Below are 54,847 nucleotides of genomic sequence, written 5' to 3'. Positions count from 1 at the left end.
CCGCATTGCGGATCACCTTGGCAAAGGCGTGATAGACCGGGGTGAACAGCACGATCCCGTCGCCCGGCTGGGTATAGGTGTCAAGGCACATGCCCACACCGTTTACCAGCCCGGTGGTGGTAAAGATCGCCTCGGGCGCCACATCCCAGTCGTGGCGGTTGCGCATCCACCAGCGGATCGCATCGGTATAGGGTTTGTCATAGTTGACATAGCCCAGCACGCCATGGTCCGTCATCTCGCGCAGCTTGGCTAGCACGTGATCGGGCGCGCGGAAATCCATGTCGGCGACCCACATGGCCAGACCGTCCTGTGCGGGCACGCCATAGATGGGTTCCATCATGTCCCATTTCGAGCAAAAGGTTCCGTGGCGGTCGATCAGGTCGTCAAAGCTCATGTCTGTCTCCGGGGTCATCTGGTCGGCCAGAGGCTAGCCAGTTTGCCGCCATGCGCAAGGGGCGTTGCAGCAGGGCGGGCAATCGCCTAAATCGGAGCCATGAAACGTGCTATTCTCATTCATCCCGATCCGCGCCTGAAAAAGGTCTGCGCGCCCGTGGCCGATATCTCGGACGAATTGCGTACGCTGGCCGACGACATGCTGGAAACCATGTATGACGCCCCGGGCATCGGTCTGGCCGCGCCGCAGATCGGTGTGCTAGATCGGCTGATCGTGCTGGATTGCGTCAAGGAAGAGGGGGCCGCCGCGCGCCCGCTGGTGATGTTCAACCCGCGCGTCATTGCCGCGTCGGACGAGACCAATGTTTACGAGGAAGGGTGTCTTTCGATTCCCGAGCAATATGCCGAGGTGACCCGCCCCAAGGTGGTGGATGTGGAATGGATCGACCGCGACGGCAACTTGCAAAGCGAGGCCTTTGACGGGCTCTGGGCCACCTGCGTGCAGCACGAGATCGACCATCTGGATGGCAAGCTGTTCATCGACTATCTCAAGCCGCTGAAACGCCAGATGATCACCCGCAAGATGCAGAAGCTGAAGCGCGAGCGGGCGCGGGCGTGAGCGTCCTGCCGATCCTGACCTGGCCCGATCCATGCCTGTCGCAACGCTGTGATCCGGTCGAGGGGATCGTGCCCGACGATCTGATCCGCGACATGTTCGATACCATGTATGCCGCCAAGGGGCGCGGGCTGGCCGCGCCGCAGGTGGGCGTGATGCAGCGGTTTTTCGTCATGGATGTCGGCTGGAAAGAAGGCACGGCCAGCCCGATGGCGATGATCAACCCGGTGATCATGGCCGCCGAGCGGGTACCGGTCGAGATGGAGGAGGCGTGCCTGTCGATCCCCGGCCTGTCGGTGCCCGTCACCCGGCCCAAGGCGGTGACGGTGCAATGGACCGCGCCCGAGGGCGACATTCATATGGCCGATTTCGACGGGTTCGAGGCGCGCTGCATCCAGCACGAATTCGACCATCTGAACGGGGTCGTCACGCTGGATCATTTGGACCCGCAGGCCCGCGCCGCCATGCTCTCCGCTTATGAGGAAAACCATCCATGACCGTCCGCCGCTGCCTGCCCTGGCCCGACAAGCATCTGCGCAGCCGCGCCGCCGAAGTGAGTGAGATCACCGACGAGATCCGGGCGATCTGGACCGACATGATCGACACGATGGAGGCGATGCCGGGCGTGGGCCTGGCCGCGCCACAGATCGGGGTGATGCTGCGGCTGGCGGTGGTCGATGGCTCGTCCGAGCGGGGCCGCGCGGTGCGGATGGCGAACCCCGAGATCCTGCATGCCTCGGTTGAGCTGCGCGAACATGACGAGGCCAGTCCCAACCTGCCCGGCGTCTCGGCCAGGCTGAAACGCCCGCGTGCGGTGACGGTGCGGTTCCTGAACGAACAGGGGCAGGTCGACCGGCGCGATTTCGTCGGCATCGAGGCGACCAGCGTGCAGCACCAGATCGACCACCTGAACGGTCGGATGTATTTCGACAATCTCAGCAAGGTCAAACGCGACATGCTGCTGCGCAAGGCGCGCAAGCTGGGGGGCTGAGGTCATGCGCGTCGTGTTCATGGGAACCCCCGATTTCTCGGTCCCGGTGCTGGATGCGCTGGTAGAGGCCGGGCATGAGATCGCCGCCGTCTATTGCCAGCCGCCCCGCCCGGCGGGGCGCGGAAAAAAGGACCGTCCGACGCCGGTCCATGCCCGCGCGCTGACACTGGGGCTGGAGGTGCATCACCCGGTCTCGCTGAAAGGGGCCGAGGCGCAGGCGGATTTCGCCGCACTTGGCGCCGATGTGGCAGTGGTGGTGGCCTATGGGCTGATCCTGCCGCAAGCGGTGCTGGACGCACCGCACCACGGCTGTCTAAATATCCACGCCAGCCTGCTGCCGCGCTGGCGCGGCGCGGCGCCGATTCACCGGGCGATCATGGCGGGCGATGCCGAAACGGGCATCTGCATCATGCAGATGGAGGCGGGGCTCGATACCGGTCCGGTGCTGCTCAGGTCGAGGACGCCCATTCGGGCGGAGGAGACCACCGGGGCCTTGCACGACCGGTTGTCGGCGATGGGCGCCGACCTGATCGTTGAGGCTCTGGCACGCCTGCCCGAACTGACGCCCGAACCCCAGCCCGAGGAGGGCGTCACCTATGCCGCCAAGATCGACAAGTCCGAGGCGCGGGTGGACTGGACCCGCCCGGCGGTCGAGATCGACCGTCAGATCCGGGGCCTGTCGCCCTTTCCCGGCGCCTGGACCGAGATCGCGGGGGAACGGGTGAAACTGCTCGCCTCGCGCCGGGCCGGGGGGCAGGGCACCCCGGGCGCGGTGTTGGACGATGTCCTGACCGTGGCCTGCGGCACCGGCGCTGTCTCACTCACCCGCTTGCAACGGGCGGGCAAAGGGGCGCAGGATGCCGACATCTTCCTGCGCGGCTGTCCCGTGCCAAAGGGAACCCGCCTGTAGAAGGGGATTGCACATGTTCATGGTTCTGATGGGAACGGTGGTGATCGCCGGGATCGTCGGCTACATCTCCGAGAAATCGGGGTTCACCCATAACGGCTATCTGCAATCCATCATCATCTGCGTGGGCGGGGCCTTCCTGTTTTACTTTGTACGGATCATGTTCGGGATCGGCTTTGGATCTGCGGGGATGAACGCCATTCTTTCGTCCATCGGGGCGCTGATCATCGTGCCGTTCCACTGGAGGAAATGAGATGCATGTCGTTGTCCTGATCATCATCGGCGCCGCTGCCGGGTTTCTGGCCACCCGGCTGATGCGGGTCGAGGCGGATATTCCCACCACCATGCTGATCGGCATCGTTGGCGCGTTGATCGGCGGGCTGATCCTGCGGGCGCTTCTGACCATGATGGGCTGGCTGTCGGGCTTTGTCGGCGCGGTGCTGGGGGCGCTTCTGGTGGTCTGGCTCTGGCAGACCTATCTGCGGCGGCGCTGAGACGCGCCGGACGAAAGCGAGGCTCTGCCTCGCGCTTCGGAGTTCTTTGGGCGAAACGAAGGGTTGTCAGCCGCGCGTACGTGGCGGGCGGCTTTTATAGACCGGCAGGCGCCAGCCGAAAATCAGCGATCCGGCGCGCAGACCCCAGCAGACAAGCGCGCAAAGGCCCAGCGCGGGCAGGGTGGCCAACCCCAGCCCAGTGGCGATCATCGCCGCCACCGCCCCCGCCAGCGCGCAGGAGACGTAGAGTTCGCCCTGTTTCAGGACCAGCGGCACTTCGTTGCAGACCACATCGCGCATCAGCCCGCCCAGGCAGCCGGTCATCATGCCCATCAGCACCACGATCACCGGCGGTTGTGCCTGCGCCAGCGCCACCCCGGTACCGGCGGCCACCGCGATGGACAGCGCGAAACTGTCGAGCCAAATCAGCAGGCGATAGCGGCTTTCGACCAGATGGGCAGTGAAGAAGACCAGCGCGGCGGCACCCGAGGCGATCAGGATATAGGCGGGCTGGCCCACCCAGAACACCGGGTCGCGATCCAATAGCAGGTCACGCATGGTACCGCCGCCCACCGCCGTCAGGCAGGCGACAAAGGCAAACCCTACCAGATCGAGTTGCGCCCGGCTGGCCACCAGCGCGCCGGTCAGGGCAAAGACCAGGACCGAAGCATAGTCGAGCAGGGCGAGCAGGCTCATGGCTTGGCCTTGGCCGGTTTGAAGGGCTTCATTCCCTCGCGTGCCAGTTCGTCGGCGCGCTCGTTCTCGGGATGACCGGCATGTCCCTTGACCCATTTCCAGGTCACGTCGTGACGCGCCTGTGCCGCGTCCAGCCGCTGCCAGAGTTCCACATTCTTGACCGGCTTGCGGTCGGCGGTTTTCCAGCCGTTGCGTTTCCAGCCAAAGATCCAGCCGGTCACGCCGTTTTTTACATAGGCGCTGTCAGTGACAACTGTAATCTGCGAGGGTCGTTCCAGTGTTTCCAGCGCGTTGATGGCGGCCAGAAGTTCCATCCTGTTGTTGGTGGTATCGCCTTCTCCACCATTCAGTTCGCGTTCCTTGAGGATGGTTTCCCCTTCAACCGCCCGCAGCAAGACGCCCCAGCCACCCGGACCGGGGTTTCCCGAACAGGCACCGTCGGTATAGGCAAAAAGTTCAGGCACGGGCGCGCACCGCGATCCAGTCGGAGACCTCGCCACTCAATCCAGGTCCGGCACCGAAGGCCCGGTCGATGATTGTAAAGCCTGCCACTTGCATCCGCGTCTCCAGTTCGTCTTCCGTGTAATAGCTGTAGAACCGGCCAAGCGCGTCGCGCGCCTCGCCAGTGCCGAGCTTTAGGGCGATATGGAAAAGCCCGCCGGGTTTCAAGGCCCTGTGCAAGGCGGACAGATGACCGGGAAAGGCGTGGCGTGGCGCATGTAAGAGACTGAAATTGGCCCATATACCGTCAAACTCTGCTATTTCGACCACGTCATCGAAAGTTGCCTGCCGGACAGTGACGCCGGGATGTCGGGCCGCCAGTTTCACCATTTCGGCGGACGCATCCATGGCGGTGACCCGCATTCCCGCGCGTACCAGTGCGGCGGCCGATGTTCCCGGGCCACAGCCCAGATCGAGAACATGAGAGCCCTGCGGCAGGTTTGCGACAAAAGCCGTCAGCTCTGGATCGGCTGCGTTATGTTCGTCGGTCATGTCCGCGTAGTCAGAGGCCCGGCTCTGGTAAACGCGAATGGTTTCCGGGTCGCTCACAGGAAGACTCCGGCAGACAGGCAGGACACAACTACAAAGGTCAGCACCAGGCGCAACCGCATCCACCACACCGGCGCCAGCCCCCATGCGGCAAAGGCTGCATCCAGCATCAAAAGGCCTAGGAAGCCGAAAATCAGGTTCACGGCCGCGCTTGTCGGTCCGCCGCCGGTCATGAAGAACGCCCAAAGAGCAGGGATTACGGACAAGACATAGCCGGTCGCGGCCTGCCCGCCGTTGGCTTTGGTGGCAAATCCCCAGAGAACCCCCGACATGAAGGCGAGAATGATCTGACCATAGGCGATCTGGACATAGGGGCCGATGAACCGCGGCCCAAGAATTCCTGCGCCCCACGCCTGCAAGGCGGGAAGCAGGTAGGTGGCCGCCCCCCAGATAAAGGGCAGCAGCCCGGCCAGACCCAGGAAAAGCGGCACGCGGGGAATACCGCTCATGCGTGTTTCTCCGTCAATTGTGCGGTAACATCGATGTTCTTTACGGCCATGATGTATTCATTTTTTGTCATAGTTCGCCCGTGCCTCATGTGTGGAAGAGGGGATTTTCGAGCCTGTCCAGCCTAGCTTTGAACGTCGCCACTTGGAAGCGAGGTTTCCGTCTCGCGCATGCTGGGTCTGAGTGCCGTCCGCTGCCACCATTCATACAGGTCGGGGTAGCGGGCCAGCAGGTCGGCCCCTTCGGGCGCTTGCACAAGCGCGGCTATCATGGGGGCCAGATGGCATTCCGCCCGACCAAAACCCTGGGACAACACCAGACCCTCGCGTGCAATCTCGTCCAACGCGGCCAGGACTTTGGGCGTGCGGCGCAAGCCGTCCTGGACTTCCGTAGGATCACTCGGTTCGCAGTAGGTGGGGCGGAAAACCGCATGTTCGTAGATCTGGCGAACCAGCGGCCAATAGGCGTAAGCATCGGCAACGCAGACCACTTGTATCGCTCGGGCGGCTGCTTGTGGGCTGTCTGGCATCATAGGCGTCCCGTCGAACGCGGCGTCCAGATAGGCCGAAATCGCTGCGGTTTCGTAAATCGCAAAATCCCCATGGCAAAGGAAGGGTACGCGGCCAAACGGGTGAGGACCAAGCGCGTCCTGAGCAAACGGATCATGCTCGACGTAGTCGAATGATATGCCTTTCTCCAACAGGATTAGGCGGATGATCCGGGTATAGATGCTGTGGCTGTAGCCGGTCAGAACCGGTCGGGGCAGGGTCATGCCGGTTGCCGCAACACTCTGGGCACCTTGAATTCAACGTGTTCGATTGCGGTCTCGACCACTTCGACTGTCACGGCAAAGCGGTCGCGAAAGGCGTCGATCACTTCATTGACCAGAAGTTCAGGGGCAGAGGCGCCAGCGCTTACAGCGACGCTTCGGATACCGTCCAGTGCCCGCCAGTCGATTTCCCCGGCGCGTTGCACCAGCTGAGCATATCCGCACCCGGCCTTGGCCGCGACCTCGACCAGCCTGCGCGAATTCGACGAATTCGGTGCGCCCACAACTAGCAGAGCATCGGACACGGGAGCTACTGCCTTGACCGCTTCCTGACGATTCGTTGTGGCGTAACAGATGTCTTCCTTGTGAGGGCCGACGATGTGCGGGAACCGCGCCTGAAGAGCCGCGACTATGTCGCGGGTATCGTCCACCGACAGGGTGGTCTGTGTCACAAAGGCGAGATGCTCGGGATCGCGCACCACGATGCGGGCCACGTCCTCGACAGTTTCCACCAGCAGCACCTCGCCTTCGGGCAATTGCCCCATGGTACCAATGGTTTCGGGGTGGCCGCGATGACCGATCATGATGATCTGTAGGCCGTTTTCGGCGTGACGCTCTGCCTCGATGTGAACCTTGGACACCAGCGGGCAGGTGGCATCGACAAAGACCATCTGGCGGCGCTCGGCCTCGGCCGGAATGGATTTTGGCACGCCATGAGCCGAGAAGATGACCGGCCGGTCATCGGGGCATTCATCCAGTTCCTCGACGAATACCGCGCCCTTGGCGCGCAATCCGTCGACCACGAATTTGTTGTGCACGATTTCGTGCCGGACATAGACTGGCGCGCCCCATTTCTCGATGGCCATTTCGACAATCTTTATGGCGCGGTCGACGCCGGCGCAAAATCCGCGCGGCGCGGCAAGGTACAGGGTAAGGGGCGGTTTGGTCATGGCGGCTTCTCCTTGCCCGGAACAGGTAAGGCTTTGGCTGACGAACGTCCAGTCCGGGCCATGACGTCACGAAACCGTCACGTGACGGGCTTAGAAAACGGGCATTGGTCCGAAGTCCATTTTTCAGTACGCAGAACGGCCGGGTGATCGCTCGCCCGGCCGTCCTATTTTTGCGATTAGAGCTTTGCGCTTTGGCGCGTGGCTTTTACTGCGCGTTCGCCGCGACCGATCTAGGTTCCATCGGGACGTCGCGCGGGGGGCGACCGATCACGTCACGCAATTCTTCGAGTTCGATGAAGTTGTCGGCCTGGCGGCGCAATTCGTCCGAAATCATCGGGGGTTGGCTGCGAATCGTCGAAACGACCGAGACACGAACCCCTTGGCGTTGGAGGCTGGCCACCAGCGGCCGGAAATCGCCATCGCCTGAAAACAGGACAATATGGTCGACGCGCGGAGCTAATTCCATGGCATCTACGGTCAGTTCGATGTCCATGTTCCCCTTGACCTTACGGCGCCCCATGCTGTCGGTGTACTCTTTCGCCGGCTTGGTCACCATGGTGAAGCCATTGTAGTGCAACCAATCAACGAGTGGACGGATCGGTGAGTATTCGTCATTCTCCAGCAGCGCCGTGTAGTAGAAGGCTCTCAACATCTTGCCGCGTCGCATAAACTCTTGGCGAAGCAACTTATAGTCGATGTCAAAACCAAGAGCCTTTGCAGCCGCATAAAGATTCGAACCGTCGATGAACAGCGCAAGCCGTTCGTCTTTATAAAACATAATTGTTCCTTCCGGTGTGAAGCATTCCGCCTGCGTCCGTGAGTGAGTGCAAATAAATCGGCGAAATGCTTTTTCCAATGTAAGTGAAACGCCATTTATGGCAAGGGTGCACTTGACGTGAACGGAAACATACGATGATCAAAATCCAGCGAAATTCCGTTATCGCCTTGGGCGCAAATCTAAGTTTTGATCAAACTCCCCCTATTTTGACGTTGCGGCATGCCGTCCGGGAACTGTCCAGAAAGGGCATGGTTGTCACTGCCGAAAGCCGATTCTACGCAACGCCGTGCTTTCCCCCGGGCGCAGGGCCAGATTACGTCAATGCGGCGATTGCCATCAATGCAAATCTATCACCAGTTGATCTGCTTGTGGTGCTTCACGAAGTTGAGGAAATGTTCGGACGGAGGCGCGAGCAGCGTTGGGGAATGCGCACCCTGGACCTCGACCTGATTTTTTATGGCGATAATGTTCTTCCGACCATCGAAGAGTTCGAGGCATGGTGCAATCTCCCGTCGGAGGTCCAAGCGAAAACAGCACCTACTGAATTGATCTTGCCGCATCCACGTTTACAGGACCGCGCCTTTGTTCTCGTTCCGATGGCCGATGTGGCGCCAGATTGGCGCCACCCTGTTCTGGGTAAGACCGTGGTCGAGATGCTCGCCGATTTGCCTCCAAAAGAAGTGGCCGAAGTTAAGCCGTTATTGCTGTGAAACTGGGGAATTCCTGCTTGTCAACCGCGGGAAACGCGCCTAGATACGTCCTTTCTGGACAAGGTTGCACTTTGGAGAGTCGCTTATGGCCCGCGTAACGGTAGAAGACTGCGTAGATAAGGTTCCGAACCGGTTCGAGTTGGTGTTGCTCGCCGCTCACCGCGCACGCGAAATCTCCGCTGGCGCGCCGATCACAATTGATCGAGACAACGACAAGAACCCTGTTGTTTCATTGCGCGAGATCGCCGACGAGACACAGAGCGCGGACAGCCTGCGGGAACGCCTGATCGAGGCTAATCAGACGCAGATTGAAGTAGATGAACCCGAAGACGACCAGATGGCGCTGCTGATGGGGGCTGAGTCGGACCGGCCTGCCGAAGACGACATGTCGGAAGAGCGTCTGCTGCGTGCCTTGATGGAGGCGCAGGGGCAGGGCTGAGAGCGCCCCGCGAAAGGATGCGGACCTGATGATTTCTGCCGACGATCTGATTGCGCTGGTCCGTAACTACAACCCTAAAACCAACGCTGAACGCATCTGCAGTGCTTATGAGTTCGGTCAAAGGATGCATGACGGTCAGTTCCGCCACTCGGGTGAACCTTATTTCACCCATCCGGTGGCCGTCGCGGCCATCTTGACCGAACAGCGGCTGGACGATGCCACGATCATCACCGCGCTGTTGCATGACACAATCGAAGATACCAAGGCCAGCTATGGTCAGGTATCCGAGTTGTTCGGCGAAGAGGTGGCGATGCTGGTCGACGGCGTGACCAAGCTGACCAACCTGCAACTTTCGTCGCGCGAGACCAAGCAGGCAGAGAACTTCCGTAAGCTGTTTATGGCCATGTCTAAGGATCTGAGAGTGATCCTGGTCAAGCTGGCCGACCGTCTTCACAACATGCGCACCATCAAGGCGATGCGCCCGGAAAAGCAGGCCGTGAAGGCGCGTGAGACCATGGATATCTATGCGCCGCTTGCTGGCCGCATGGGTATGCAGTGGATGCGCGAAGAGCTAGAGGATCTGGCCTTTCGCGTGCTCAACCCCGAGGGGCGCCAGTCGATCATCCGCCGCTTCATCACGTTGCAGCGCGAAACCGGCGATGTGATTCACCGGATTACCGGCGACATGCGGCACGAGCTGGACAAGGTCGGTATCGAGGCAGAGGTGTTCGGCCGCGCCAAGAAGCCCTATTCGATCTGGCGCAAGATGCAGGAAAAGGACCAAGGCTTCTCGCGCCTGTCCGACATCTATGGGTTCCGCATCATTACCCAGTCCGAAGAGGATTGCTACCGCACCCTTGGTGCCATTCACCAGCGCTGGCGCGCGGTGCCGGGCCGGTTCAAAGACTATATCAGCCAGCCGAAATCGAACGGTTATCGCTCGATCCACACCACCGTGTCCGGGCGTGACGGCAAGCGGGTCGAGGTGCAGATTCGGACCCGCCAGATGCATGATGTGGCTGAAACCGGCGTGGCGGCGCATTGGTCCTATCGCGATGGGGTGCGCACCCAGAACCCGTTTGCCGTCGATCCGGCGAAATGGATCGCGGGCCTGACCGAGCAATTCGATAATGAGGAAGATCACGAGGATTTCCTCGAAGCGGTCAAGCTCGAAATGTATTCCGACCAGGTGTTTTGCTTCTCGCCCAAGGGCGACGTGGTCAAGTTGCCACGCGGAGCGACACCGATCGATTATGCCTATGCCATCCACACTCGGATCGGTCACGCCTGTGTTGGCGCTAAGGTGGATGGAATCCGGGTGCCCCTTTGGACACGGTTAAAGAACGGCCAGTCGGTCGAGGTCATCACCGCCGAAGGACAGACACCGCAGGTAAGTTGGCTCGAAATCGCCGTCACCGGCAAGGCCAAGACCGCAATCCGCCGAGCCCTGCGCGAGGTGGACCGTGAGCGCTTCATCAAGCTGGGGCATGAACTGGCACGTTCTGCTTTTGAACATGTGGGGCGCAAGGCCACCGACAAGGCGCTCGACACTGCAGCCAAGCATCTCAGGCTCAAGAACCGGGACGAATTGCTGGCCCGGCTCGGATCGGCTGAGTTGACGGCACATGATGTGGTACAAGCGGTTTATCCGGAACTTGCGCCGGACCATGGTGACGCCATTCCACCACGGCGGGCCGTGATCGGCCTGGAGGCTGGGCAAAGTTTTGAACGCGCGCCCTGTTGTCAGCCATTGCCGGGCGAACGCATTGTCGGGATTACCTATCGCGGCAAAGGGGTTGTCGTGCATGCCATCGATTGCGAGAAACTGAGCGAATTCGAGGACCAGCCAGGGCGTTGGGTCGATCTTCATTGGCACTCAGGCACGCATCCGGCGGCCTACGGTGCGACGCTGGAGCTGACCATCGGCAATGACGCCGGTGTGCTGGGACGGATTTGCACATTGATTGGTGAGAAGAAGGCGAATATTTCCAACCTGGAGTTTGTTGACCGCAAGCCTGACTTTTATCGGCTGATGATCAGTGTCGAACTGCGTGATGTCGAACAACTGCACTCGCTGATGCTGACACTCGAAGCGGAAAACGATGTGGCCTCGGTCGAACGGTACAGGGAAAAAGCCAAGGCACACGCCGCGGTGAGTTAGAGGTCACAGGGTACGGAAAGGACGTCCACGCGTGGTTTTCAAGCGCCGAGATCGACGGTCTCCATTGCAGGTGCTATGGGAACTGATCTGGCCGCGTGGCGGTTGGACCCGCGCTTTTCACTACGTTAAACACAGGGTCCGCAGGCTGCCGGACAGCCCTGAACGAATCGCCCGCGGAATTGGGGCTGGCGTCTTCGCCTCTTTTACTCCGTTCTATGGCATGCATTTCGTGATCGCGGCGGTACTTGCACGGGTGATCAACGGTAACATTCTTGCAAGCCTTAGCGGAACCTTCTTCGGTAATCCGCTGACCTATGTCCCGATTGGCGTCATTTCGCTGCAAACCGGGCACTTCATTCTTGGAACGCATTTCGAGGAAGGCTCGGAGCACGGCCTGATGGGCAAGTTCGCAAGCGCGGCGGCCGATCTCAAGAACAACTCCGTTGCCCTGTTCACAGATCAAGGTGCGGATTGGCACGCCTTGAACATCTTTTTTCATGAGGTTTTCTATCCCTATATGATCGGCGGGATACTCCCCGGAATTGTGGCAGGAGCAATCTGCTACTACCTGAGCCTGCCGCTGATCCGGACGTACCAGCAGCGTCGACGCAGCAAGATCAAGGCCAAGTTCCAGGCGATCAAGAAAAAGGCCGAGGCTGCTCTGCCAAACCCCGAAAATCCCGGTTAGGGTCGGCCGCAAGCGAGTCGGAAAGGAACCATTTGTCATGTCTGCTGAATATCTGCGTCTTGGCGTGAACATCGACCATGTGGCAACCGTGCGCAACGCGCGCGGCGGTGTGTATCCGGACCCGATCCGCGCCGCCAAAATCGCCGAACAGGCGGGGGCGGACGGTATTACCGCGCATTTGCGCGAGGATCGCCGCCATATCACGGATGCCGATATCGACGGTTTGATGGCGGCGCTGAGCGTGCCGCTGAACTTCGAGATGGCCGCCACCGACGAGATGCAGAAGATCGCCCTGCGCCACAAGCCGCACGCGGTCTGCATTGTGCCCGAAAAGCGCGAGGAGCGTACCACCGAAGGTGGTCTTGAAGTCGCGCGCGAAGAGAACCGGTTGGCCCATTTCATCGCTCCACTGCGTGAGGTCGGTTGCCGTGTGTCGATCTTCATCGCCGCCGACATGAAACAGATCGAGGCCGCGCACCGGATCGGCGCGCAGGTAATCGAACTGCATACCGGCGCCTATTGCGATGCCCATGCCGAGGGCGATTTTGCCACCCGCGACCGCGAGTTGGAGACCCTACGCGAGATGTCCGCCTTCGCCCATTCGCTGGGGCTCGAGGTGCACGCGGGCCACGGGTTGACCTATGATACGGTGCAGCCGGTTGCGGCCTTTCCCGAGGTGGTGGAGCTGAATATCGGCCATTTCCTGATCGGCGAGGCGATTTTTCGCGGACTCACGCCTGCCATCGCCGAGATGCGCCGCCTGATGGACGAGGCGCGGGCATGACACCCGGGCTCGGCCTCGTTGTCCTTGCCTGGCTGGTGGCGGGGGGCAGTCCCGGTCCTGCCACCCTGACCATTGCCGGAACCGGCATGGCCGAGGGGCGCGCGGCCGCATTGGCCGTGGCGCTGGGCATCGTGGCAGGCTCGGCCAGTTGGGGGCTTGCCGCTGCGCTGGGCATGAGCGCGTTGATGCTGACCCATGTCTGGGTCGTCGAGACGGTCCGTTTTGCAGGGGCGCTTTATCTGCTTTGGCTGGCGGTGAAATCCCTGCGTGCGGGTCTGGCCCCGGCAGGCGCCAAACCCTTCAGGGCCGCAACGGGCAGCGCCCGGCGGCTGTTCCTGCGCGGCTATCTGATCCACCTGACCAATCCAAAGGCGATTCTGAGCTGGGGTGCGGTCTTTGCCATTGCGTTGCCGCCTGCTGCGTCTCTGACCAGCGTTTTCACACTGTTCGGTGTGCTCATCACCGCCTCGACCTGCCTGTTTCTGGGCTATGCGCTGCTGTTTTCGACCCGCGCCATCGGCGAAGGGTACCGCCGCCTGCGCCGCTGGTTCGAATTGAGCTTTGCGCTACTTTTTGGTGGCGCTGCGTTGAAACTGCTGACGGCACGGCTGCAATGATTTTGGGCATCGGCACCGATCTGGCGAATATCGAGCGGATCGAGCGCACGCTCGACCGATTTGGCGATCGGTTTCGAAACCGTGTCTTTACCGAGATCGAACAGCGCAAGGCCGAGCGCCGCTCTGACACTGCCGGCACCTATGCCAAGCGTTGGGCGGCGAAAGAGGCCTGCTCCAAGGCATTGGGCACGGGCCTGCGGATGGGCATCAGTTGGCGTGACATGGCGGTCACCAATTTGCGCAGCGGCCAGCCGGTCATGCACGTCACGGGCTGGGCGGCGGAACGCCTGCGCGAGATGACACCCGACGGGCACGAGGCGATCATCCACGTCACCCTGACTGACGACCACCCTTGGGCGCAGGCCTTTGTCGTTATCGAGGCGCGCCCGCGCGCCGATACAGACGGGGCAAGCTTGACTTACCCGACCCCGCCCCGCATGTAGCCCCACGAAACACCCGCTGAAACTGGAGAGCCGAATGGCCAGCAAAGCCAAGTCAGGAAATTCCTTTGTCGAGACGATCAAAACGATTGTTTACGCGCTGCTGATCGCCGGTGTCTTCCGCACCCTGTTCTTCCAGCCATTCTGGATCCCCTCGGGCTCGATGAAGGAAACACTGCTGATCGGTGATTTCCTGTTCGTCAACAAGATGGCCTATGGCTATTCCTATGCCTCGTGTCCCAGCCTGATCATCCCGCGCTTCGGTATCGACATCGACGCGGAAGACGTGTGCGGCTGGATGAAGGGCGACAATACGCGCATCCTGGGCGGCACGCCGGAACGGGGTGACGTTGTGGTGTTCCGCCATCCGGTTTCTGGACGCGATTTCATTAAGCGGCTGATCGGCCTGCCGGGCGACCGGATCCAGATCAAGGATGGCGTGCTTCACATCAATGACGTGGAGGTCAAGCTTGAGGATGGCGGGATATTCGAGGAAACGGCCGAGGCGCAGGGGCCGCAGCGGTTGCGGCCGCGGTGCGAAAACGGACCTGTGGGCGATGGCGGCATCTGCCAGAAGTCTCGTCAGATCGAAACCCTGCCGAACGGTGTAAGCCACGCGATCCTGAACATCGGCAATCAGGCGTCAGATCATACCGGTGTCTATACAGTGCCCGAAGGGTATTACTTCTTCATGGGTGACAACCGCGACAATTCCAGCGACAGCCGTTTGCCACAATCTGCGGGTGGCGTCGGGTATGTGCCTTACGAGAACCTGATCGGCCGGGCCGATCGCATCATGTTCTCCTCCGCTGGCCGCTCGATGCTGTTCTTCTGGACCTGGCGCAGTGACCGCTTCTTCAAGGGGGTTGAGTGAGACTATCAGCGGACATGTCTGCCTTTCAGGATCGGCTTGGCTATGTCTTCGCCCGGCCGGAACTGTTGGTGCGTGCATTGACGCATGGTTCGATATCCTCGTCCACACGCGCCGATAATCAGAGGTTGGAGTTTCTGGGCGACCGGGTGCTGGGGCTGGTGATGGCCTCCGCCTTGCTGGAGGCAGATAAAGACGCCAGCGAAGGCCAGCTTGCACCGCGCTTCAACGCGCTGGTGCGCAAGGAAACCTGCGCCGATGTTGCCCGGCAGGTTGATCTGGGTACAGTGCTGAAGCTCGGCCGGTCCGAGATGATGTCGGGCGGCCGACGCAAACAGGCGCTCCTGGGCGATGCGATGGAGGCCGTGATCGCTGCGATCTATCGCGACGGCGGCTTTGACGCCGCGCAAGAGGTCATACTGCGGCTCTGGGGCGCGCGTATCCATCAGGTCGAGGCCGATGCCCGGGACGCCAAGACTGCGCTTCAGGAATGGGCGCAGGCACGCGGGCAGAAACCACCCGCTTACGAACTCGTCTCCCGATCCGGACCCGATCACGCCCCGGTTTTTACCATCGTGGTGCGCCTGACAGATGGCCGGGAGGCCCGGGCAACCGCCGGTTCGAAACGCCAGGCCGAACAGTCCGCCGCACGCGCCCTGCTGGACCGGCTTGAAGGCGAGGCGGGCTGATGCTTCGCGCGGCGCTGTTTCTGCCGCTGTTGTCGCTGTCACAATGTGGGCAGGATGAAACAGTGGCTGCCTATGGCGCCGGTGGGCGGGCTTGGGTTCTGCACAGTATCGACGGTATTGATTTCCCGGCTTCCGCCACGCTTGATTTCCCCGAAGCCGGGCGTGTCGCGGGGCAGGGGCCTTGCAACGGTTACTCCGCCACGCTGGACGTCCCTTATCCCTGGTTCGAAGTCCGGGACCTTGTGGCAACACGCGCGGCCTGTCCCGATCTGGAGGCCGAAGGCACCTTCTTTGCTGCATTGATGGCGATGGAGCAGTCCGAGGTTTCGGGTAACATTCTGATCCTGCGGAACGAGGCAGGGCACGAAATGCTGTTCAACGCGGCCGACTGACGAGATCGACAAACCGGCCGCGCGCCTCGGGCAGGGGGCGGTTGCCCAGTGACGGGGCAAGCCGGTTCTCCATGAAAAATCCAGTGGTGCGCAAGGCTTCGGCAATCTCGGCATCGGGGGCCGGACCCTGCCCACGCAGACACGGGGGCAGTAGCAGCAAGCGGTCCGCCCAATCCCCCGCCGCGGCAGAACTGACTGCACGACCGGTACGTGGCGAGACATATGCGAGATCCTCCGTTGCCCCGGTCACCGCGCAAGCGCTCAGATCAAGGCCGAAGCCAAGCTCCTCCAGCAGACCCAGTTCCCAGCGCAGATAGGCCAGGGGCCAGATCTCGTCCTGTCCCAGCAGGTCGAGCAGGCGCTCGCTGTGGTGGTAAAGATTCGGATGCGGCTCCCGTTCGGGCAGGCAAAAGGACAAAAGCGCGGTCACAGTATTGAGGCCGGCCAGGGCGATCCGCCCGGACATAGCCGCCGCCGCCCGCGACCGCAGCGGTTCGACCGCGAAACTGCCGATGTGATCCTCGAGCCGCGCACGCCAGGTTACATCCAGTTGGGCGCCGGGTTGCAGGATCGGTGCGATCTTGCGGCTGGTTCCGCCCCGCACCACCCCGGTGTGTCGCCCATGTTCCTGAGTAAAGACCTCGATGATCGCCGAGGTCTCTCCGTGGCGGCGCACAGCCAGCAATATACCCTGATCGCGCCAGTCCACTTGGCCCCCCTGAACATTGCGACAGACTGACCGCAAGCGGGCGGTGGCCGCAAGACCGGTTATTCCAGTCCGTCTTCACCCAACAGGTGGCGACCCTTCCGGTCCTCTACCTCGATCACCCAAAGGTCAGGGTCAAAACCGCGTTGGCGGGCGATGGCGGCATCCACGTCTGCCTCGTCGCCAGCGGCCAGTTCGGTCCATTTCCGGAGACCGGTCATCAGGTCGTATTCCCGGTGCAGCGCGGTTGCACGCCCATCGAGCGTGTTCAGCTTGACTAGAACGGCACCGGCGGTGTTATCACCATGGGCGGTGACAAAGGCCGGGATGTCGTTGAGCCTGAGCCGGGCGAGGTAGGCGTGGACCCAGAATTCCGCTGTCAGCCTTGCCATGCGCTGCCCTTTCGACCCGAAGCCGTCAGTTGCCGTCCTTGAAATCAAGGCCCATCTCGGAATAGCGCTCGGCCTCTTCCAGCCAGTTGGGCCGCACCTTGACCTGAAGGAAGAGGTGGATCTTGCGGTCCAGGAACTCTTCCAGCTCGGCCCGCGCCGCCTGTCCCACCGCCTTGACGGTCTCGCCGCGCTTGCCCAGCACAATGCCCTTGTGCCCGTCGCGCATGACATAGATCACCTGGTCGATCCGGGCCGAGCCATCCTTGCGCTCTTCCCAATTCTCGGTCTCGACGGTCAGCTGATAGGGCAGTTCCTGATGCAGGCGCAGGGTCAGTTTCTCGCGGGTGATCTCGGCTGCGATCATCCGCATCGGCAGATCGGCGATCTGATCCTCGGGATAGAGCCAGGGGCCTTCAGGCAGTTCCGCCGCCAGCCATTTGCGCAGGTCCGCAACCCCGTGGCCGCGCTCGGCCGAAATCATGAAAGTGCGGGCAAACTCGAAACGCGCGTTCAGCGCCTCGGACAGGCCCAGCAGTTTTTCCGCGGGCACCCGGTCGATCTTGTTGATGGCCAGTGCCACGGTGCGGCCCTTGGCGATCTCGGTCAGACCTTCGAGGATGCGCTCCACCCCTTCGGTTATGCCGCGATGTGCCTCGACCATCAGAACCACGATATCGGCATCCGCCGCACCGCCCCAGGCTGCGGCGACCATGGCGCGGTCCAGTCGGCGGCGCGGCTGGAACAGGCCCGGCGTGTCGACAAAGACGATCTGCGCTTCGCCCTCCATCGCCACGCCGCGAATACGGGCGCGTGTGGTCTGTACCTTGTGCGTGACGATCGAGACTTTGGCCCCGACCATGCGGTTCAACAGGGTCGATTTGCCCGCATTGGGCTCTCCGATCAGGGCGACAAATCCGGCGCGTGTAGTCATGGGGCGGGTCCTGGTTGCAAGTCGCATCCTCTACAAGGTTTTGCCGGGTCTCGCCAGAGGCAAAAGCCATGTCAGCGACCAGAGGGCGCATTGCGGGCGGTACCGCCCCATGTCAGCCTGCGGAACAGGTCCAGCCAACCGACAGCCCGGCCTCTTTCCCAATCTTTAGAAATGAGGTGTCGCATGTTTCGTCGCGATCTGTTGTTTGGAGGCGCCGCTCTACTGGGAGCCGCCGGATTGGCGCGTCTGGGGTCCGCGATGGCCCCGCCCGGGGCGCAGGAGTTGGTCATCCAGCCTGCCACCTACCAGCTGCGCCAGCAGAGAACCGCGGGCATGGTCAGCCTGTCGCCCGACGCGCCGCCGCCGGTTCTCTATGGTCGGCAGGGGCAAGAGATGCGGTTCACTGTCCGCAACACGCTGGACGACTACACCGCGATGCATTGGCACGGGCTGCGGATCGCGAATGCGATGGACGGGGTGCCCTATCTGACCCAGATGCCGATTGGCCCGGATGAGGGGTTCGCATATGCCTTCACCCCGCCCGATGCGGGCACGTATTGGTATCACCCTCATTGCATGACGATGGAGCAGATGGCCCATGGCCTGACCGGGGTGATGGTCATCGCCGAGGCCGAAGATCCGGGGTTCGACACCGAACAGGTCATAAATCTGCGCGATTTCCGGCTGGACGCGGTGGATGCCTTCCTGCCCGACTATACAGCGCGAGGCGCGGCGCGCGGGGGCACCATGGGCAATGTCCAGACTGCCAATTGGCGACAGGGGCCGGTCTATGACCATGGCGCCGGGTCGCTGGTGCGGCTGCGGGTGGTCAATACCGATACGACCCGCATCTACAATCTATATCTCGATGGCGGCACGGCGCGGATCATCGCTTGGGATGGGCACCCGGTTACGGTCGAGGTGCCGGTGCCGCGCGCGGGCGCGCCGCTGTTGTTGGCGCCCGGTCAGCGAGTCGATCTTGCAGTGACAATGCCGGTGGAGGAGGGGCGGCAGCTTGGTCTCATGGCCGATTTGCCCGGCCGGCCTCCTAGGCTGATGGCGGGGTTGCGCGCTGTTGGCTCCGGCCCCAAGCGCGACATGGCCGAGTTGAAACCGCTGGGGCGGAATCCACTGTCCCAACCGGATCTTGAACGGGCTGAGATGCATGAGTTCGTCTTTGGCTGGACGCCAGAGGGGAACGCGCCCAATGACGGGGTCTGTGGTACGCCGGGCTACAGCTTCTGGTCGATAAATCGTATTCCCTGGCCCGGGGATGCAGCAGAAGGCACCGGTCCGCTGGCGGTGCTGGAACGCGGCAAGACCCATGTGCTGCGCTTGCGCAACGAATCGCCCAATCTGCACCCGATCCACCTGCACGGGTTGGCCTTCGTACCGCTTCGTTCCAGCCTGCGCAAATTGCCGCCGCTCTGGACCGATACGATGCTACTTTTGAAGGACGAGGTGATCGACATCGCGCTGGTGGCCGACAATCCGGGTGACTGGGCGTTCCATTGCCATGTGATCGAGCACCAGAAGACCGGGCTGACCGGGTTCCTGCGGGTGACCTGAGGCGACAAAAAAGCCCGGCACAAGGCCGGGCTTTTCAAACCATTGACGATGGATCAGCCCAGCAAGCGGCGGGCGATCACCTGGGCCTGAATCTCGGCGGCCCCTTCAAAGATGTTCAGGATGCGCGCATCGCAGAGCACACGGCTGATCTTGTATTCCAGCGCAAAGCCGTTGCCGCCATGGATCTGCAAGCCGTTGTCGGCCGCGGCCCAGGCCACGCGGGCGCCCAGCAGCTTGGCCATCCCGGCCTCAAGGTCGCAGCGGTGGCCATGGTCCTTTTCCCAGGCGCTGAAATAGGTCAGCTGGCGCGCGATCATGATCTCGACCGCCATCATCGCCAGTTTATTGGCGACACGCGGGAAGGCAATGAGTGCGCGGCCGAACTGTTTGCGGTCCTGAGCGTATTGCATGGCGATATCGAGCGCCGATTGTGCCACGCCGATGGCGCGGGCGGCGGTCTGAATACGGGCGCTTTCAAAGGTCTCCATCAGCTGTTTGAAGCCCTTGCCCTCTTCACCGCCCAGCAGGTTCTCGCCCTTAACGTGGAAACCGTCAAAGCCAAGCTCGTATTCCTTCATGCCGCGATAGCCCAGAACCTCGATCTCGCCGCCGGTCATGCCGGGGGTGGGGAAGGGCTCGGCATCGGTGCCTGGCGTCTTTTCCGCCAGGAACATGGAAAGGCCACGGTAATCGGTGGTGTTGGGATCTGTGCGCGCCAAGAGCGTCATCACATGGGTGCGCGCGGCATGGGTGATCCAGGTCTTGTTACCGGTGACCTTGTAATCTCCGTTCTCGTCCTTGATCGCACGGGTGCGCAGGCTGCCAAGGTCCGAGCCGGTGTTCGGCTCGGTAAAGACGGCGGTGGGCAGGATCTCGGCGCTGGCGATACGTGGCAGCCAGCTGGCCTTTTGTTCGTCGGTGCCGCCCGCGATGATCAGCTCGGCGGCAATCTCGGAGCGGGTACCCAGCGAGCCGACACCGATATAGCCACGGCTGAGTTCCTCGGACACCACCACCATCGAGGCCTTGGACAGACCAAAGCCGCCGAACTCCTCGGGGATGGTCAGGCCGAACACGCCCATCTCGGCCAGTTCCTCGATCACCTCCATCGGGATCAGCTCGTCCTTGAGATGCCAGTCATGGGCAAAGGGTTCGACCTTTTCCACCGCATAGCGGCGGAACTGGTCGCGAATCATCTCCAGTTCTTCGTCCAGACCGGAGGCGCCGAACATGGTGGCGCCGGCCTGTTCCTGCATCAGCTCGACCAGACGGGTGCGCGCGGCCTGGGTGTTGCCCTTGTCGCAAAGCGTCATCACCTCGGGCGCCATCAGGCCGCGGGCGTCGTCCTGGGTCAGGCCCAGATCCTGAAGCCGCACGACCTCGCCCTGGTTCATCTGGATGCCGCCATAGATCTGCCAGAGGTATTCGCCAAAGGCGATCTGATGGATCAATTGCTCGATCTCGCCGAATTTGCCCTCGGCCTGCAACGCCTCGGCCCAGCGCTGCATCTGGCGCAGCGATTGCTGATAGGTGGCCAGCCAGGACAGACCATGCGCGGCGGTCTGGTTGGCGTCGATCAGGGCCCCGGACACGCGGCCGCCTTCGCTCACCATCTCGCGCACAGAATCGCGGGCGCGTTCGAACAGCGCATCCACCGGGGCAAGCGCCGCGCCGGTCAGGCGCAGAAGGTCGGGCAATAGAACGGTTTGCGTGGTCATCGTCATCGGGTCCTGTCCGTCATGGGCCATGAATCACATCCTCTCGTGGTCCGTCCGGTCATACCATTTTGCACATGCAGCGCAACAAAAATGCGCGATTTACCCTTAAAACGTTTCAATGTTGCGTTTGAAATTTTGCAGTGCAGCGCCGGTTCAGAGTGTTATGAGGGGGTATGATGAGCATTCTCGACCTGCTTTCGTTGCAAGACTGGGTCCTTGCCGTTGTGATCGTGCTTCTGGCCGGTTGCATCAAGGGCATGGTCGGTTTTGCCATGCCGATGATCTCGATTTCGGGCCTCAGCATGGTGCTACCGCCAGACTGGGCTCTGGCAGGTTTGATCATGCCGACCCTTGTGACCAACGGTATCCAGGCCTTGCGACAGGGTACATCGGCGGCAATGGATTCCGTGAAACGCTTTCGCGTGTTCCTGATCGTGGGCTTCGTATTCCTTGTGCTGAGTGCTCAATTGGTTACCCAGGTCGCGCCGGAAACCTTCCTGCTGATGATCGCGGTTCCGGTGGTTCTGTTTGCAGGGATGCAACTGCTTGGGCTGGGCTTCACCCTGTCGCGGCAATCGCTTCCGGTGGAAGCTTGCGTGGGGGCCGTGGCCGGGGCTGTTGGCGGCATGTCCGGTGTCTGGGGGCCGCCCACGGTCGCATATCTGACCGCGTTGAACACGGAAAAGCGGGATCAGATGCGGATCCAGGGCGTCATATACGGCCTAGGTGCGCTGGGTTTGGTTGGCGCTCATCTGGTGTCCGGAATCCTGCGGGCCGAAACGTTGCTGTTTTCGTGTTTCCTGGTGGTTCCCGCGGTCTTTGGCATGTGGTTCGGAGGGATGGTCCAGGACCGGATCGACCAGGTCATGTTCCGTAAGATCACCTTGCTGGTGCTTCTGGTCGCGGGCCTCAACCTCTTGCGGCGGGCATTGGTCGGCTAGCCAATAGGCTGACAACGCCGGTGGCGGAACGCCCATCGGGTCAGGATCGCGAAATACGCTCAGTGCGCGCGATCGACCAACCGAAACAGGTAGATCAGCGCCAGCAACCCGAAGAACAGGCCGGACATATCGCCGATCAGATAGGCCACGAATTCAACCGCGCTGGTTCCGAAGGCAAGGTTGGTCAGGGCGGACATCAGGACTGATGTTAGTGCACCGACCACCAAAATGCAGATCCAGCAGGGGGATCGCCCGACAGAGGGAAACAGGTTCCAACCTGCGGCTCTCAGGGCAAAGAAGGTAACGGGGGCGACGCTCACCGCCACAACGATTGCTGCCAGTCGACTGGGCAGGAATGCGTCCCATCCCGCCACATAGGTAAATGCGGCGATCACACCAGGCAGCAAGGCGGGAATTGCCCGCCAACCCATCAACCAAGCGCTCAACACCCGTACGCCATGCGGAAGGAAAAGCAGGCTGGCGCGGCTGGGGTATTCGGGGAACAGGATGTTCTGCACCGGGATCACGATCAGAAAGGTGAACGCCACAGCAAGGAAGTACACCGAAGAGGCAATCGTGGTTTCCACTAGGAACTCTTGCATGCGACCCATACGTACCGGCACGAGGCGTTCAGAACCTGGGTTGGTTCACTACATAGCACCCTCGGTTCGCCGACGCGCATTGCGACAGGTAGCCCTTGCTGACAAGAGATCTCAGCGCCCGGAAGAATGTCGGGCGCGAGACGTCCGTCAACAGGGAATGTTCGATCAGTCCAACGGTACGGACTTGCCTATAGTCTTCGGAAAGCTCGCTTGCCGCATAGTACAGATCCCGCTCTACCGGGCTTAGATCCTGCAGCCCAAGAGACCGCTCCATGCCGTGCACGAGTTTGCGAAGTTCTGCCAATTTGGAGATTTTATACATAGAGTACCAGTTTTCAGGTTCTAAGGATGTTTCAATCTAGCCAGTCGGTTGAATACCAAGATTGCAGTTTTGCGCAACCTTTTACATTTCAATTTACTGGCTCCAACTTGGTGGTCTCATGTTGACACTCGCGGCCAAAGTCTTAGACTATTCTTAGATAGGGCTGCGATTAAGTGTGAGTGGTGGCAGCCGAAAAGCGTTTTCAAGTTCTGACGCCCGGTGCCAGAGATGGTACCGGGCTTTTCTTCAGAGGGCTTCGATCAATAGGCGTAAGGCCACGACTGTCAGCAAAATCAGTACAATCCGGTCAAAACTGCGTCGATCGACAAATCGTGCCAACCATGCCCCGATCGGCATGGCTCCGAACAGTGGCAAACACGCGACCGCGCTGATGACGAGCCTCTGTGGGGTCAGAATCCCCAATGTCCAAAGGGTCGGAAGTTGAAGCACCGACATCGACAGAAAGAAAGCCGATATGGTGGCGATGAACGCGGCGCGTTCCAACCCCAATGAACTGACGAAGGTCAACGAAAGGGGGGCCGAGATTCCCGCGGCTCCCTGTAACACACCCGAGGTCAAAGCCACCGGGCCGACAACCTTTTCGGCCGTTTTCCAGGGTAATTGCCACGACGGCCGCGCAAGACGAAACGCCACATACACAAGCGCCATTGCCGCGACGCAGCCCATCAGCAATCGCGATGGCAGGCTGGCCAGAGCCAGGCTGCCGATTGACGCACCTGCGGCGGCGGATACCATCATAGTCAGGACAAAGCGGCGCGATGGCAACTGGGCGCGATACCGCCAGAGCTGCCACAGGTTGGACAGAAAGGCCGGTAATGCGAACACCGCCACCGCGAAAGGGACGCCATAGTAGATCGACATGATGGGCACGGCGATTACCGGAGTGCCCGCACCAATCGCACCTTTCAGCAGGCCTCCCGCCGCAAAGGCCACAAAGGCCATTACCAGTCCCTCTTCCACATGAGTGCCCCTTGCCCCAAATCTGTTTTCCCGACTGAAGTGCCGCCGATCACTCGTCGGCTTTGGTCGGAAGCGCCAGGCACCTTGGCCTTGCCCTTTTTTTCTTTGGCGCTGTGCCGTTCTGCCTCGTCATCGGCATCTGGCTGAGCCTCCGACTTTTGGGCCTGGTATTCAAGGTTGATTACCAATCCCGCTTTTGTGGAGCTTCGACCTCACAACAAGCGTTCGAGTCGGTTGTCGGACATCGGGTAGTCACCGCACTTGCGCTTGCCATGCACGATTATCTGCCGAACACAGCCGGTTGAAACAGCTACGCCCTGCGGCTGCGTTCGATCATTAAAGGAAATGCTGGTGGGTGATGAGAGACTCGAACTCCCGACATCTTCGGTGTAAACGAAGCGCTCTACCAACTGAGCTAATCACCCCTTCCGAGCGGATGTAGCCAAGCCGGATCGCAGACGCAAGGGGGACTTGGCCAAAATCTGTCATTCGCAAACACCATCAGCCGCCGACGTCTTCGGGTGCGATTGCGACCGACTTGATAACGGCATGACAATCCGTTCCAACGTTCAGATCCAGCGCGGCGGCCGAGCGCCGAGTGATCCTTGCCAGCACTGTGCCTGCCTGAGTGCGGATCGACACCAATGCGCCCGGGCCCTCGCCTGAACGGATCTGCTCGACTGTCCCCGGCAGGATGTTCAGGGCGGACAAACCATCGGGTCTGGCGCGAGACAGGATGACCTCTTGTGCTGCTACGCGCAGGCGGAGCGCCGTTCCGACGGGATGCACGGTGCCGGGCAGGAACAAGCGGACCCCGTGGGCGTCCAGTTCGCAAAGACCATCCTCGTGATGGGCTACCACGGTGCCCAGCAAGACGGCACCGGCAGCGCGCGCGCCCAATGGGGTGACGGACGGGTCGCTCAGAACTTCGGCCGCCGTGCCTTGCCGGACAACCCGGCCGTCCTGCAACACCACAACAGTGGTCGCCAGACGGGCCACTTCGGCCGCGGAATGTGTGACATAGAGGATGGGGATCGCAACCTCGTCGCGCAGCCGTTCGAAATAGGGCAGGATCTCGGCCTTGCGCGCCTCGTCCAGCGCGGCCAGCGGTTCATCCGCCAGAATGGCCCGGGGCGCCGACAGCAATGCCCGACCCAATGCCACCCTTTGCCGTTCCCCCCCCGAGAGCGCGCCCGGGCGCCGTTGCAGCAGCGGGCCGATGCCCAGCATTTCGATCACGCGTGCTTCGGGTTCGGCGGCACTGCCGCGGGGGGCGAAACGTCGCCCATAGACAAGGTTCTGATGCACGCTCAGATGCGGGAACAGGCGGGCATCCTGAAACACATACCCCAGGCGGCGTCGGTGGGGCGGCAACCAGATACCCTGGCCGCTGTCCTGCAAAACCTGATCGCCCAGCGAAATGCGCCCTCTGACGGGTTTTACAAGCCCTGCGACGGCATTCACCACCGTGGTCTTGCCACTGCCTGATCGTCCGAACAGCACAGTCACACCGGGCGGCGCCGAAAACGCCACATCCAGCATCAGAGCGCCCATCGGTTGATGTATCTCGATATCCAGCTTCATTTTCCGCCCACCCGTCGGGCAGCCCAACGCGCCGCACTTTCCGACAGCAGCAGTGCCCCAAGCGCCAGTACGATCGAGATCGTGACAAGGCGCACGGCAGCGGTTTCACCGCCTGGAACCTGAAGAAAGGCGTAAATGGCCGAGGGGATGGTCTGTGTCTGGCCCGGGATGTTTGACACAAAGGTAATCGTCGCGCCGAACTCTCCCATCGCCTTGGCAAAGCCTAGGATTATCCCGGCGATCAGCCCGGGCAGGATCAGCGGCAGGGTAACGGTCACAAAAACCCAGACACGCGATGCGCCCAGGGTTGCCGCCGCTTGCTCCAGCCGGGGATCGACTGCCTCGATCGACAGGCGGATGGCGCGCACCATCAGGGGAAAACCCATGACCGCCGCCGCCAGCGCCGCGCCAGCCCAGTTGAAGGCCAGCGTCAGACCCAGGGATTGCAGCACGCTTCCCACGGACCCCGCCGGACCAAAGAGCATCAACAGTACATAACCGGTGACCACCGGCGGCATGATCAGCGGCAGATGCACCAGCCCGTTCAGCAGCGTCCGCCCGGGAAACCGCCAGCGCGCCAAGGCATGCGCGGCCAGCACCGCCAAAGGCAGTGACAGGAGCGTGGCCCAGGTGGAGACCTTCAAAGACAGGGTCACGGCCTGCCATTCCTCGGGGCCCAGCATCGCCATTGGCTAGTTTCCGACCGGCAGGAACCCGTGCCGGGCAAAAACCGCCTGTGCCTCGGGGCCGAAGAGATAGGCGAGAAAGTCCCGTGCCGGATCGGTGACACGCCCGGTAACCAGCGCCGCCGGATAGCGGATTGGCGGGTGACTGTCCTCGGGAAAGGTGGCGATGATGCTCACTTGCGGCTCGGCCAGCGCATCCGTGGCATAGACGATGCCCAGCGGCGTTGCACCGGTAGCCACCAGCGCCAGCGCGGCCCGGACATTGTCGGTCTGCGCCACCCGGGGCTCCACGAGACTCCAAAGGCCCAGATTGCTGAGCGCGACCTTGCCATAGATGCCAGCGGGCACCGCATCGACGAGGGCCATCGCGACCCGCCCGGTATTGCGCGCCAGCGCGGGCGCCAGTTCGGATGGTTTTTGGCGGGGAGATCCCACCAACACCAACCGGTTCGAAAGCAGGTCGCGGCGCGAGGTTGCGATGATATGGCCCTGCGCCTCCAGACTGTCCATCCACTCCCTGTTGGCCGAGATGAATAGATCCGCCGGTGCCCCCAGGCCAATCTGGCGGGCAAGCACTGAGGACCCTGCAAAGGAAACCACCACCTCATGGCCGGTTTCCGCTTCGAAACCGGCGCTCGCTTCGTCCAGTGCAGTTTTCAGGCTGGCGGCAGCAAAAACCGTGATCTGATCCGCAGCGGCAGGGCCGGCCAGCAGCAGGGCGCAAAATGCGACCCGGATCAGAGGGGAAAAGGTCGGCAAGAACGGTCTCCTGCAAGCGATATGTCCATAGGGAAATATCGCCCTGTGTCCGCATGGGCGCAAGACCTAAACGTCCCTGTCCTTTGGTCGCAGGAGGGCGGTCAGCCGGTCGACATGGGGCTGACCAGCACTGCGCGCGGCACTCTCATAGTCGCGATAGGCGGCCAGTACCGCCGTGCCGGTCTGGGTCAGGGTGGCGCTGCCGCCCAGCGCCCCGCCGCGCGATCGGACAACCAGCGGCGTGCGAAACATCGCGTTCATCGTCTCGACAAGTTGCCAGGCGCGTTTATAGCTCATTCCCATGGCCCGGCCCGCTGCTGCGATTGAGCCGGTGTCGCGGATATGCTCCAGCAACTCCGCCTTGCCGGGGCCGACCATCTCGCCCTCGTCGAAAACGATGCGCAGTTTCTGGACAGGCTGAGGGCGGGTGTCGGTCATGCGCCCGAGTCTGCCGCTCTTTTGCGGCAGCGACAAGAGCGGTCCTTATTCTATCCGGCAAGCCTTTGAGGGGTTGCCATCAGCGCACCCATGCGGCGACCGGTGTCCAGCATCCGGTTGGAAAAGCCCCATTCGTTGTCATACCAGCTGACCACCCGCACCAGCCCGTCCGCGGTGACGCTGGTCTGGGCGGCGGTAAAGCACGAGGAGTGGCTGTCATGGTTGAAATCGACCGAGACCAGCGGATCCTCTTCATAGGCAAGGATACCGGCCAGTGGCCCCTCGGCGGCGGCGCGGATGGCGGCATTCACCGCCTGGCGCGTAGCCGGACGCTCGGGCACAAAGCTCAGATCGACCAGCGAGACATTGGGGGTGGGCACCCGGATCGCCGATCCTTCGAGTCGGCCCTTGAGATGCGGCAGCACCTCGGAAATGGCGCGCGCCGCGCCGGTCGAGGTGGGGATCATCGACACCGAGGCCGCCCGCGCGCGATAGAGATCGCGATGGGCGGTGTCATGGGTCGGCTGGTCGCCGGTATAGGCGTGGATGGTGGTCATGTAGCCGGTCTTTATGCCAAAGGCGCGGTCCAGCACCATCGCCACCGGCGCCAGGCAATTGGTGGTGCACGAGGCGTTCGACACGATCAGATCGTCAGCGGTCAGTGCATGATCGTTGACGCCAAAGACCACCGTACGATCGGCACCCTTGCCGGGGGCCGAGATCAGCACCCGTTTCGATCCATTCTTCAAGTGCTTTGCGGCGGCGTCACGCTCGGTGAAAAGACCGGTGCAATCATAGGCGATATCGACATCGGACCAGGGCAGCTCCTCGGGATTGCGGATCGCGCTCAGGCGGATGGTGCTGCGACCCACGATCATGCGATCACCCTCGACCAGCACCCGTGCCCGAAGGCGGCCATGTACGCTATCGTATTTCAGCAGATGCGCCAGGGTCTCGGGGCTGGCCAGATCGTTGATCGCAACCACCTCGATATCCTCGGCGCCGCTTTCGACCAGCGCCCTGAGCACCCCCCGCCCGATGCGTCCAAAGCCGTTGATTGCCACCTTCAATGTCATGCGGTCCTCCATCCATGCGCCCGGTTGGCTCAGTTGAGAATCTGTTAGCGCTAACAGTTGCAAAATGCAACCGCTTTTTAAGACGGGTAACGTGCCGCCCGAGCCGGTCAGGGGGCGTTAGCGATGATGGATCGCGAAAAATTTCAGCCTATAGAAGCTCTTGCCAGCGATGGCAGGCAACCGCGTGATCGCCTTCGACCTGCAACACGGGCTCACGCGTCTTGCACAGTTCCGTCGCATGAGGGCAACGGGTGTGAAACTTGCACCCCGGTGGCTGGTTGGTGGGCGAGGGAATCTCGCCTTCGAGCTTTTGCGCTCGGCCCCGGTCATCAGGATCAAGCGAGGGGATCGCCGAAAACAGCGCCTTGGTATAGGGGTGGCGCGGTGCGGCAAACAGCTTGCGGGTCGGCGCGCTTTCCACGATCCGGCCCAGATACATCACCGCCACATGGTCACAGCTATGGGCCACCACGCTCAGATCGTGGCTGATGAACATGTAGGTCAGGCCCAGATCGGACTGGAGGTTTTTCAGCAGGTTCAGGATATCGGCCTGGATCGACACATCCAGCGCGGCGACGGATTCGTCGGCCACCACGAAACGCGGCCCCGACACCAGCGCGCGCGCGATCGAGATCCGCTGCCGCTGTCCGCCCGAGAAGGCATGCGGAAAGCGGCGCAGATGTTCGAGGTTCAATCGGCATTTTGCGGCAATCTCGCGGACGCGGGTGTCGGTCTCCTCGCGCGAGTTGGTCAGCCCCATCACCTCAAGCGGTTCGGCGATGATGTCGCGCACGGTCATGCGCGGGCTGAGCGCGGCATACGGGTCCTGAAAGATGAGCTGCGCGCGCTTGCGGTAGTCCTTCAACTCGCTGCCGTACAGGGTGGAAAGGTCATAGCGCACCTCGCCATCGTCATAGCTCGCATGGCCGCCGGTGATCGGCACCGCGTTGAGCAGTGCCCGGCCCAGCGTGGTCTTGCCCGAGCCGCTTTCGCCCACCACGCCAAAGAAAGACCCGCGCGGGATGCCGATGGAAATCCCGTCCACCGCCTTGAGCGTCTTCTTGTTGAAAAGACCCCCACCGATGGGAAAGCCCACCGTCAGATCACGGGTCTCGATCAGCAGTTCCTCGGTCATGCGGCGGTGTCCTGATGGCAGAGATGGCAGGCGGTGCGGTGATCCGGACCGGTATCGGCCCAGCCGGGCACCGCTGAGCGGCAGATGTCACCGATGATCCGGGTGCAGCGGGTGTGGAACACGCAGCCCTCGGGCCGTTCCAGCGGCGAGGGGATGTCGCCCGGCACCGGCATCAAGGGTTTGTCCAGATCGTCCAGTTGCGGTAGCGCGTCGATCAGGCCCCGGGTATAGGGGTGGCGCGGGTTTCGGATCACCTCGCGCACCGGGCCCTGTTCGACCATGCGGCCCAGATACATCACCGCCACCTTGTCGGCGGTCTGCGCCACCACGCCCAGGTCATGGGTGATAAAGATGATGCCCATGCCGAACTCGGCCACCAGATCCTTCATCAGGTCGATCACCTGCGCCTGGATGGTCACATCCAGCGCCGTGGTCGGTTCGTCGGCGATCAGGAGCTTGGGCCGTGTCGACAGCGCCATGGCGATCATCGCACGCTGGCGCATGCCGCCCGACAGCTCGAACGCGTATTGGTTGAACCGGCTGGCCGCGTCCGAGATGCCGACGCGGTCGAGCATCTCGATCGACAGATCGCGCGCGGCGCGCTTGCTCAGATCGGTGTGGATCAGCAGCTGTTCCACCATCTGGCTGCCGATGGTCATCGCTGGTGCAAAACTTGCCATCGGTTCCTGAAATATCATGCTGACAGCACCGCCGCGCACGATTTCCATGTCGCGCGGGCGTTTAAGCGACATGACATCCACCGGCCCGCTGTCCAGATGCAGGGTGATCCGGGTGGCGGGGTCATAGACGGCATTGGCGGCGTTCAGCTTCATCAGCGCCTTGGCGGTCACCGACTTGCCCGAGCCGCTTTCGCCGACCAGCCCCATCACCTCGCCCGGGGCGAGCGAAAACGACACCTCCTCGACCGCGGTGATCAGCCCCTCGTCGGTGCGGAATTGCAGCGTCAGGTTCTCGACGTCGATCAGGCTCATTTACGGCTCTCCGAATAGGGATCTGCCGCGTCGCGCAGCCCGTCGCCGACAAAGACAAAGGCCATGACCAGCGCGATGAAGAACAGGACCGGGATGAAATACCACTGATAGTTCAGCAACACGTCGGCCTTGGTCACGTTCTGCAACATCACGCCCAGGCTGTTGACCGGGTCCTTGAGCCCCAGCCCGATGAAGCTGAGCGCCGTTTCGCTGAGCACGACATAGGGAAACGAGATCACCAGATCGACGATGATGTAACTGGTGAAACTGGGCAGTAGGTGGCGCCGGATGATGTGGCTGGGCGAGGCGCCGCACAGCTGGGCTGCCAGCACGTATTCCTGATTGCGTTCGGTCAGCAGGTGGGTGCGCACCCGCCGCGCCAGTGTCGGCCAGCCGACCAGCCCCAGGATCAGGGTAATGACAAAGAACCGCGTCTCGGCCGACCATTCCGGCGGTATGAAAGCGGCGATGGCCATGAAGAGCGGGATGGAGGGGATGGTTCGCACCGCGTCCGTCACCATCTGGATCACGCTGTCGATCATGCCGCCGTAATAGCCCGCGATCCCGCCGATGGCGAGCGCCAGCACGAAAGAGATCAGAACCCCCAAAGTGCCGACCTGAAGCGAGGTCCAGACCGCGTGCAGGGTGCGGCTGAAAATGTCCTTGCCCGCGCTGTCGGTGCCGAACAGGTGGACATAGCCCTGATCCATGCCGAACAGATGGATGTTGCCGGGGATGAAGCCAAACAGCTTGTAACTGTCGCCCTGCACGAAGAACTGCACATAGCGCCGTTCATCCTCGTTCACCTTTTCCACCCAGCGGAAATTGGTGGCAAGCGAGCGTTCACGGGTGACCGTATGCAGGAAGGGGCGCAGGGAGCATCCGTTCTTGTCGCAGAACTTCGGTACCTGCGGCGCGCCGTTCAGGTAATCCTTGTCCCTCCCCGCGACCGTCGGGTCATAGGGCGACAGAAAGGGCGCGAACAGGCCCGACAGGATCAGCACCACCAGCACGGTGGCCGCCACCATGGCGGCGCGCTGTTTCTTGAAACGTGCCCAGATCAACTGCCGCTGCGAGGCGGTGAAATAGGCTTCCTTGGCGGTCTGGCTTGGGACAGTCATCGGATCACCTCAGGATGCTCTTGCGCACGCGCGGGTCGATCACCGCCAGCAGGATGTCGGTGGCAAAGTTCAACGTCACGATCGAGGCGGTCAGAAGGAAAATGATGGCGCCCGCCAGTTGCTGGTCGTTCGAGCGCGCCAGGGCTTCGAGCAGCAACGACCCGGCCTCGGTCAGGGTCAGGATCAGCGCCACGATGGGCAGTTCGTTGAAGATGCGGTTGAGGTCGAAACCCAGCGAATTGACGATCGGCCCCAGCGCATGCCGCGCCGGATAACGCCACAGCAGGCGCCGGCCATATAGCCCGCGCGCGGCGGCGGCGGTGACGTAAAGCTTGCCAATCTCGTCCGACATCAACGCGCGCACGGTTTGCAGGGCAAAGGCGGTGGCCGACCAACCCAGGATAAAGACCGGCAGCCAGGCATGTTTCAACAGGTCCAGCAGCCGGTCGACCGACCAGGGCGCCTCCTTGTATTCGGGCGAAAACAGGCCCGTCAGCGTCTCGCCGAAATAGACGGTCGAGATCAGCATCACCATCAGCGCCAGCAGGAAGTTCGGCATCGCCAGCCCCAGATAGCTGACCAAGCGCAGCGAGTTGTTCAGGTACGGATTGCGCGAGGCGGCCGAAATGATGCCGATCGGAATGGCGATCATATAGGCCACGAACAGCGCGCCCAGACAGATCCAGAGCGAGATCCAGAACTTGTCGCCCAAGAGTTGCGCGATATCGACGCGCAGGATGCAGCTATCGCCAAAATCGCCCCGGAACGCACCCGCAAGCCAGCTTGTCCATCGGGTCAGGAACGGTTGGTCCAGCCCCAGCCGGGCGCGCTCGGCCGCGATATCGGCCAGCGTGATGGCGGACCCTTGGGTGTTCTTATAGGCGAGGTACCGCTCGGCACAGTCGCCGGGCACCAGCTCCATCAGCGAAAAGACGATCAGCGACACGATCACCAGCGTGATCAATGCCATAACCGCCCGCGTGGCGGCAAATCGCGCGAAATGAAGCATCGAGACCTCGTCGAAGAGAAGGGAAAACGGGCAGCCGTGCCGCCCGCTTCCGAGGCGTCCTTATTCGCTCAGCCACCACTGGGCAGGGCGATAGGGATAGGTCCGGTAGAACTCATAGGACTGCGTCTTGAACTCGGGGAAGTTCTTGAGCTTGTTCGAGTGATAGACCGGGGCTGGGGCGTTGATGGTGCCGATGAAGAGAAGCTCGCCGGTCATGATCTCGACCATCTTCTGCGCGGCGGCAATCGAGGCATCCGTGCCAGGCGCACTGGATTGATAGGTATCCAGATGCCCCTTGAGCTCGGCCACCCATGCGGGCGGTTCCACCCCGGCGGAGCCGTTCGCGCTGATCCATTCAGCCCAGAGCATGCCGGTGCGCACATCGAAGTAACCGTCAAACGGCGGCACCCAAATCTCGCCATCGCCCAGAATCGAACCGGCAGGCTGACCCTTGCCCCACATCATCACGTCCAGCGTATTGGCCGATTGAGACGAGCGGTACTCGTCCGAAGTAACTTCCTTGATGGTGGTGGTCACGCCCACATCGGTCCAGTTCTGCGCGATCAGTTCCACCAGTTGCGAGGAACTGGCCTGAGTCGAGAACTGCCAATCCAGAACGAAGGGATCGCCATTGGGCAGATCGCGGTCGCCGTCGCCGTCCTTGTCGACCAGACCGACCTCGTCCAGCAAGGCGCGGGCGCGGTCGGGGTCAAAGGCGATCTCGTGGTTCGACCACTTCTCGTCAATGAATTCGGGGCGGGGAGAGAAGCCGATATATTGCGTCGGTGTGCCCAGACCGAATGCCACGACCTCGTTCAACTGATCGCGGTCGATCGCCACCGACATCGCGGCGCGGAACCGCACATCGTTGAAGATGGCGCGTTTGCCCAGATCCTCGGAGGTGACGTTGAAGGTGAGCGTCGCGCTGGCGATGCCCGGTTTCACGTCGACGGTGTAGTTGCCCTTTTCCTGGCCTTCCAGCAGCACCGGCGCCTGGGTCAGGTTGACCGCCTGCGATTTGTAATCCACCTCGCCGTTCAACAGCTTCAGCGTGCGGACTTCCTCGTCACCCACATAGGTCTCGTCCATTTCCGAGATATAGGGCAGCTGGTTGCCGACCGTATCCACCTGGAAGAAGTAGGGGTTCGCAACATAGTGCCGACCCTCGGTGGTTTCCTTCACCAGGATATGGCTTTCCAGCGTCGGCATAGTGTCCTTGGGCAACCCGGCCAGCTTGTCGCCCGCCGTCAGCATCGGCGAGGGCGTGTCCATCCAGTCCGAGTTGCCGTAATAGGCCTTGATCAGTTCGTACCCGTTTTCATAGCCAAGCGCCTGCGCATTGGCGTCCGCGTTGGCATCCAGCGCCGGGTGGAACTGTCCAAAGAAGTGCTTGGGCTGGAAGGGCTGCACATAGGTGAACGAGAAGGTTTCGATCAGGCCCGGCTTGGGCGCTTCCAGTGTGAACCGGACGGTGGTGTCATCGACAGCCTCGACCGTCATCGACTTGCCACCGGCCAGGGCGTAATCCTTGGGCTCGGCCATGACATTGGTGTCCATCATCAGGTTGTCATACCAGAACACCACATCGGCGGCGGTAAAGGGAGCGCCATCCGACCATTTGTGACCGGCGCGCAGATGCACCGTCAGCTGGGTGAAATCATCGTTCCATTCCCAGGACTTGGCGACATTCGGCACCACGGTTTGCAGGTCGTCGGAATAGCGGAACAGGTTCACGTGACGCACCGAGAGGAAATCCGAGGTGCCGGACTCGGTGGCGTTGGACAGGGCGTCAAACACCCCGCCATACTGGCCGATCCCGTCATAGGGGGCGACAACCAGCGGCTCGGAGGGTAGACGTTCAGCCAGCGGCGGTAGGTCCGGGTTTCCCTTGATCCGGGCGTTCAGATCACCAATCGCCGGGTTCTCTGAAAACTCCATCGTGCAGCCCGCGGCCGACTGGAACTCTGCCAGATCATATTGCTGTGGACTGGCTCCCGCAGCCACGCCCATCGGGTCGGCGACAGTGACCGCCGGGCAATTGGCAAGTGCCGCGCCCGGCAGGGCGATGGCTGCAACACCACAAAGAAGAATGCGTTTCATGAGACCTCCCATCGGTAAGAAAACGCTCAGTTCTGATTATTGCTCTGCCGCGTCGGGCAGAGGTGTCCGGGTCGTGATCCGGCCGGATTTCGAAGTAATATGCGTCCGCGCGCCCGCCCGGTTCAGCGCCTCGGCCAGCGGGTCGGGCGGGTCACCATCGGTGACTAGGTCCGTCACCTTGTCCATCGGACAAGCGACACAGGGCGCGGTCGCGGTGAATTTCCTGCAATCTGCGGCGACAATGACGCGCTGTGCATGTCCCGTGAGGGCACGTGTCAGTTCCGCCTCGCGCGGATTGTTGGCCAGAACACCCAGGTCCGGCGAAACCGCATCGGCGCCGATGATCAGCGCGTCATAAGAGAACTGTTTCGAGAACTCCTCGGCCGCACGACCGAAACTGCCGCGTTCGGCGCGCGAGACCTCACCGCCCGCCAGAAACACACGGCTGCCATTGTGATCGGCCAGCGCCGCAACGACCGAGATCGAGTTGGTGACAACGATCAGGTCCTTGAGCTCGCGCAACTGCTCGGCGACATAGGTGGTAGTAGAGCCGACATTCACAAAGATCGCCATGCCGTCCTGGATCAGGCTCATCACCCCCTTGGCGATGCGGGTCTTTTCCTTGGGCAATTGTTCCAGCGCACCCGAATACATCGGTGCATCCTGCGAACCGCGCAGGTAGGTGCCGCCGTGCACCCGTTCGACCTTCCCTTGCTTGGCCAGGGACTTGACCAACCGGCGAACGGTTTCTTCTGACACGTCCATGACCTGGGCGATCTGCCCGTTGCGCGCAGATCCACCAAGTCGGGCCAGCACATCCAGAAGCTCGTGCCCCCGGTGGGGAACTTTGGTGTCGGTATCCTTCATCATGCCAGCAAACACACAAATTTCGTCATAAATCCACAAAAAACAAAGACGAGTAACAGTTTGATGACCTTTCGAAGAAAGTTTCATCATTGATGTGGATATTTCGGGCTGGGCGCAAATGACCTGTGGCAAGGTCAGCGCTACTGGCATCAAAACCGCCATTGCTCAGAACGGGTCTAGGCGCAATAGCTGGGCAACCGCATGTCTGAAGGGGAGGCCAGGGATGGCAAGACAGATAACGGAACCTGCGCGCGAGATCGACGTTGTACACGAGACCGATGTGCTGGTTGTGGGCTCGGGGCCGGGCGGGCTGCCTGCCGCGCTGGCGGCGGCGCAGGCAGGGGCCGAGGTCACGCTGGTCGAACGGTTCGGCTGTTTCGGCGGCAACCTGACCGTGGTCGGAGTCGAGGGGATGCACTGGTATCGCCACGAACAGACCATCGAATCGAACGGCATCGCCCGCGAATTCGAGGAAAAGGCCAAGGAAATGGGCGCCGCCGTGCCCGAAAGCCAATCACTGAGCCACGAGATCGACAGCGAGGGTTTCAAGCTGGTCGCTGACCGCATGGTGCTGGACGAGCCCAATATCCGCCCTATGCTGCACCGCTTTTTCGTGGCACCCCTGATGGAGGGCGACACGATCATCGGTATCGTCACCGAATCGAAATCGGGGCGCGAGGCGATCCTGGCCAAGAGGGTGATCGATGCCACCGGCGACGCAGATGTAGTGGCCCGCGCCGGGGCGCCCGTTTACAAGACGCCTGCCGAACTGATGATGGCGGCTTCGGTCATGTTTAACCTGGCCGGGGTGGACAAGCAGCGTTTCATGGACGGGGTCAAGGCCGACCCGCAGACCTACAAGGATTGGGGTGGCGGCGAGTGGAATATCGAGACCTCGGGGAAAGAGGATGACATGTTCTCACCCTTCCTCAAGAAGCCCTTCCAGCAGGCGATCCGCGACGGGCTGATTCCGCCGCATCTGAATACCATCTCAGGCACCTGGGGCGCGGTGCATGACACCGGCGAACTTACCTATATGAACCTCATCCATCTCGATGGCTGCGACGGCACCGACCCCGACAGCCTGACGACTTACGAGATCGAGGGCCGCCGTCAGACCATGCTGGCCATCGAGGCGCTGCGCCGCTACACACCCGGATGCGAGAATATCCGGTTGCGTAACTTCGGCATGTCGATCGGCATCCGCGATACGCGCAAGGTTGATTGCCTTTACAACATGACCGAAACGGATGTGCGCGAGCAGGGCCGGTTTGAGGATTCCATCGGCATCTTCCCCGAGTTCATTGACGGCTACGGCATCCTGATCCTGCCCACCACCGGGCGCTATTTCCAGATGCCCTATCGCAACCTGCTGCCCCGCAAGGTGAAAAACCTGCTGGTCGCGGGCCGCATCACCGGTGGTGACCGGATCAGCCACGCCGCCACCCGCAACATGGCCTGCTGCGCGGTGACCGGGCAGGGGGCGGGTATCGCGGCGGCGCTATCGGTGAAATCGAACCGCCCGCTGGACGAGATCGACCCGCTGCTGATCCAGAAAGAACTGGAGCGCCAGGGCGGGCGCCATCACTGAACGAAAAAGGCCCCGCCGGATGGCGGGGCCCTTGATCTGGTTTCGAACGGATCAGCCGATGGCGACGGCCTTCACGTCCTCGTCGATATAAGGAACATACTGTTCGAAATTGTCGGCGAACATCTGCACCAGCTTGGCCGCCTGCTTGTCAAAGGCGCCCTGATCGTCCCAGGTGCGGCGCGGGTCCAGCAGAACTTCGGCCACGCCGGGCACCGATACCGGTACGTCAAAGCCGAAATTGGCGTCCTTGCGGAACTCGGCATTGTTGAGCGATCCGTTGAGCGCGGCGGTCAGCAGGGCGCGGGTCGCCTTGATTGGCATCCGGCTGCCAACGCCATAAGCGCCGCCGGTCCATCCGGTGTTGACCAGCCAGCAGGTCGCGCCGTGACGGGCGATCTTGTCGCGCAGCAGGTTGCCATAGACCTCGGGGCGGCGCGGCATGAAGGGCGCGCCAAAGCAGGTCGAGAATGTCGGCTGCGGCTCTGTCACACCCCGCTCGGTTCCGGCCACTTTCGAGGTGAAGCCAGACAGGAAGTGATACATCGCCTGCGCCGGGGTCAGCCGCGCGATCGGCGGCAGCACGCCAAAGGCGTCGCAGGTCAGCATAATGATGTTCTTGGGATGTCCGCCCAGCGCCGAGGCCGACGCGTTCGAGATGTATTCCAGAGGATAGGCGCACCGCATGTTGGCCGTCAGGCTGTCATCGTCGAAGTTCAGTTCCTTGGTCTCTTCATCGAACACCATGTTTTCGATGACGGTCGCGAACTTGGTGGTGGTGGCGTAGATTTCCGGCTCGGCCTCGGGGTTGAGGTTGATGGTCTTGGCATAGCAGCCGCCTTCGAAGTTGAAGGTGCCGCGATCCGACCAGCCGTGTTCGTCATCGCCGATCAGAACGCGCGCCGGGTCGGCCGACAGTGTGGTCTTGCCGGTGCCCGAAAGGCCAAAGAACACGGCGGTGTCGACCGGGTTGCCGACCGCGTGGTTGGCCGAGCAATGCATCGGCATCACGCCCTTTTCGGGCAGCATGTAGTTCAGCAGGGTGAACACCGATTTCTTGTTCTCGCCCGCATACTCGGTACCGCCGATCAGGATCAGCTTGCGATCGAAATTCATCGCGATCACGGTTTCGCTGCGGCAGCCGTGCTTGGCCGGGTCGGCCTGAAAGCTGGGGCAGTTGATGACGGTGAAATCGGCGATGAACTCGTTCAGATCCTCGCGCGCCGGACGGCGCAGCAGGTGGCGGATGAACAGGTTGTGCCAGGCCAGTTCGGTGACCATGCGCACGTTGATCGAATAGGCCGGGTCGGCGCCGCCGACCAGATCCTGCACGAAGTAATCCTTGCCCTTCATATGGGCCAGCATGTCGTTATAAAGCGCGTCGAACCCTTCGGGGCTCATCTCGGCATTGTTTTCCCACCAGATGCTGTCAGCAACGCCGGCGGTCTTGACCACGTGCTTGTCCTTGGGCGAGCGACCGGTGAACTTGCCGGTGGTGACCAGGAACGCCCCGCCATTGCCCAGCGTGCCTTCGCCCCGCTTCAGCGCCGCTTCGATCAGCGCCGGTTCCATGAAGTTGTAATAGACATTGCCCAGACCCTCGATGCCCTGATCTTCGAGGCGGAATTGCGGGTTAACCCGTCCAGATGTCATGCGTCATTCTCCGTGTGTCGGCGGCCCGGGACCATTACGGCACCATCGCGCCCTTTGGGCTTGGCTCCGGCGTTGGCCGGTGTGAGCGCCTCTTATCATGACGCTTTGGGACATGAACAGGACGCTTTGGCGCAGTTAGCGCAACCAAGTTGCAGTTTAGCGCAACCATGAATTTCCGGCCTATTTCAAGAGCATGGATTCAGAACTGGTTAGGATTTTTTTGTCTCAATCTCCCATCAGAGACGGGCGAATCGCAGTTTCGGATTGATTCGCAACGCCAAAAGAGCGATGAATGGAAAAAAAATAAGGCAGATGCGAGCAGATTAGGGGCACTCACGATGTCAAAGATTGCTTTGGTTGATGACGACAGAAACATTCTGACGTCCGTTTCGATGACTCTCGAGGCCGAGGGTTTCGAAGTTGAAACATATAACGATGGTCAGGCCGCCCTCGACGCGTTTAACAAGAAATTGCCGGATATGGCGGTCCTGGATATCAAGATGCCGCGGATGGATGGCATGGACTTGTTGCAGCGCCTGCGGCAGAAAACCCAGATGCCGGTGATCTTCCTCACCTCCAAGGACGACGAGATCGACGAGGTGCTGGGCCTGCGCATGGGCGCCGACGACTATGTCAAAAAACCGTTCTCGCAGCGCCTGTTGGTGGAACGGATCAGGGCGTTGTTGCGGCGGCAAGAGGCCGTGGCTGGCGACGTGACCGGCACCACACCTGAGACCAAGGTGATGGAACGCGGGCACTTGCGGATGGACCCGCTGCGCCACGCGGTCAGCTGGAAGGGCTCGGACGTTTCGTTGACAGTGACCGAATTCCTGCTGTTGCAGGCGCTCGCGCAGCGGCCTGGCTTCGTCAAAAGCCGCGATCAGCTGATGGATGTTGCTTATGACGATCAGGTCTACGTGGACGACCGGACCATCGACAGCCACATCAAGCGCCTGCGCAAGAAGATGCGTTCGGCCGATCCGGATTTCGCGGCGATTGAGACGCTGTACGGGATCGGCTACAGATATAACGAAGAATAAACACCCTGAACGGGCGGTACCGGGGGGATCGCGTGCGCGACACGGGCACCTCAGAGAATACTCACAACGGCGATGTTGTGCTGGGCGACGACTGGGTCGCCCCCAAAAGCACTGTGTCGCAGGAACTGCGCGTCAAGCGCGCACGGCGCAGCGTCTTTTCGCTGCGCGGCTCGCCGCTGACCCGCAAGATCATCACCTTTAACCTGATTGCACTGATCATTCTGGTAGCCGGCATTCTCTATCTGAACGATGCCCGCGACGGGCTGGTTGTTCAGCGCGCCGGGGCGATGGTTGGCGAAACCCAGCTGATCGCGGATGTGTTCGAGGCGCAGATCACCGACACGTCGCCCGTCAACCTTGCTACCGGCGACGGGTTCGATGTCAGCACGACGCTCGAGGGCCTTACGCTGCGGCGCGGGGCCGAAGTGTTTGTTTTCGACATGGCGCAGAGCCTGGTTGGGCAAACGAAGGGCGTCAAGGTTCACCCCGAGCTTGAAGCTCTGAACCGCGATGTGATCGGAACAACGATCATCACCGATACACTCAGCGCCCTCTGGGCTGGGGTATCTTCAGTGTTTGCTGGCCGGCAGCGGACCGAGGCACCACCACTGGAACAGCAGATCGCCAAACTAGTGCCGGATGCACTGAACGGTGAAAGCCGAATAGAAACTGTCCTGAACACCGCTGGCGGCACTGTGATCGCCGCGGCGACGCCGATCCTGCAAGGCGGCCGCCCGATTGGCGCCGTTGCGATGGCCAGCCCGGCGGGCGAGATCGACGCATTGGCGCGCCGTGATCGCGAGCGGGTCCTGCAAATGTTCGTCGTCGCGCTCCTTGTCTCGATCGGTCTCAGCCTCGTGCTGGCCTCGACCATTGCCAATCCGCTGGCGGATCTGGCCGAAGCTGCGGAACTGGGACGAGATCGTAATTCGCGCCAAATGAACCCGGGCCGCATCAGGATCCCGGACTTGTCGGCGCGCCCCGACGAGATCGGGCGTCTCAGTCGTGCTTTGCGCGGGATGGTATCGGCGCTCTACAACCGGATCGACGGCAACGAGCAATTCGCCGCCGATGTCGCCCATGAAATCAAGAACCCGCTCGCCAGCCTACAATCCGCCGTCGGCACGTTGCGTATGGTCAAACGCGAGGATCAGCGCGACAAGCTTTTGTCGGTAATCGAACATGACGTGCGCCGTCTGGACCGTCTGGTCAGCGACATCTCCAATGCCTCGCGGCTGGATGCCGAACTGGTCAAGGAAGAGGAGAAATCCTTTAACCTGATCGCGATGCTGGACAATCTCAACCAGTACCTGGGCGAGGATGCGCGCTCTAAGGGCATCGATTATATCACCGACATGCCACCCGATCCGATTGTCATTCAGGGGCTTGAGGCGCGGCTGGCACAGGTCTTTGTTAATTTGATCACCAACGCGATCTCCTTCTGTGAAGACGGCGACGCCATTCGGGTCTGGGCGCGGCGCCGCGCCAATCGTGTCCTGGTGGTGGTCGAAGACACCGGTCCCGGCATCCCGGACGAAGCGCTGGCTAAGATTTTCAAGCGCTTTTACTCGCAGCGCCCCGAAGAGCATTTTGGCAACAATTCGGGTCTGGGACTGGCCATCTCGAAACAGATCGTCGAGGCCCATGGCGGCGTCATCTGGGCCGAGAACATTCGCCCGACCGAGGCTGACGTGGCCTCGGATCCGCTGGGCGCCCGATTTGTCGTGGGCCTGCCGGTCTGATCCATGACACCGCCGGCGCTGGCCAACTTTGACACCGGCGAAACAGCCATCGTACACGCCTCCTGCGTTGCCCTGTCAGGGCGGGCGCTGCTGATCGTCGGGGCCTCGGGCAGCGGCAAGTCCACCCTGGCGCTCGACCTCCTGGCGCAGGGCGCGGGGCTGGTATCCGATGACAGGGTCACGCTGCGCCGAACCGAGTCTTCGGTCGTCGCCGGTGCCATTCCCGCAATCAGCGGCCTTGTCGAGGCGCGAGGCCTCGGCCTGTTGCATGCGCTCGTCCATGGCCCGGCATCTGTGGCCTGGGTTCTGGACCTTGACCAGGAAGAACCGCAGCGCCTGCCGCCTTTTCGGGAAATTCGCCTACTGGGACATTCCGTTCCCTTGCTTTTCCGTCCGCCCATACCCCATTTGGGTCCATCGCTTGCGCAACTGCTGAAAGCCGGGCGCGTCGCCCCAATTGGAATGGACCGATGACACAGGTATCGCAGATCGTATTGGTGACGGGCCCATCCGGCGCCGGGCGCTCAACCACGATCCATGTGCTCGAGGACCTTGGTTTCGAGGCGATCGACAACTTGCCGATGGGTCTCTTGGTACGTTTGATGGATGGGCCTACGCTTAATCGTCCGCTCGCGCTTGGAATAGACGTCCGCAACCGCGATTTTTCCACCGACGGATTTCTCGATCTGCTCAAGAATCTGGGAGCCATTGACGGGCTGCAAGTCACTACGCTCTATCTAGATTGCAGCGCCGAAGTCCTGCTGCGCCGCTTCTCGGAAACCCGCCGCCGACACCCGATGGCACAGGGCGCCAGTCCCGAGGCGGGCGTCGCCCGCGAACTGGATCTCTTGCAGCCGATCCGAGATATCGCGGATATTTTGATCGACACATCAATGATGAACGTCCACCAGCTGCGCGCCGAAGTCGAGCGGTGGTTTGCTCCGTCCGAGGGACGTCAGCTTGCGGTTTCAATCGAGAGTTTTTCGTACAAACGCGGGCTGCCGCGTAGCCTGGACATAGTGTTTGATTGCCGTTTTCTTGCCAATCCGCATTGGGACCCCGAGTTGCGGGCCGCAGACGGCCGCGACCCGGATGTCGCGGCCTTTGTCGCGTCCGATGAGCGTTATGGCCCCTTCTTTGACAAGGTCAAGGATATGCTGATTTCCCTGCTGCCGGCATTCCGCAGCGAGGGAAAGGCGCATCTCAGTGTCGGATTTGGCTGTACCGGCGGGCAGCACAGATCGGTCGCGCTCGCCGAAGCGGTCGCAAAGGCCCTTGCAGATGCAGGCCAGCAAGTGTCAATTAGGCACCGCGAGATGGAACGCCGCAGAATGGATGTGAGGCCGGATTGATCGGAATTGTGATCGTTGCGCATGGTGGGCTGGCAAAGGAGTATCTGGCCGCGATGCAGCATGTGGTCGGCCAGCAACCCGGGTTGGCGGCCATCACCATCGAGGCCGATCATGATCGTGAGGCCAAGCAGCAGGAAATCATCGCCGCCGCGGACGCGGTCGATACCGGCGATGGAGTGGTTGTGGTAACCGATCTCTTTGGCGGCTCTCCGTCAAATCTCAGCCTGCGAGCCTGTGCTCCGGCGAACCGGCGCATTCTCTACGGTGCCAACCTGCCGATGCTGATCAAGCTGGCCAAGAGCCGCCATTTGCCGGTGGGCGACGCGGTGCGGGCCGCGATGGAGGCGGGCCGCAAGTATATCAACACTCAAAACGTTTCCCTCGATTGACCCTGGACGGATTTGCATGGCGCGACGCAGTTTAAAGATAGTCAACGAAAAGGGCCTGCACGCCCGGGCCTCGGCCAAGCTGGTCGAGGTTGTCGAAGGGTTCGATGCCACAGCCGAGGTCTCGCGCGACGGGCTTTCGGCCTCAGGCGACAGCATCATGGGCCTTTTGATGTTGGCAGCATCCCGCGGAACCACTATTGACGTCGAGACGGACGGGCCCGATGCCGATGCCCTGGCGGATGCGCTGGAAGCTCTGGTCAACGACAGGTTCGGCGAAGGCCATTGACCCAATCCGCGCAAGCGGTGCGAAGAACGGAAAAACACATATTGGCGGAAACCGCGCATAACGACAAGTCGACCGGGGCGGTGGACCAACCGGCACCGCAGGGCGAGATCTATGACCGCCGGACGCTGACCTATGCCAATTCCTTCGATGATCCCTGGACCAGCTTCGCCATTCGCGCCATCGAATGGTGCACCGGCAAGCTGACGATCCTGCGGATGGTCAGCCGCTTCGAAAAACAAAACGAGAAGTATCGCGGGCAAAAGTTCTGGGATGGCGCACTCAGGATCATGGGCATCGACCTTCTGACACCCGCCGAGCAGATCGCCCGTATCCCGCGCGAAGGCCCAGTGGTGGTGGTCGCCAACCACCCCCATGGCATGGTTGACGGCATGATCCTGGCCGAGCTTGTAGGCCGAGTCCGGCAAGACTACCGCATTCTCACCCGCTCGGTACTGACCGGGCTGGACGAGGCCGCGACCAGTTTCATGATCCCGGTACCGTTCCCGCATGACCCCGAAGCACAACGCAAGATGGTCGAGATGCGCGCCAAGGCGATGGACCACCTCAAAGCCGGTGGAGTGGTGGCGCTGTTCCCGTCCGGCGTGGTGATGTCCTCGGACAGCTGGTGGGGCAAACCCGTCGAACGTGAATGGAACGTGTTTACCGCCCAGATGATCCGCCGCTCTGGCGCCCGGGTGGTGCCGATCTACTTCCCCGGTCGCAATTCACGCGCCTATCAGATCGCCTGTCAGGTTTCGCCTATCCTGCGCCAGGGCCTGCTGCTGCACGAGATCGTGCGCTCTTGCAAGAAACCGCAGGCACCGGTGATCGGCGAACCGGTCTCCGAGAGCGATATGGAGCTGCTGGGCCGCGATCCGCGCGGTTTCATGGCCTGGCTGCGCCGCCACACGCTGTCTCTCGGCGACAAGTCCTGACCCCGGACCCCATTTTGCCAGAAATATTCCGGGGGAGCCGCCCGGAACGGGCGGCGGGGGCAGTGCCCCCTCAGCGCGTCGGAACCGGCACCTCGCCGCGATAGTCGTAGAACCCGCGCTGGGTCTTGCGGCCCAGCCAGCCCGCCTCGACATATTTGGTCAGCAAGGGGCAGGGGCGGTACTTGGTATCGGCCAGCCCGTCATGCAGCACGTTCATGATCGCCAGGCAGGTATCCAGCCCGATAAAATCGGCCAGTTCCAGCGGCCCCATCGGGTGATTGGCGCCCAGCTTCATCGACTCGTCGATGGAGCGCACGTTGCCTACCCCTTCATAAAGCGTATAGACCGCCTCGTTGATCATCGGCATCAGGATGCGGTTGACGATGAAGGCCGGAAAATCCTCGGCGCTGGCAGCCGTCTTGCCCAGCTTGTCGACCACCGCCTTGCACGAGGCAAAGGTCTCCTCATCCGTGGCGATACCCCGGATCAGTTCCACCAGCTGCATTACCGGCACCGGGTTCATGAAGTGGAATCCCATGAACCGCTCGGGCCGGTCCGTGCGGCTAGCCAGGCGGGTGATAGAGATCGAAGAGGTGTTCGAGGTCAGGATCGTATGCGGCAGCAGATGCGGTTGCAGATCCTCAAAGATCGCCTGCTTGATGGTCTCCCGCTCTGTCGCGGCTTCGATCACCAGGTCGGTCTTGCCGATATCGGCCAGCGTCAGCGTGGTCGAGATTCGCGCTAGTGCGGCCTCCATCTCGCCTTCGCCAATCTTGCCGCGGCTGGCCTGGCGCGCCATGTTGCCGCGAACAATGGTCAGAGCATTGTCCAGCGCCTGCTGACTGACATCGCTGAGCAGCACGTCATAGCCCGCAAGGGCCATCACATGGGCAATCCCATTGCCCATCTGTCCCGCACCGATCACCCCGACCTTCTGAATGTCCATCGCTGTTCTGCCCCTGCTTACGTTGCGGCGACCATATCGGCAGGCCGGGGGCGGCGGCAAGGGGGAGTGACCCGATCAATTCGCTTCAAATCCGCGCATTAGGCGAATCGCAACGGTTGCGGCGCCAAGGTGATCATCGGGTGAAAAATCAAGAATGGTGGGAGCCATGAGTTATGAATTGCCGGGCGCGGGGGCGCCCGATGCCGTAACCTGTCGGTATGGCGTGTCCAAGCTGCGCTTTCGCGGCCCGTGTCGCGATCTGTCTGCACCGTATCTGGCCTGTATCGGGGGGAGCGAAACCTATGGCCGCTTTGTTGCGGCCCCCTATTCCGCACTGTTGGAGGCGCGCCTGGGCGAGGCCTGTGTCAACCTCGGCAGCGTCAACAGCGGGCTGGATGCCCTGTTGCATGACCCCGAGTTGTCGCGCATCGCCACGGGGGCCGAGGCCTGCATCCTGCAACTGCCTGCTGCGCATAACCTGTCGAACCGGCTCTACCGCGTGCATCCGCGTCGCAACGACCGGTTCCTCCAGGCCTCACCGCTGCTGGCGCGCCTGTACAACGAGGTGGACTTCACCGAGTTTCATTTCAACAAGCACATGCTGGGGCAGCTCCACACGGTGTCGCCGGACCGTTTCGCAACCGTCCGGACCGAGCTGCAACAGGCCTGGTCGGCCCGGATGCGCAGCCTGATCGACGCTTTTGGTGGCCGCGTGATCCTGCTGTGGCTGCGTTACAAACACATGCGGCCCGACGATCCGGCCGAGGCGCTGGGCACCGAACCGCTGATGGTGACGCCCGAGATGGTCGCGGCCCTTGCACCGGCGACGTTGGACACCGTCGAGGTCCAGGTGCAGATGGCGGGCCAGTCGGACGAGCTGGACGACATGATCTTCGGCATGCTGCAAGAACCCGCCGCCGAACATATGATCGGCCCGGCGACGCATCGCCTCATCGCGGACAGGCTGTTTCGGGCCTTGCAGGATCTCGACACCTGAAACGCGAAAGGCCCGCCATGTGGCGGGCCTTTGCAAAGTTCTTACCGAAACACTCTTGCCCGGCCTCAGCCGAGTTTCTCGGTCAGTTCCGGAACCGCCTGGAACAGGTCGGCCACCAGGCCAAAGTCGGCAACCTGGAAGATCGGCGCTTCTTCGTCCTTGTTGATGGCGACGATGATCTTGGAGTCCTTCATGCCGGCCAGGTGCTGGATCGCACCCGAGATGCCAACCGCGACGTAGAGCTGCGGCGCAACGACCTTGCCGGTCTGGCCCACCTGCCAGTCGTTAGGGGCATAGCCCGAATCGACCGCTGCGCGGGATGCACCGACAGCGGCGCCCAGCTTGTCGGCCAGACCTTCGATCAGTTTGAAGTCCGCTTCCGAACCCACGCCACGACCGCCAGAAACGACGATCCCGGCCGAGGTCAGCTCGGGGCGGTCAGAGGCCGCCACCTTGTCCTCGACCCATTCGCTCAGACCCGGGTTGGCGCCGACCGAGATGGTCTCGACCGGGGCGGACCCGCCCTGACCTGCGGCGTCAAAGGTCGAGGTGCGGAAGGTGATGACTTTCTTGGCATCCTTCGACTTGACGGTCTGCACGGCGTTGCCGGCATAGATCGGGCGCTCGAAGGTCGAGCCATCGACCACGTCGGACACGTCCGAGATCACCATCGCGTCCAACAGCGCTGCCACGCGCGGCATCACGTTCTTGGCGTCGGTGGTGGCGGGGGCAACGATATGCTCGTACCCATCGGCGAGACTCACGATTAGCGCGGCGGTTGCTTCGGCCAGGCGATGACCCAGCGAGGCATCCTCGGCGACCAGCACCTTCGACACGCCGTCGATCTTGGCGGCGGCTTCACCGGCGGCCGCGGCGGATGCGCCTGCGGCCAGAACGGTCACATCACCCAGCGCCTTGGCGGCGCTCACCGCCTTGGCGGTTGCGTCGACCGACAGTTCGCCACCGGTCACTTCGGCAAGGAGAAGAACAGCCATTACACAGCCCCCGCTTCTTTCAGTTTCGCAACCAGCTCGTCGACCGAGCCGACGATGATGCCCGCGGCGCGCGCCGGCGGCTCTGCGGTCTTGACGATTTCCAGACGCGGGCTGACATCGACGCCGTAGTCGGCGGCGGTTTTCTCATCCAGCGGCTTTTTCTTCGCCTTCATGATGTTGGGCAGCGACGCATAGCGCGGCTCGTTCAGGCGCAGGTCCACGGTGATGATCGCGGGCATCTTGACCTTGATGGTCTGCAAGCCGCCGTCCACCTCGCGGGTGACCAGCGCGTGATCACCCTCGACGCTCAGTTCCGAGGCAAAGGTGCCCTGGGACCAGCCCAAGAGCGCCGACAGCATCTGTCCAGTGGCGTTCATGTCGTTGTCGATTGCCTGTTTGCCAGCCAGAACGATGCCGGGCTGCTCTTCCTCGACGATCTTCGCCAGGATCTTGGCTACGGCCAGCGGCTCGATATCGGTGTGCACGTCATCGGCAGCGACCACCAGGATGGCGCGGTCAGCGCCCATGGCCAGCGCGGTGCGCAGGGTTTCCTGCGCCTGCTTGACACCAATCGAGACCACGACGATCTCGTCGGCCTTGCCGGCTTCCTTCAGACGAATTCCCTCTTCGACGGCAATCTCGTCGAACGGGTTCATCGACATCTTCACATTGGCGAGATCAACACCCGATCCGTCCGCTTTGACGCGAACCTTCACGTTGTAGTCGATCACGCGCTTGACGGGTACAAGGACCTTCATCTTTGCGTTTTCTCCTTCAAAAACGGCAAGCCGCCATGCGACTCCCAATGCTCTCGCCGCGTTTGATAGCGACTTGACGCGCGCCGGGACAGGGCAAAATCGTCACGTCATGTGCAATCGACGTCGCGTTTTCGCTAATTCATGTACCGCATGGGAAATTTTGTTACCCCACCGGACGGTCGATGGCGGGCGAAAACTAGGGAAGCGGTCATGGAGTTCGGGGGCTCTACCTATACGAATGGCTGTTCCGCCTGCCGTACCGATCCTGAAGGCAATCCGATAGAACTTTGGCGACCGGTCTGAACTGGACGGAGCCAAAAAAATCAAATTTTTTAGAGGAAATTCTTGTTCGAGAATTTTCTCTCTGCCCCAAGGGGTCCAACAGTTTTCAGAGCTTCGGCTCAGCGGTTCGCCCCGGGAACCCACAAGACATCGTCCTTGCCACCGTTGTTGGCGGTGCGGGCGGCGACGAAAAACCAGTCACTCAGGCGGTTCAGATAGGTGATCGCCTCAGGGTTCACCGTCTCGCTTCCGGCCAGTTCCACTACCAGCCGCTCGGCGCGCCGGGCCACGGTGCGGCAGACATGGAGATGCGCGGCCAAAGTCGAGCCACCCGGCAGGATGAAACTGCGCAGCGTGTCGAGACCGGCGTTCATTGCGTCGATCTCGGCCTCCAGCCGGGCCACCTGATTGGCGGCCATGCGCAGCGGAGGGTACTCCGCCTGCGCATCCTTCTCCATATCCGGGCGGCACAGGTCCGCGCCCAGGTCAAACAGGTCGTTCTGGATATGCGACAGCGCCTTGTACACCTCTCCCTCGGCCACCAGCCGTGCCACTCCCACAAAGCTGTTCAGCTCGTCCACCGTGCCATAGGCGCTTACCCGGTCCGAGTATTTGGCGACCCGCTCGCCATTGCCCAGGGCGGTCTGCCCCTTGTCGCCGGTACGGGTGTAGATCTTGTTCAGGACCACCATGGATCAGTTCCCCGTGCCGCGCAGATAAACGTAGAGCACGATCAACACGACCGCGATGAACTGCATCAACAGGCGCAGCTGCATCATCTTGTTGCCGTACTTGGCGTTGAACGCGCCGCCCTTGGCAAATCCGCCCAGCCCGATCATCAGAACGACAACGACCGAAGCCATTGCCATCAGCAGCACGATCATCAACAGGTCCATGTGGCGCCTCGCCTTTGCAATTTCGTCGTTGTGGGTGATCTAGCCGGGCACGGCGCAAAAGCGAACCGCTTTTTCGACTCAGACGCGCCCCAGTACCGCGTCGCTCAACCGGGTTGGCAGGATTCGGCGTAGGATTCCGGCGATATAGGTCGGCGTGGTGACATAATAACGCGGCGCCGGTCGCCGCGCCTCCAGCGCGTGGATCAGCTTGGCCGTCACCGCCGAGGGCGGCAGTTCGAACCGGTCTGGCCCGCGATCTTCATACAGCCGTTTCAGCAGTCCGCCTTCGTACTTGTCGCGCAGCGCCGAGTTCTGCCAGTCGATGAACCGCTCGAACTGTGGGATCGCCTTTTCCCGCAGTTTCGAGGTGATCGGCCCCGGCTCGATCAGCACCACATGTATGCCGGTGCCCTGCAACTCCAGCCGCAGCGTGTCGCTCAGCCCTTCCAGCGCGAATTTGGTCGCCGTGTAGGCGCCGCGCCAGGGATAGGCCACCAGTCCCAGAACCGACGAGCATTGTACGATCCGCCCGTGCTCCTGTGCCCGCATCACCGGGATCACCAGGCGCGTCAACTCGTGCCAGCCAAAGAAGTTTGCCTCGAAGATATGCCGCAGTCCTTCGGTCGGCACGTCCTCGACCGCGCCGGGCATGCCAAAGGCCCCGTTGTTGAACAGCGCATCCAGCGTGCCGCCGGTTGTGGCTAGAACCTCGCTCAGCCCGGCAGAGATGGTGTCGGCATCGGCATAGTCGATCAGCGGACTTTCGAACCCCTGCGCCCGCAGCCGGTCACAGTCGCGCTGCTGCCGACAAGAGGCAAAGACCCGCCAGCCCTGCGCCCGCAAGCCATGCGCGGCCGCCAGGCCGATGCCCGACGAACAGCCGGTGATGAGAATGGATTTCGACATTGGGTTGACCGCACCGGCTCAAGTTTCGCCTAGTGCTAGGCGCTGGATCCGCTCGCGGCAATGCTTCGGGTGCCTTAGTTCGACTTTTTGCTGACAAGTGACGCGGCTATCCAACCGATCTGTTGTTCCGGCAACACACGCAGCCGCAACCAGCCGGTGCCGGTGTCGTCCAGCACTTCGACCTTGTGGCCGACAGTCAGGCGGGCGATCACCGGATAGATCGTGCCTGGCCCGTCCCGCATGTTCACCCGTGCCGCCGTGACCTCGCGCAGATCCGGGACAGCGGGCGCGCTGGCTTCTGGCGTTGCTTCGTCCTGTTCGGGACCGGGTTCGGTCGGCTCCACGCGAAACGACAACGCGCCCTGTTCGAGAGAGGCCAGTGTGATTGTCTTGCCTGGATCGGTCTCAAAAAATGTCAGTCCCTTGCCCAAGGTGGCCCGGGTTCGGGCCAGCACTGCCAGCCGCTCTTCCGAGGTCAGGCTGCTTAGCGCAACCGTTTCTTCTTCTACTGCCGGTTCCGGCTTGCGTGGGGTCAGTTTGACTTTGGCCACCAATGTTGCCGGTTCCGTCTTGACCAGAGGCGCGGCGGGTTTCTCAAGGGCGGCGGCAACCTGTTCTGCCTTGGGCGCGCGCACGCCGCGCGGTTCAAAATCCTTACCCCCGCTGAGCTCCCAGAAAGCCCAGCCGAGAAACAGAAACGAAATGATGACAAAGCGCATGACACGCGCCTCCCGGAATTCAAGCGAACAAAATTCGATGACAAAACAGGCCGCAGACTGGCCTGATAAATCTTAGCATAGCCGGGGGTATGAGTCTAAAAAGGGACAAATCTTTTGGGTTTTCCCCGCTACTGTCCAGAAACCCGGACTTGTCCCCAGCAAATTCCACGCCTGTTGCTTTACCAGAAACGGCAGAGCGCGTATCACATCATCTATGAGCGAAACGATCGACGACCCCAACATGAAGGAAGGCGGTGGGCAAGAAGTGGCCGAACCGCTGCGCCGCGCCATTGGCGAGCGGTACCTGACCTATGCGCTAAGCACGATCATGCACCGGGCATTGCCCGATGCGCGCGACGGGCTAAAACCGGTGCATCGCCGGATTCTCTATGCCATGCGCGAATTGCGACTCAGTTCCGGGGGCGGGTTCCGCAAGTCGGCCAAGATCTCGGGCGACGTGATGGGCAACTATCACCCGCATGGGGATGCCGCGATCTATGATGCGATGGCGCGTCTGGCGCAGGATTTCAACGTTCGTTACCCGCTGGTCGACGGGCAGGGGAACTTCGGGAATATCGACGGCGACAACCCGGCGGCCAGCCGCTACACCGAAGCGCGAATGACCATCGTGGCTGAGGCGCTGCTGGATGGTCTGAACGAGGATGCGGTCGATTTTCGCGACAACTATGACGGCACGCTCACCGAACCGGTGGTGTTGCCGGCGCAGTTTCCGAACCTCTTGGCCAATGGCAGCAGCGGCATCGCGGTGGGCATGGCCACCAACATCCCGCCCCATAACATTGCCGAGCTGTGCGACGCCTGCCTGCATCTGATCAAGACGCCCGATGCGCGCGACGACACGCTGTTGAACTACGTGCCCGGTCCCGATTTCCCCACCGGCGGCATCATCGTCGAACCGGCCGAGAGTATCGCCCAGGCCTATCGCACCGGGCGGGGCAGCTTCCGGCTGCGCTGCAAATACGAGGTCGAGGATCTGGGCCGTGGCCAATGGCAGATCGTGGTCACCGAGATCCCCTATCAGGTCCAGAAATCGAAGCTGATCGAAAAGCTGGCCGAGGTCATCCAGACCAAAAAGGTGCCGATCCTCGCCGATGTGCGCGACGAGAGCGCCGACGATATCCGGGTCGTGCTGGAGCCGCGCACCAAGAACGTGGATCCCGAGGTGCTGATGGGGATGCTCTACCGCAACTCAGATCTCGAGGTGCGGTTCAGCCTGAACATGAACGTGCTGATCGACGGGGTCACGCCCAAGGTCTGTTCGATGAAGGAGGTGCTGCGCGCCTTCCTCGACCACCGGCAAGAGGTGCTCTTGCGCCGCTCGCGCCACCGGCTGGGCAAGATCGACCACCGGCTCGAAGTGCTCGAAGGCTTCATCATCGCCTTCCTCAATCTCGACCGGGTGATCGACATCATCCGTTACGACGAGGATCCGAAGGCCGCTCTGATGCGCGAGGAATGGGGCGTCGACCACCCCCGCGCGCTGAATGAGGGTGATTATGTCTCGCCCGCGCCGGGCGAGGGCGAGTTGAGCGAGGTTCAGGCCGAAGCCATCCTCAACATGCGCCTGCGCAGCTTGCGCCGATTGGAAGAGATGGAATTGATCCGCGAGCGCGACGCCCTGATGGCCGAGCGCGCCGAGATCGAAGACTTGCTGGCCGATCCCGACCTGCAATGGGCGCGCATCTCGGAGCAGTTGAAAGAGACAAAGAAGACCTTTGGCAAGGACTACCCCGGCGGTGCCCGCCGTACCCGCTTTGCCGAGGCGGGCGAGGTCGAAGAGGTTCCGCTGGAGGCGATGATCGAGCGCGAGCCGATCACCGTGGTCTGCTCGCAGATGGGCTGGATCCGCGCCATGACCGGCCATATCGACCTGACCCGCGAGTTGAAGTTCAAGGACGGCGACGGCCCGCGCTTCATCTTCCACGCGGAAACCACAGACAAGCTGCTGATCTTTGCGTCGAACGGGCGATTCTATACGGTCGGCGCGTCGAACCTGCCCGGTGGCCGCGGCATGGGCGAACCCCTGCGTCTGATGGTCGATCTGCCCAACGAGGCCGAGATCGTCGATATCCTGATCCATCGTCCCGGCCGCAAGCTGATCGTCGCCTCGAACGCGGGCAACGGCTTCCTCGTGCCCGAAGAGGACGTGCTGGCTCAGACCCGAACCGGTAAGCAGGTGCTTAATGTCGGCGCCGACGAGCGCGCGCTGATCTGCCACCCGGTTCAGGGCGACCATGTGGCGGTGGTGTCGCAGAACGGCAAGTTCCTGGTGTTCCCCATCGCCGAACTGCCCGAAATGGGTCGTGGCAAGGGCGTTCGCTTGCAAAAGTACAACATGGCGCGCGGCCGCCAGGGCACACTCGAACTCGACGGTGGCCTGTCGGACGTGACCACGTTCAACTGGGACGAGGGGCTTAAATGGTCGATGGGCGGCGACAAGACCCGTCACGAGACCGATCTGGGCCAATGGCTGTCAAAACGCGCCGGTGTCGGCAAGAAACCGCCATACGGCTTCCCCCGAACCTATAGATTCACGTGATCAAAAGGGCGCGATTGGTGAAATCCGGGCGATGCCGCTTGGCATGAGGGGCATCGCTGCGCTACATCCCCCCAAACCCAAGGCCTGTCGAGACATGTTCATGATCCGTATTCTTGCCCTGTTGACCGGGATGGCCCTGCTGGCCGCCTGCACCGCCGCGACCCCCGAAGAGCCGCTTGAGGATCTCGGCGAATTCAAGCTGGGCCACTATGTGGTCTTTGCCGGCAAGGCGCAAAAGGGCCCGATCTCGCGCGATGCCACCGCCGAGGAATGGGAGGCCGCGCTGAAAACCGCCGTAGGCGAACGGTTCCCGCAATACCAGGGCTCGCAATTCTATCATCTCGGCATCAGCGTCGAGGGCTACATGCTGGCCCCCCCGGGCGTGCCGGTGGTCTACAGCCCGAAATCGGCGCTGATCATCAATGTTACCGTCTGGGACGACGCAACTCAGAGCAAGCTGAACCCCGAGGTCGAACAGTTCACCGTGTTCGAGGCCACCACGGGCGAATCCTGGCTGATCGGATCGGGCAATGCCCGCACCCGCGAGGAACAGCTGCTGGGTCTGTCACGCAACGCGGTCGGAGAGATCGAGGACTGGCTGGTCGAGATGCAAAAGGAAAAGGGCTGGTTCAACAAGCGGCCAGAGGCCGCGCCCGCCTCGGATGCGGCCACCGGGCTGCTGAAACCGCTGGAAGGCTGACAATCGGTCACGATTGGCTTGATTTTCTTCTTTGAACCAAATATCCCGCGCGCGCAGATGCAACCCGGGACCAAGGGTCCCCCAAACCGCAAAAGGGCGCCTGAGGAATGGCAAAGGAAAAGTTCGCGCGTACGAAACCGCACGTCAACATCGGCACGATTGGGCACGTTGACCACGGCAAGACCACGCTGACCGCAGCAATCACGAAGTATTTCGGCGACTTCAAGGCGTATGACGCGATTGACTCGGCGCCCGAGGAGAAGGCGCGCGGGATCACGATCTCGACCGCGCA

The 54,847-nt window shown here is 61.8% G+C and carries 63 protein-coding genes and 1 tRNA gene (1 of these 64 cut by a window edge); 30 read left to right on the top strand and 34 right to left on the bottom strand.

From position 1 onward, the window contains the following. Positions 1-394: the beginning of a MalY/PatB family protein gene (locus OEZ49_RS12775; RefSeq protein ID WP_263388672.1), read on the bottom strand. Its footprint begins 779 nt before the window's first position; 394 of the gene's 1,173 nt are visible here — the first part of the coding sequence; it begins with the start codon at positions 392-394; its stop codon lies beyond the left edge, outside the window. A gap of 99 nt (positions 395-493) precedes the next feature. Here OEZ49_RS12775 and def (OEZ49_RS12770) point away from each other — a divergent pair, with 99 nt between their 5' ends. From def (OEZ49_RS12770) to OEZ49_RS12745, 6 genes are read left to right on the top strand one after another with little or no spacing between them, the layout of a single operon-like run. After that, a complete protein-coding gene (gene def, locus OEZ49_RS12770; RefSeq protein ID WP_263388671.1) occupies positions 494-1,012 on the top strand; it encodes a peptide deformylase in 519 nt (172 codons plus the stop codon). After that, positions 1,009-1,506 (top strand): peptide deformylase, encoded by a 498-nt coding sequence (gene def / locus OEZ49_RS12765; RefSeq protein ID WP_263388670.1) that lies wholly within the window; start codon positions 1,009-1,011, stop codon positions 1,504-1,506. The genes def (OEZ49_RS12770) and def (OEZ49_RS12765) overlap by 4 nt, the downstream gene beginning before the upstream one ends. Next, positions 1,503-2,000, top strand: a complete 498-nt coding sequence (gene def, locus OEZ49_RS12760) for a peptide deformylase (RefSeq protein ID WP_263388669.1) — start codon at positions 1,503-1,505, stop codon at positions 1,998-2,000. Before def (OEZ49_RS12765) ends, def (OEZ49_RS12760) begins: the two co-directional genes overlap by 4 nt. A 4-nt stretch (positions 2,001-2,004) precedes the next feature. Continuing rightward, positions 2,005-2,910, top strand: coding sequence for a methionyl-tRNA formyltransferase (fmt, locus tag OEZ49_RS12755; RefSeq protein WP_263388668.1), 906 nt, complete (start codon positions 2,005-2,007; stop codon positions 2,908-2,910). A 13-nt stretch (positions 2,911-2,923) separates the two neighbouring features. Next, positions 2,924-3,160, top strand: coding sequence for a hypothetical protein (locus OEZ49_RS12750; RefSeq protein ID WP_044028683.1), 237 nt, complete (start codon positions 2,924-2,926; stop codon positions 3,158-3,160). Position 3,161: 1 nt separating this feature from the next. Further along, the gene (locus OEZ49_RS12745; protein ID WP_234139850.1) at positions 3,162-3,401 is read left to right on the top strand and encodes a GlsB/YeaQ/YmgE family stress response membrane protein; all 240 of its coding nucleotides are present in this window, start codon (positions 3,162-3,164) and stop codon (positions 3,399-3,401) included. A 66-nt stretch (positions 3,402-3,467) separates the two neighbouring features. On the opposite strand, the gene OEZ49_RS12740 is transcribed toward OEZ49_RS12745, so the two are convergent. The 7 genes from OEZ49_RS12740 to OEZ49_RS12710 form a co-directional block, all read right to left on the bottom strand. Continuing rightward, positions 3,468-4,097, bottom strand: a complete 630-nt coding sequence (locus OEZ49_RS12740; RefSeq protein ID WP_263388667.1) for a trimeric intracellular cation channel family protein — start codon at positions 4,095-4,097, stop codon at positions 3,468-3,470. After that, the gene (gene rnhA / locus OEZ49_RS12735; protein WP_164127216.1) at positions 4,094-4,561 is read right to left on the bottom strand and encodes a ribonuclease HI; all 468 of its coding nucleotides are present in this window, start codon (positions 4,559-4,561) and stop codon (positions 4,094-4,096) included. Before rnhA ends, OEZ49_RS12740 begins: the two co-directional genes overlap by 4 nt. Beyond that, positions 4,554-5,147 carry a class I SAM-dependent methyltransferase gene (locus OEZ49_RS12730; protein WP_263388666.1) on the bottom strand — a complete coding sequence of 198 codons (594 nt, stop codon included), beginning with the start codon at positions 5,145-5,147 and terminating at the stop codon, positions 4,554-4,556. Before OEZ49_RS12730 ends, rnhA begins: the two co-directional genes overlap by 8 nt. Next, positions 5,144-5,596: a DUF3429 domain-containing protein gene (locus OEZ49_RS12725; protein WP_263388665.1), complete on the bottom strand. Its 453-nt coding sequence runs from the start codon at positions 5,594-5,596 to the stop codon at positions 5,144-5,146. Before OEZ49_RS12725 ends, OEZ49_RS12730 begins: the two co-directional genes overlap by 4 nt. A 122-nt stretch (positions 5,597-5,718) precedes the next feature. Continuing rightward, positions 5,719-6,366 (bottom strand): glutathione S-transferase family protein, encoded by a 648-nt coding sequence (locus OEZ49_RS12720; protein WP_263388664.1) that lies wholly within the window; start codon positions 6,364-6,366, stop codon positions 5,719-5,721. Then, the gene (gene ispH / locus OEZ49_RS12715) at positions 6,363-7,313 is read right to left on the bottom strand and encodes a 4-hydroxy-3-methylbut-2-enyl diphosphate reductase (RefSeq protein ID WP_263388663.1); all 951 of its coding nucleotides are present in this window, start codon (positions 7,311-7,313) and stop codon (positions 6,363-6,365) included. The genes OEZ49_RS12720 and ispH overlap by 4 nt, the downstream gene beginning before the upstream one ends. Positions 7,314-7,518: 205 nt before the next feature. Further along, positions 7,519-8,091 carry a LabA-like NYN domain-containing protein gene (locus tag OEZ49_RS12710; protein WP_164127206.1) on the bottom strand — a complete coding sequence of 191 codons (573 nt, stop codon included), beginning with the start codon at positions 8,089-8,091 and terminating at the stop codon, positions 7,519-7,521. A gap of 134 nt (positions 8,092-8,225) precedes the next feature. On the opposite strand from OEZ49_RS12710, the gene folK reads away from it, so the two are divergent. The 10 genes from folK to OEZ49_RS12660 all read left to right on the top strand — a co-directional run bounded on the left by folK (position 8,226) and on the right by OEZ49_RS12660 (position 15,882). Continuing rightward, on the top strand, positions 8,226-8,801 hold the full coding sequence (gene folK / locus OEZ49_RS12705) for a 2-amino-4-hydroxy-6-hydroxymethyldihydropteridine diphosphokinase (protein ID WP_263388662.1): 576 nt from the start codon (positions 8,226-8,228) through the stop codon (positions 8,799-8,801). An 85-nt stretch (positions 8,802-8,886) separates the two neighbouring features. Further along, a complete protein-coding gene (rpoZ, locus tag OEZ49_RS12700) occupies positions 8,887-9,240 on the top strand; it encodes a DNA-directed RNA polymerase subunit omega (protein ID WP_164127202.1) in 354 nt (117 codons plus the stop codon). Positions 9,241-9,268: 28 nt separating this feature from the next. Beyond that, on the top strand, positions 9,269-11,401 hold the full coding sequence (locus OEZ49_RS12695) for a RelA/SpoT family protein (protein ID WP_263388661.1): 2,133 nt from the start codon (positions 9,269-9,271) through the stop codon (positions 11,399-11,401). A gap of 31 nt (positions 11,402-11,432) precedes the next feature. After that, entirely contained in the window at positions 11,433-12,089 is a 657-nt protein-coding gene (locus OEZ49_RS12690; RefSeq protein WP_263388660.1) for a DUF2062 domain-containing protein, read from the top strand. Between the two features lie 37 nt (positions 12,090-12,126). Continuing rightward, positions 12,127-12,873, top strand: coding sequence for a pyridoxine 5'-phosphate synthase (locus OEZ49_RS12685; RefSeq protein WP_164127196.1), 747 nt, complete (start codon positions 12,127-12,129; stop codon positions 12,871-12,873). Further along, on the top strand, positions 12,870-13,490 hold the full coding sequence (locus OEZ49_RS12680; RefSeq protein ID WP_263388659.1) for a LysE family translocator: 621 nt from the start codon (positions 12,870-12,872) through the stop codon (positions 13,488-13,490). The genes OEZ49_RS12685 and OEZ49_RS12680 overlap by 4 nt, the downstream gene beginning before the upstream one ends. After that, complete coding sequence (gene acpS, locus OEZ49_RS12675; RefSeq protein WP_263388658.1) at positions 13,487-13,933, top strand: holo-ACP synthase; 447 nt, start codon at positions 13,487-13,489, stop codon at positions 13,931-13,933. Before OEZ49_RS12680 ends, acpS begins: the two co-directional genes overlap by 4 nt. Before the next feature lie 34 nt (positions 13,934-13,967). Then, the gene (gene lepB / locus OEZ49_RS12670; protein WP_263388657.1) at positions 13,968-14,804 is read left to right on the top strand and encodes a signal peptidase I; all 837 of its coding nucleotides are present in this window, start codon (positions 13,968-13,970) and stop codon (positions 14,802-14,804) included. Beyond that, positions 14,801-15,490, top strand: coding sequence for a ribonuclease III (rnc, locus tag OEZ49_RS12665; RefSeq protein ID WP_263388656.1), 690 nt, complete (start codon positions 14,801-14,803; stop codon positions 15,488-15,490). The genes lepB and rnc overlap by 4 nt, the downstream gene beginning before the upstream one ends. Beyond that, positions 15,490-15,882, top strand: a complete 393-nt coding sequence (locus OEZ49_RS12660; RefSeq protein ID WP_164127185.1) for an META domain-containing protein — start codon at positions 15,490-15,492, stop codon at positions 15,880-15,882. The genes rnc and OEZ49_RS12660 overlap by 1 nt, the downstream gene beginning before the upstream one ends. Here the strand turns inward: OEZ49_RS12660 and recO are convergent. Genes recO through era form a run of 3 tightly spaced genes read right to left on the bottom strand, consistent with a single transcriptional unit; the run spans position 15,866 to position 17,911 of the window. Further along, entirely contained in the window at positions 15,866-16,591 is a 726-nt protein-coding gene (recO, locus tag OEZ49_RS12655; RefSeq protein ID WP_263388655.1) for a DNA repair protein RecO, read from the bottom strand. The genes OEZ49_RS12660 and recO overlap by 17 nt on opposite strands. 59 nt (positions 16,592-16,650) lie before the next feature. Further along, positions 16,651-16,980, bottom strand: coding sequence for a DUF1491 family protein (locus OEZ49_RS12650; protein ID WP_263388654.1), 330 nt, complete (start codon positions 16,978-16,980; stop codon positions 16,651-16,653). A gap of 25 nt (positions 16,981-17,005) precedes the next feature. Beyond that, positions 17,006-17,911, bottom strand: a complete 906-nt coding sequence (gene era, locus OEZ49_RS12645; protein ID WP_164127182.1) for a GTPase Era — start codon at positions 17,909-17,911, stop codon at positions 17,006-17,008. A 183-nt stretch (positions 17,912-18,094) separates the two neighbouring features. On the opposite strand from era, the gene OEZ49_RS12640 reads away from it, so the two are divergent. Then, the gene (locus OEZ49_RS12640) at positions 18,095-19,480 is read left to right on the top strand and encodes a multicopper oxidase family protein (RefSeq protein ID WP_263388653.1); all 1,386 of its coding nucleotides are present in this window, start codon (positions 18,095-18,097) and stop codon (positions 19,478-19,480) included. Positions 19,481-19,533: 53 nt separating this feature from the next. On the opposite strand, the gene OEZ49_RS12635 is transcribed toward OEZ49_RS12640, so the two are convergent. Next, complete coding sequence (locus tag OEZ49_RS12635) at positions 19,534-21,228, bottom strand: acyl-CoA dehydrogenase family protein (RefSeq protein WP_263388652.1); 1,695 nt, start codon at positions 21,226-21,228, stop codon at positions 19,534-19,536. 143 nt (positions 21,229-21,371) lie between these two features. Between OEZ49_RS12635 and OEZ49_RS12630 the strand changes: the two genes are divergently transcribed. Next, positions 21,372-22,139 (top strand): sulfite exporter TauE/SafE family protein, encoded by a 768-nt coding sequence (locus tag OEZ49_RS12630; RefSeq protein WP_397545664.1) that lies wholly within the window; start codon positions 21,372-21,374, stop codon positions 22,137-22,139. Between the two features lie 59 nt (positions 22,140-22,198). On the opposite strand, the gene OEZ49_RS12625 is transcribed toward OEZ49_RS12630, so the two are convergent. The 14 genes from OEZ49_RS12625 to OEZ49_RS12560 form a co-directional block, all read right to left on the bottom strand. Next, positions 22,199-22,726 carry a hypothetical protein gene (locus OEZ49_RS12625; protein WP_263388650.1) on the bottom strand — a complete coding sequence of 176 codons (528 nt, stop codon included), beginning with the start codon at positions 22,724-22,726 and terminating at the stop codon, positions 22,199-22,201. Between the two features lie 583 nt (positions 22,727-23,309). Continuing rightward, positions 23,310-24,044, bottom strand: a complete 735-nt coding sequence (locus OEZ49_RS12620) for a sulfite exporter TauE/SafE family protein (protein ID WP_263388649.1) — start codon at positions 24,042-24,044, stop codon at positions 23,310-23,312. Positions 24,045-24,393: 349 nt separating this feature from the next. Further along, positions 24,394-24,469, bottom strand: a tRNA-Val gene (locus OEZ49_RS12615). Between the two features lie 76 nt (positions 24,470-24,545). Next, on the bottom strand, positions 24,546-25,628 hold the full coding sequence (gene modC, locus OEZ49_RS12610; RefSeq protein ID WP_263388648.1) for a molybdenum ABC transporter ATP-binding protein: 1,083 nt from the start codon (positions 25,626-25,628) through the stop codon (positions 24,546-24,548). Then, positions 25,625-26,317, bottom strand: a complete 693-nt coding sequence (gene modB / locus OEZ49_RS12605) for a molybdate ABC transporter permease subunit (protein ID WP_263388647.1) — start codon at positions 26,315-26,317, stop codon at positions 25,625-25,627. Before modB ends, modC begins: the two co-directional genes overlap by 4 nt. A 3-nt stretch (positions 26,318-26,320) precedes the next feature. Then, on the bottom strand, positions 26,321-27,073 hold the full coding sequence (gene modA, locus OEZ49_RS12600; RefSeq protein ID WP_263388646.1) for a molybdate ABC transporter substrate-binding protein: 753 nt from the start codon (positions 27,071-27,073) through the stop codon (positions 26,321-26,323). A 66-nt stretch (positions 27,074-27,139) separates the two neighbouring features. After that, the gene (locus OEZ49_RS12595; protein WP_263388645.1) at positions 27,140-27,511 is read right to left on the bottom strand and encodes a winged helix-turn-helix domain-containing protein; all 372 of its coding nucleotides are present in this window, start codon (positions 27,509-27,511) and stop codon (positions 27,140-27,142) included. A 50-nt stretch (positions 27,512-27,561) separates the two neighbouring features. Beyond that, positions 27,562-28,587, bottom strand: coding sequence for a type I glyceraldehyde-3-phosphate dehydrogenase (gene gap, locus OEZ49_RS12590; protein ID WP_263388644.1), 1,026 nt, complete (start codon positions 28,585-28,587; stop codon positions 27,562-27,564). Positions 28,588-28,735: 148 nt separating this feature from the next. Next, the gene (locus OEZ49_RS12585; protein WP_263388643.1) at positions 28,736-29,722 is read right to left on the bottom strand and encodes an ABC transporter ATP-binding protein; all 987 of its coding nucleotides are present in this window, start codon (positions 29,720-29,722) and stop codon (positions 28,736-28,738) included. Then, on the bottom strand, positions 29,719-30,714 hold the full coding sequence (locus OEZ49_RS12580; RefSeq protein WP_263388642.1) for an ABC transporter ATP-binding protein: 996 nt from the start codon (positions 30,712-30,714) through the stop codon (positions 29,719-29,721). The genes OEZ49_RS12585 and OEZ49_RS12580 overlap by 4 nt, the downstream gene beginning before the upstream one ends. Continuing rightward, complete coding sequence (locus tag OEZ49_RS12575; protein ID WP_263388641.1) at positions 30,711-31,835, bottom strand: ABC transporter permease; 1,125 nt, start codon at positions 31,833-31,835, stop codon at positions 30,711-30,713. The genes OEZ49_RS12580 and OEZ49_RS12575 overlap by 4 nt, the downstream gene beginning before the upstream one ends. Positions 31,836-31,839: 4 nt before the next feature. Beyond that, positions 31,840-32,844, bottom strand: coding sequence for an ABC transporter permease (locus OEZ49_RS12570; RefSeq protein WP_263388640.1), 1,005 nt, complete (start codon positions 32,842-32,844; stop codon positions 31,840-31,842). A 60-nt stretch (positions 32,845-32,904) separates the two neighbouring features. Continuing rightward, positions 32,905-34,944 carry an ABC transporter substrate-binding protein gene (locus OEZ49_RS12565; protein ID WP_263388639.1) on the bottom strand — a complete coding sequence of 680 codons (2,040 nt, stop codon included), beginning with the start codon at positions 34,942-34,944 and terminating at the stop codon, positions 32,905-32,907. Between the two features lie 36 nt (positions 34,945-34,980). Continuing rightward, complete coding sequence (locus OEZ49_RS12560) at positions 34,981-35,814, bottom strand: DeoR/GlpR family DNA-binding transcription regulator (RefSeq protein ID WP_263388638.1); 834 nt, start codon at positions 35,812-35,814, stop codon at positions 34,981-34,983. 220 nt (positions 35,815-36,034) lie between these two features. On the opposite strand from OEZ49_RS12560, the gene OEZ49_RS12555 reads away from it, so the two are divergent. Beyond that, entirely contained in the window at positions 36,035-37,402 is a 1,368-nt protein-coding gene (locus OEZ49_RS12555; protein ID WP_263388637.1) for an FAD-dependent oxidoreductase, read from the top strand. Positions 37,403-37,453: 51 nt separating this feature from the next. On the opposite strand, the gene OEZ49_RS12550 is transcribed toward OEZ49_RS12555, so the two are convergent. Further along, positions 37,454-39,052, bottom strand: a complete 1,599-nt coding sequence (locus OEZ49_RS12550) for a phosphoenolpyruvate carboxykinase (RefSeq protein WP_263388636.1) — start codon at positions 39,050-39,052, stop codon at positions 37,454-37,456. A 338-nt stretch (positions 39,053-39,390) separates the two neighbouring features. Here OEZ49_RS12550 and OEZ49_RS12545 point away from each other — a divergent pair, with 338 nt between their 5' ends. The 7 genes from OEZ49_RS12545 to OEZ49_RS12515 are packed head-to-tail and all read left to right on the top strand — an operon-like array spanning position 39,391 to position 44,796. Beyond that, entirely contained in the window at positions 39,391-40,092 is a 702-nt protein-coding gene (locus tag OEZ49_RS12545) for a response regulator transcription factor (protein ID WP_263388635.1), read from the top strand. Positions 40,093-40,124: 32 nt separating this feature from the next. Continuing rightward, positions 40,125-41,834, top strand: coding sequence for a sensor histidine kinase (locus OEZ49_RS12540; protein ID WP_263388634.1), 1,710 nt, complete (start codon positions 40,125-40,127; stop codon positions 41,832-41,834). Positions 41,835-41,837: 3 nt separating this feature from the next. Next, complete coding sequence (locus OEZ49_RS12535) at positions 41,838-42,308, top strand: HPr kinase/phosphorylase (protein ID WP_263388633.1); 471 nt, start codon at positions 41,838-41,840, stop codon at positions 42,306-42,308. Further along, the gene (gene rapZ / locus OEZ49_RS12530; RefSeq protein ID WP_263388632.1) at positions 42,305-43,186 is read left to right on the top strand and encodes an RNase adapter RapZ; all 882 of its coding nucleotides are present in this window, start codon (positions 42,305-42,307) and stop codon (positions 43,184-43,186) included. Before OEZ49_RS12535 ends, rapZ begins: the two co-directional genes overlap by 4 nt. Further along, on the top strand, positions 43,183-43,575 hold the full coding sequence (locus OEZ49_RS12525; protein WP_164131215.1) for a PTS sugar transporter subunit IIA: 393 nt from the start codon (positions 43,183-43,185) through the stop codon (positions 43,573-43,575). Before rapZ ends, OEZ49_RS12525 begins: the two co-directional genes overlap by 4 nt. A gap of 16 nt (positions 43,576-43,591) precedes the next feature. After that, positions 43,592-43,861, top strand: a complete 270-nt coding sequence (locus OEZ49_RS12520) for an HPr family phosphocarrier protein (protein WP_263388631.1) — start codon at positions 43,592-43,594, stop codon at positions 43,859-43,861. A gap of 41 nt (positions 43,862-43,902) precedes the next feature. Further along, positions 43,903-44,796, top strand: a complete 894-nt coding sequence (locus tag OEZ49_RS12515) for a lysophospholipid acyltransferase family protein (protein ID WP_263388630.1) — start codon at positions 43,903-43,905, stop codon at positions 44,794-44,796. Positions 44,797-44,866: 70 nt separating this feature from the next. On the opposite strand, the gene OEZ49_RS12510 is transcribed toward OEZ49_RS12515, so the two are convergent. Further along, positions 44,867-45,742: a 3-hydroxybutyryl-CoA dehydrogenase gene (locus OEZ49_RS12510; RefSeq protein WP_263388629.1), complete on the bottom strand. Its 876-nt coding sequence runs from the start codon at positions 45,740-45,742 to the stop codon at positions 44,867-44,869. 166 nt (positions 45,743-45,908) lie between these two features. On the opposite strand from OEZ49_RS12510, the gene OEZ49_RS12505 reads away from it, so the two are divergent. Further along, positions 45,909-46,739 (top strand): DUF6473 family protein, encoded by an 831-nt coding sequence (locus tag OEZ49_RS12505; protein WP_263388628.1) that lies wholly within the window; start codon positions 45,909-45,911, stop codon positions 46,737-46,739. Between the two features lie 65 nt (positions 46,740-46,804). On the opposite strand, the gene OEZ49_RS12500 is transcribed toward OEZ49_RS12505, so the two are convergent. The 6 genes from OEZ49_RS12500 to OEZ49_RS12475 form a co-directional block, all read right to left on the bottom strand. Next, on the bottom strand, positions 46,805-47,734 hold the full coding sequence (locus OEZ49_RS12500; protein ID WP_263388627.1) for an electron transfer flavoprotein subunit alpha/FixB family protein: 930 nt from the start codon (positions 47,732-47,734) through the stop codon (positions 46,805-46,807). Then, a complete protein-coding gene (locus OEZ49_RS12495; RefSeq protein WP_263388626.1) occupies positions 47,734-48,492 on the bottom strand; it encodes an electron transfer flavoprotein subunit beta/FixA family protein in 759 nt (252 codons plus the stop codon). The genes OEZ49_RS12500 and OEZ49_RS12495 overlap by 1 nt, the downstream gene beginning before the upstream one ends. Positions 48,493-48,893: 401 nt before the next feature. Then, positions 48,894-49,466 carry a cob(I)yrinic acid a,c-diamide adenosyltransferase gene (locus tag OEZ49_RS12490; RefSeq protein ID WP_263388625.1) on the bottom strand — a complete coding sequence of 191 codons (573 nt, stop codon included), beginning with the start codon at positions 49,464-49,466 and terminating at the stop codon, positions 48,894-48,896. A gap of 3 nt (positions 49,467-49,469) precedes the next feature. Next, the gene (locus OEZ49_RS12485; RefSeq protein ID WP_263388624.1) at positions 49,470-49,670 is read right to left on the bottom strand and encodes a twin transmembrane helix small protein; all 201 of its coding nucleotides are present in this window, start codon (positions 49,668-49,670) and stop codon (positions 49,470-49,472) included. Between the two features lie 78 nt (positions 49,671-49,748). Continuing rightward, on the bottom strand, positions 49,749-50,576 hold the full coding sequence (locus OEZ49_RS12480; protein WP_263388623.1) for an SDR family NAD(P)-dependent oxidoreductase: 828 nt from the start codon (positions 50,574-50,576) through the stop codon (positions 49,749-49,751). A gap of 74 nt (positions 50,577-50,650) precedes the next feature. Next, positions 50,651-51,295, bottom strand: coding sequence for an SH3 domain-containing protein (locus tag OEZ49_RS12475; protein WP_263388622.1), 645 nt, complete (start codon positions 51,293-51,295; stop codon positions 50,651-50,653). Positions 51,296-51,509: 214 nt separating this feature from the next. Between OEZ49_RS12475 and OEZ49_RS12470 the strand changes: the two genes are divergently transcribed. The 3 genes from OEZ49_RS12470 to OEZ49_RS12460 form a co-directional block, all read left to right on the top strand. Continuing rightward, complete coding sequence (locus OEZ49_RS12470) at positions 51,510-53,855, top strand: DNA topoisomerase IV subunit A (RefSeq protein WP_263388621.1); 2,346 nt, start codon at positions 51,510-51,512, stop codon at positions 53,853-53,855. Positions 53,856-53,955: 100 nt separating this feature from the next. Beyond that, positions 53,956-54,555, top strand: coding sequence for a hypothetical protein (locus OEZ49_RS12465; RefSeq protein ID WP_164131194.1), 600 nt, complete (start codon positions 53,956-53,958; stop codon positions 54,553-54,555). 107 nt (positions 54,556-54,662) lie between these two features. Further along, positions 54,663-54,847, top strand: a 185-nt coding sequence (locus OEZ49_RS12460) for a GTP-binding protein (protein ID WP_263388620.1), incomplete at its 3' end; no start/stop codon positions are given.

The sequence above is a fragment of the Ruegeria marisflavi genome, assembly GCF_025673445.1.
In the GTDB taxonomy this organism is placed as follows: Bacteria; Pseudomonadota; Alphaproteobacteria; order Rhodobacterales; family Rhodobacteraceae; genus Ruegeria_B; species Ruegeria_B marisflavi.
Note: the sequence above shows the minus strand (reverse complement) of the source record. Positions and strands in the feature narration are given on the sequence as shown.

Coding starts and splice junctions, on each gene's coding strand:
- def (WP_263388671.1), top strand. CDS start 494: ATGAAACGTGCTATTCTCATTCATCCCGATCCGCGCCTGAAAAAGGTC.
- def (WP_263388669.1), top strand. CDS start 1,503: ATGACCGTCCGCCGCTGCCTGCCCTGGCCCGACAAGCATCTGCGCAGC.
- fmt (WP_263388668.1), top strand. CDS start 2,005: ATGCGCGTCGTGTTCATGGGAACCCCCGATTTCTCGGTCCCGGTGCTG.
- OEZ49_RS12750 (WP_044028683.1), top strand. CDS start 2,924: ATGTTCATGGTTCTGATGGGAACGGTGGTGATCGCCGGGATCGTCGGC.
- OEZ49_RS12745 (WP_234139850.1), top strand. CDS start 3,162: ATGCATGTCGTTGTCCTGATCATCATCGGCGCCGCTGCCGGGTTTCTG.
- OEZ49_RS12740 (WP_263388667.1), bottom strand. CDS start 4,097: ATGAGCCTGCTCGCCCTGCTCGACTATGCTTCGGTCCTGGTCTTTGCC.
- OEZ49_RS12725 (WP_263388665.1), bottom strand. CDS start 5,596: ATGAGCGGTATTCCCCGCGTGCCGCTTTTCCTGGGTCTGGCCGGGCTG.
- OEZ49_RS12720 (WP_263388664.1), bottom strand. CDS start 6,366: ATGACCCTGCCCCGACCGGTTCTGACCGGCTACAGCCACAGCATCTAT.
- ispH (WP_263388663.1), bottom strand. CDS start 7,313: ATGACCAAACCGCCCCTTACCCTGTACCTTGCCGCGCCGCGCGGATTT.
- OEZ49_RS12710 (WP_164127206.1), bottom strand. CDS start 8,091: ATGTTTTATAAAGACGAACGGCTTGCGCTGTTCATCGACGGTTCGAAT.
- folK (WP_263388662.1), top strand. CDS start 8,226: ATGATCAAAATCCAGCGAAATTCCGTTATCGCCTTGGGCGCAAATCTA.
- rpoZ (WP_164127202.1), top strand. CDS start 8,887: ATGGCCCGCGTAACGGTAGAAGACTGCGTAGATAAGGTTCCGAACCGG.
- OEZ49_RS12695 (WP_263388661.1), top strand. CDS start 9,269: ATGATTTCTGCCGACGATCTGATTGCGCTGGTCCGTAACTACAACCCT.
- OEZ49_RS12685 (WP_164127196.1), top strand. CDS start 12,127: ATGTCTGCTGAATATCTGCGTCTTGGCGTGAACATCGACCATGTGGCA.
- OEZ49_RS12680 (WP_263388659.1), top strand. CDS start 12,870: ATGACACCCGGGCTCGGCCTCGTTGTCCTTGCCTGGCTGGTGGCGGGG.
- acpS (WP_263388658.1), top strand. CDS start 13,487: ATGATTTTGGGCATCGGCACCGATCTGGCGAATATCGAGCGGATCGAG.
- lepB (WP_263388657.1), top strand. CDS start 13,968: ATGGCCAGCAAAGCCAAGTCAGGAAATTCCTTTGTCGAGACGATCAAA.
- OEZ49_RS12660 (WP_164127185.1), top strand. CDS start 15,490: ATGCTTCGCGCGGCGCTGTTTCTGCCGCTGTTGTCGCTGTCACAATGT.
- OEZ49_RS12650 (WP_263388654.1), bottom strand. CDS start 16,980: ATGGCAAGGCTGACAGCGGAATTCTGGGTCCACGCCTACCTCGCCCGG.
- era (WP_164127182.1), bottom strand. CDS start 17,911: ATGACTACACGCGCCGGATTTGTCGCCCTGATCGGAGAGCCCAATGCG.
- OEZ49_RS12640 (WP_263388653.1), top strand. CDS start 18,095: ATGTTTCGTCGCGATCTGTTGTTTGGAGGCGCCGCTCTACTGGGAGCC.
- OEZ49_RS12635 (WP_263388652.1), bottom strand. CDS start 21,228: ATGGCCCATGACGGACAGGACCCGATGACGATGACCACGCAAACCGTT.
- OEZ49_RS12630 (WP_397545664.1), top strand. CDS start 21,372: ATGATGAGCATTCTCGACCTGCTTTCGTTGCAAGACTGGGTCCTTGCC.
- modC (WP_263388648.1), bottom strand. CDS start 25,628: ATGAAGCTGGATATCGAGATACATCAACCGATGGGCGCTCTGATGCTG.
- modB (WP_263388647.1), bottom strand. CDS start 26,317: ATGGCGATGCTGGGCCCCGAGGAATGGCAGGCCGTGACCCTGTCTTTG.
- OEZ49_RS12595 (WP_263388645.1), bottom strand. CDS start 27,511: ATGACCGACACCCGCCCTCAGCCTGTCCAGAAACTGCGCATCGTTTTC.
- gap (WP_263388644.1), bottom strand. CDS start 28,587: ATGACATTGAAGGTGGCAATCAACGGCTTTGGACGCATCGGGCGGGGG.
- OEZ49_RS12585 (WP_263388643.1), bottom strand. CDS start 29,722: ATGACCGAGGAACTGCTGATCGAGACCCGTGATCTGACGGTGGGCTTT.
- OEZ49_RS12580 (WP_263388642.1), bottom strand. CDS start 30,714: ATGAGCCTGATCGACGTCGAGAACCTGACGCTGCAATTCCGCACCGAC.
- OEZ49_RS12575 (WP_263388641.1), bottom strand. CDS start 31,835: ATGACTGTCCCAAGCCAGACCGCCAAGGAAGCCTATTTCACCGCCTCG.
- OEZ49_RS12570 (WP_263388640.1), bottom strand. CDS start 32,844: ATGCTTCATTTCGCGCGATTTGCCGCCACGCGGGCGGTTATGGCATTG.
- OEZ49_RS12565 (WP_263388639.1), bottom strand. CDS start 34,944: ATGAAACGCATTCTTCTTTGTGGTGTTGCAGCCATCGCCCTGCCGGGC.
- OEZ49_RS12560 (WP_263388638.1), bottom strand. CDS start 35,814: ATGATGAAGGATACCGACACCAAAGTTCCCCACCGGGGGCACGAGCTT.
- OEZ49_RS12555 (WP_263388637.1), top strand. CDS start 36,035: ATGGCAAGACAGATAACGGAACCTGCGCGCGAGATCGACGTTGTACAC.
- OEZ49_RS12550 (WP_263388636.1), bottom strand. CDS start 39,052: ATGACATCTGGACGGGTTAACCCGCAATTCCGCCTCGAAGATCAGGGC.
- OEZ49_RS12545 (WP_263388635.1), top strand. CDS start 39,391: ATGTCAAAGATTGCTTTGGTTGATGACGACAGAAACATTCTGACGTCC.
- OEZ49_RS12535 (WP_263388633.1), top strand. CDS start 41,838: ATGACACCGCCGGCGCTGGCCAACTTTGACACCGGCGAAACAGCCATC.
- rapZ (WP_263388632.1), top strand. CDS start 42,305: ATGACACAGGTATCGCAGATCGTATTGGTGACGGGCCCATCCGGCGCC.
- OEZ49_RS12520 (WP_263388631.1), top strand. CDS start 43,592: ATGGCGCGACGCAGTTTAAAGATAGTCAACGAAAAGGGCCTGCACGCC.
- OEZ49_RS12510 (WP_263388629.1), bottom strand. CDS start 45,742: ATGGACATTCAGAAGGTCGGGGTGATCGGTGCGGGACAGATGGGCAAT.
- OEZ49_RS12505 (WP_263388628.1), top strand. CDS start 45,909: ATGAGTTATGAATTGCCGGGCGCGGGGGCGCCCGATGCCGTAACCTGT.
- OEZ49_RS12500 (WP_263388627.1), bottom strand. CDS start 47,734: ATGGCTGTTCTTCTCCTTGCCGAAGTGACCGGTGGCGAACTGTCGGTC.
- OEZ49_RS12495 (WP_263388626.1), bottom strand. CDS start 48,492: ATGAAGGTCCTTGTACCCGTCAAGCGCGTGATCGACTACAACGTGAAG.
- OEZ49_RS12490 (WP_263388625.1), bottom strand. CDS start 49,466: ATGGTGGTCCTGAACAAGATCTACACCCGTACCGGCGACAAGGGGCAG.
- OEZ49_RS12485 (WP_263388624.1), bottom strand. CDS start 49,670: ATGGACCTGTTGATGATCGTGCTGCTGATGGCAATGGCTTCGGTCGTT.
- OEZ49_RS12480 (WP_263388623.1), bottom strand. CDS start 50,576: ATGTCGAAATCCATTCTCATCACCGGCTGTTCGTCGGGCATCGGCCTG.
- OEZ49_RS12475 (WP_263388622.1), bottom strand. CDS start 51,295: ATGCGCTTTGTCATCATTTCGTTTCTGTTTCTCGGCTGGGCTTTCTGG.
- OEZ49_RS12470 (WP_263388621.1), top strand. CDS start 51,510: ATGAGCGAAACGATCGACGACCCCAACATGAAGGAAGGCGGTGGGCAA.
- OEZ49_RS12465 (WP_164131194.1), top strand. CDS start 53,956: ATGATCCGTATTCTTGCCCTGTTGACCGGGATGGCCCTGCTGGCCGCC.